Here is a 55,722-nt window from a genome sequence, read left to right on the forward strand (position 1 = left end):
CCTTGTTACGACTTCACCCCAGTCGCTGACCCTACCGTGGCCGGCTGCCTCCCTTGCGGGTTAGCGCACCGTCTTCAGGTAAAACCAACTCCCATGGTGTGACGGGCGGTGTGTACAAGGCCCGGGAACGTATTCACCGTGGCGTGCTGATCCACGATTACTAGCGATTCCAACTTCATGGGCTCGAGTTGCAGAGCCCAATCCGAACTGAGACGGCTTTTTGAGATTTGCGAAGGGTCGCCCCTTAGCATCCCATTGTCACCGCCATTGTAGCACGTGTGTAGCCCAGCCCGTAAGGGCCATGAGGACTTGACGTCATCCCCACCTTCCTCGCGGCTTATCACCGGCAGTCTCCTTAGAGTGCTCAACTAAATGGTAGCAACTAAGGACGGGGGTTGCGCTCGTTGCGGGACTTAACCCAACATCTCACGACACGAGCTGACGACAGCCATGCAGCACCTGTGTTCCAGGCTCCGAAGAGAAGGTCACATCTCTGCGACCGGTCCTGGACATGTCAAGGGCTGGTAAGGTTCTGCGCGTTGCGTCGAATTAAACCACATGCTCCACCGCTTGTGCGGGCCCCCGTCAATTCCTTTGAGTTTTAATCTTGCGACCGTACTCCCCAGGCGGAATGCTTAAAGCGTTAGCTGCGCCACTAGTGAGTAAACCCACTAACGGCTGGCATTCATCGTTTACGGCGTGGACTACCAGGGTATCTAATCCTGTTTGCTCCCCACGCTTTCGTGCCTCAGCGTCAGTATCGGGCCAGTGAGCCGCCTTCGCCACTGGTGTTCTTGCGAATATCTACGAATTTCACCTCTACACTCGCAGTTCCACTCACCTCTCCCGAACTCAAGATCTTCAGTATCAAAGGCAGTTCTGGAGTTGAGCTCCAGGATTTCACCCCTGACTTAAAGACCCGCCTACGCACCCTTTACGCCCAGTGATTCCGAGCAACGCTAGCCCCCTTCGTATTACCGCGGCTGCTGGCACGAAGTTAGCCGGGGCTTATTCTTGCGGTACCGTCATTATCTTCCCGCACAAAAGAGCTTTACAACCCTAGGGCCTTCATCACTCACGCGGCATGGCTGGATCAGGGTTGCCCCCATTGTCCAATATTCCCCACTGCTGCCTCCCGTAGGAGTTTGGGCCGTGTCTCAGTCCCAATGTGGCTGATCATCCTCTCAGACCAGCTACTGATCGTCGCCTTGGTAGGCCATTACCCTACCAACTAGCTAATCAGACGCGGGCCGATCTTTCGGCGATAAATCTTTCCCCGTAAGGGCTTATCCGGTATTAGCACAAGTTTCCCTGTGTTGTTCCGAACCAAAAGGTACGTTCCCACGCGTTACTCACCCGTCTGCCGCTGACGTATTGCTACGCCCGCTCGACTTGCATGTGTTAAGCCTGCCGCCAGCGTTCGCTCTGAGCCAGGATCAAACTCTCAAGTTGGACTTGAACTTTGAACCGGCTGATCACAACGTTTGACGAGGTCCCACCATTGTCGACCGAAATCGACTTGCTGCCTGCGATTCACATCGCGGGCAACGATGGTGTTTCCTTGAAAACGTGTACCGCCGAAGTCTTTCGTCCCCTCTCAGTACTCAAAAGCCGAAGCTCTTCAGTATCCGAGAGGCGCAAGGACTCCGCCGTCCACGTTTCTCTTTCTTCATCTTCACTTGTCAAACAGCCCGGGACCGTGGAGGCCCCAACCTTCCAGAGAGGAAGGGTTCCGACACCCTTACCGACGATGGATGAACTCCAACCGACTGGTGTCGGCTGTTGTGTCACTCAACAAGGTGAGGAGCATCAGTGGCGCGTTCGCTCGCCTTGGTCAGTGACCCGGCGGCGCCGCGCTCAGTGGTTGGGGTTATAGGCCCCACCTTCCGGGCTGTCAACGCCAATCGTCAACAAAACGTCGCACAGTGGATTGTCGAAAAAATTCCAGCGATTCCAGTCGATTAGACAGACCGGGGGCGAGCCGGCCGCGCCCGCTCGGCAAAAAATCTCAAAAAAAGTTTGCCCCTCAGGGGGCTCCGGAAGGGCTCCGGAAGCGGTCTTGGGCGCCCTCCCCGGGCGGCCCCGGGCGCGTGCCCCTTCAGGAAACTTTTTCCATATTAGGCGCCGTACTTGAGCCACATTCCCGCGGCGTTCTGATAAGAGACAAGCTTGAATCGCAGGGATGCCAGTGGGGGCTGCCGGCGGTTTGGGTGGGGTCAGAGGAAGGCGATCATCCGATGAAGCGGCCTTCTTCAGACATTCGAGAGACATCGAGAGATCTTTTTCCGCTTAGCTGTTCGTAATTTCGGCCGGCCCGACATCAGGGCCTTCTGACCGCGAACGCCTGTGCGGCTAGCCGTTTCCTGCGATGCCCCTCGAAGAGGGCGGCCAGGAAGGGGCTCGAAAACCGGGCTGGTATGGGCCGGGCTGTATGGACCTCTTGGGTCGTTGATTGGGGGACTTGGGTTGAACCACAGGACGTCACGCGGCGCTTATGGGCGTGAGACCGGGATCATCGATCTCGGCCACGAGCCGCCGCTTTCCGTCGATGGTTCGGAAGCCGCCGTCATCGACCGCCGTCGCGTCTCGGTACAATGGTTCAGCGGAACAATTCTGACCGGACTTTGCGGCGCAGCCCTGATCGGCGGCGCCGTTTTCGCTTCTCTGGACGGCGAGATGACCTTCGCCAAGGTGCCGGAGCGGGTGGAAGGTGCGCTGCGCGGGGCATTTGGCGCAGCTGACCGCGCCGCCACGCTGCACAAGAGCGACCGCCTGCCGCCGCCGAACGAATCGACCGCATCGCGCAACATCGTGCGCGTCTCCACGGTCGCCCGCGTCGGCAATCGCGATGTGATGCGGGTGCGCCCCTTCGTCCGGATCGCCGGCAATCTGTCGATGACGACGAGCGATCTGTCGGCGAAGATTCCGCCCTTCAACGCCCAGCGCCTTCTCACCGACGTCGGCGCCGATCCGAAGACGGCATCGGACGATCCGAACAATCCGGAAGCGGTCGAGCCCGACGCCGAGGTCTCCTTCGTCACCAAGGACCTGTCGGCGGTGCTGCCGAAGGCCAAGATTTCCGCGGTGGTGGCGCTCGACGACATCCTGATGCGGGTGCGCGACGCCGCCAACTGGCGTGGCAATGGCGGGGTGCGCTACGCCTCGCTCGCCAATGCCACCGCCGACGTGTCCGGCGCAACCGGCGGGTCCGACATCAAGATGGCCTACGCCACCGAAGTATCGCCGTCCGATCCCTATGCCGGCTTCGAGACGCGCGTGGTGCCGGAAAACGTCACGCTGCTGCCGAAGACCAAGGAACAGATCACCGGCGGCAATCCGAACGGCGAACGCGTCCATCTGGTCAAGAAGGGCGACAGCGTCGCTTCCGTCCTGCGCGATCTCGGCGCGACGGCCGAGGAGATCAAGGCGATCGCTGCAACGCTCGGCCCGCGCGGCCGCGACGGCGGCCTGAAGGAAGGCGAGAAACTCCGCATCCTGATGGCGCCCGCAAGCCCCGGCGCCCGCCTCCAGCCCTATCGCGTCGTGGTTGCAAACGACACCATGGTCGAGGCGATCGCAGCGCTGTCCGATCTCGGCAAATATGTCGCCGTCGACGTCTCCAGCATGAACACCGTCGCGGACGCTGCGGCCAACGCCAACAGCGACGACGATGACGATGACGATGGCACCGGCGTGCGGCTCTACCAGAGCATCTACGAGACCGCGATCCGCAACAAAGTGCCGATGCCGGTCATCGACGACATGATCAAGATCTACTCCTACGACGTCGATTTCCAGCGCAAGGTGCAGCCGGGCGATTCCTTCGACGTGTTCTATGCCGGCGAAGAAGAGGGCGTGACGTCGAGCGAAAAGAACGACGTGCTGTTCGCCTCGCTCACGGTCGGCGGCGAGACCAAGAAATACTACCGCTTCCAGAGCCCCGACGACGGCCTCGTCGATTACTATGACGAGACCGGCAAGAGCGCGAAGAAGTTCCTGGTCAGGAAACCGGTCAACAACGCCATCATGCGCTCCGGCTTCGGCGGCCGCCGCCATCCGATCCTGGGCTATGTGAAGATGCACACCGGCGTCGACTGGGCCACCACCTACGGCACGCCGATCTTCGCCTCCGGCAACGGCGTGATCGAGAAGGCCGGCCCCGAGGGTGGCTACGGCAAGTACATCCGCATCAAGCACAACAACGGCTACGAGACCGCCTACGGCCACATGTCGGCCTTCGCCAAGGGCATGGAGCCGGGCAAGAAGGTCCGGCAAGGCCAGGTGATCGGCTTCGTCGGTTCGACCGGCGCGTCGACCGGCCCGCATGTCCATTACGAAATCCTGGTCAATGGCCGCTTCGTCGATCCGCTGCGCGTGAAGCTGCCGCGCGGCCGCTCGCTGGAAGGCCCGATGCTCGCCGGCTTCGAGAAAGAGCGCGACCGGCTCGACGGCATGATGAGCGGCCGGGGCGGCGCCATCGCCCGCATCTCGGATGCGACCGGCGGACCGCTGCAGGTCACCAACCGGTAAGCCGGCAACCTGCCGACATCGTCCGGACATCTGCACAAACACGATTTGGATGCGATACGGGCCGACGCCGCCTCGTTGCGTCACGACATCAAGTTTCGTTTGCCAAAGCCCGATGAGAGGCGAATACTTTCCAAAAAACGGGAGGTCTCGCCATGAAGAACAGGCTCGCCTGCGCGGCCCTGGTTGCTGCGGTTTTCTCCATCACGAACGCATCGGCCGAAACCTCAGCTGAGACTTGGGAGGTCACGAAACTCGTCCCGGGCTCGGCGTTCCATGGCGTGCACGGGCTCGGAATCGACAAGGCCGGCCGTCTGTTCGCCGGCAGCGTCGCAGGTGCCGCGCTTTACGAGGTCGACATCGCCGGCGGTACCGCCAAGGTTGCAATTCCCGCTCCGATCGGAATGGCCGACGACATCGCATTCGCGCCCGACGGCACCATGGCCTGGACCGGCTTCCTGGCCGGCGACCTCTATGCGCGCAAGGGCGACGGCCCGATCAAGAAGCTCGCCAGCGGCCTTCCCGGCATCAATTCGCTGGCCTTCCGCAAGGACGGCAGGCTCTACGCCACGACCGTTTTCCTCGGCGACACGCTCTATGAGATCGACGTCGAGGGCGTCAAACCGCCCCGCCAGATCATGGAGAAGATGGGTGGCCTCAACGGCTTCGAGTTCGGTCCCGACGACAAGCTCTACGGTCCGCTCTGGTTCAAGGGACAGGTCGCAAAGGTCGACGTCGACAAGGCCGAGCTGACCGTCGTCGCCGACGGCTTCAAGGTCCCGGCCGCAGTGAATTTCGATTCCAAGGGCAATCTTTTCGTGGTCGACACCGCGCTCGGCCAGCTCGTCCGGGTCGATCCCAAGTCGGGCGCCAAGACCATGGTCGCGCAACTGAAGCCGTCGCTGGACAATCTCGCGATCGACGACAAGGACCGCATCTACGTCTCCAACATGGCCGACAATGGCATCCAGGAGGTCGATCCGGCCACCGGCCAGGCCAAGCAAATCATCATCGGCAAGCTCGCGCTGCCCGGCGGCATCGGCGTCACTTCGGAGAACGGCAAGGACACCATCCACGTTGCCGACGTGTTCGCTTATCGCACGGTGGACGGTGCGACCGGCGAGGTCACCGAGAAGGCGCGCATGCACGCCGCCGGTGTCGACCTCGAATATCCGATGAGCGCGACGGCGAAAGGCAACGACGTGATCCTGTCGAGCTGGTTCACCGGCACGGTGCAGGTGATCGACAACAAGACCGGCGCCACGCGCGACATGCTGCACGGCTTCAAGGCGCCGCATGACGCGATCGTGCTCGACGACGGCAGCATCCTGGTGGCCGAGCTCGGCACCAAATCGCTGGTCCGCGTCAGCGGCGAGCACGGCAAGGACCGCACCACGCTGGTCGGCGGCCTCGAGGGTCCGGTCGGGCTGGTCGCCGGATCGGGCGGCGACGTCTATGTCACCGAGGCCTTTGCGGGCATCGTGTCCAAGATCGAGAAAAACGGCGAGAAGACCGTGATCGCCAAGGACCTGAAAATGCCCGAAGGCCTCGCACGCAGCAGCGGCGGCAAGCTGGTCGTGGCGGAGGTCGGCGCCGGCCGGCTGATCGAGATCGCGCCGGAGAGCGGCAAGGTCACCGAGATCGCCGCCAACCTCCCGATCGGCCTGACGGGCGCCCCCGGCGGCCTGCCGACGCATATTCCGACGGGCGTCGCCATCGGCGCGAGCGGGGTGATCTACTTCACCTCGGACCTCGAGAATGCGATCTACAAGGCGGTGAGAAAGTAGGGTCTGCCGACGGAATCCGGCTGCGCGGGGGAACCGGTTCGCCGGTCCCCGGTTAGACGCTGACGGAAGCCGACCAGCAGGAGGATGGCCCCATGACCCGCCTCTCACGCGACGATGTGGTCAAGTCCGTCGACCGAGCCGACGACGTCACGATTGCGCAAATCATCGGAACCGGTGCGACCGTTGAGGAACTCGCCGAGGCCCAGGCCTGGCTCGCCAATGACGAGCCGATGATCAACGATTTGCGGCCGCTGGCGCAGGGCCGCGTCCGCGAGCTCGTGGACATCCTGTCGGACCTCGAAGAGGACGGCGAGGAGGAAGATCCGGCCGAACCGGGCTCAGCGTCCGCAGTCAGCTAGCCGTGCCTGACCAAGAACAATTCGCCCCGGAGAAGCGAACCTCTCCGGGGCGGCTTATCGGTTCAGACGGCGACGACGATCAGTTCAGCTTCCGCTTCGTCACCGGCGCCTCGAACTGGGCGATCTCCGCGGTCTGCGGTGCCTTGCCGTTGAAGGTCAGGACGTTGCCTTCCGAGGAGATCGCGACATTGTCGCCATCCCTGACGTCGCCAGCCAGGATCATCTCGGCGAGCGGGTCCTGGAGATAGCGCTGGATCACGCGCTTGAGCGGCCTTGCGCCATAGGCGGGATCCCAGCCCTTGGCGGCGAGCCAGTCGCGGGCGGCAGCATCGAGCGTCAGCACGATCTTGCGATCGGTCAGGAGCTTCTGGAGCCGTGCGAACTGGATCTCGACGATCCGGCCCATCTCGCTCCGCTGCAAGCGGTGGAACAGGATGATCTCGTCGACGCGGTTGAGGAATTCGGGGCGGAAATGTCCCCGCACCATTCCCATCACCTGCTCGCGCACGGCTGACGTGTCCTCGCCCTCCGGCTGGTTCACCAGATATTCCGAACCGAGGTTCGAGGTCATGATGATCAGCGTGTTGCGGAAGTCGACGGTACGGCCCTGGCCATCGGTCAGGCGGCCGTCGTCGAGCACCTGCAACAGGACGTTGAAGACGTCAGGATGCGCCTTCTCGATCTCGTCGAACAGCACGACCTGGTAAGGCCGGCGCCGCACCGCTTCGGTGAGCGCGCCGCCCTCGTCATAGCCGACATAGCCCGGAGGCGCGCCGATCAGCCGCGAGACCGAATGCTTCTCCATGTATTCGGACATGTCGAGGCGAACCATCGCGGTCTCGTCGTTGAAGAGATACTCGGCGAGCGCCTTGGTCAGCTCGGTCTTGCCGACGCCGGTGGGCCCCAGGAACATGAACGAGCCGGTCGGCCGGTTCGGGTCCTGCAGGCCCGCGCGCGAACGGCGCACGGCGGTCGCGACCGCACGCACGGCCTCGGCCTGGCCGACGACACGGGTGCCGAGCTGCTCCTCCATCTTCAGGAGCTTCTCCTTCTCGCCCTCCAGCATCTTGTCGACGGGCACGCCGGTCCAGCGCGAGACCACCTGCGCGATGTGGTTGGCGGTGACCGCCTCCTCCATCATCTCGCCTGAGGTCTGCGTTGTATTATCCTTGGCCTCGATGTCCGCGAGCTTCTTCTCGAGCTCCGGGATCCGGCCATAGGCCAGCTCGCCAGCCTTCTGGAATTCGCCGCGCCGCTGGGCGTTGGCAAGCTCGACACGCAAGCCGTCGAGCTCGGCCTTCAGCTTCTGGGCATCGGAGAGCTTGTTCTTCTCCGCGCTCCAGCGCGCAGTCAACGCCGCAGACTTCTCCTCGAGCTCGGCAAGGTCCTTCTCCAGCGTCTGGAGCCGGGTCTTGGAGCCGACATCGCTCTCCTTCTTGAGCGCCTCCTGCTCGATCTTGAGCCGGATGATCTCGCGATCCAGCGAATCCAGCTCCTCCGGCTTGGAATCGACCTGCATCTTCAGCCGCGCCGCGGCCTCGTCCATGAGGTCGATCGCCTTGTCCGGCAGGAACCGGTCGGTGATGTAGCGGTTCGACAGCGTCGTGGCGGCCACCAGCGCGGAATCGGTGATCCGCACGCCATGGTGCTGCTCGTACTTGTCCTTCAGCCCGCGCAGGATCGAGATGGTGTCCTCGACCGAGGGCTCGCTGACGAAGATCGGCTGGAAACGCCGCGCCAGCGCCGCGTCCTTCTCGACGTGCTTCTGATACTCGTCGAGCGTGGTCGCGCCGATGCAGTGCAGCTCGCCGCGCGCGAGCGCCGGCTTGAGCAGGTTGGAGGCATCCATCGCGCCGTCGCCCTTGCCCGCGCCGATCAGCGTGTGCATCTCGTCGATGAACAGGATGAAATTGCCCTCGCTCCCGGTTACTTCCTGGAGCACGGCCTTCAGCCGCTCCTCGAACTCGCCGCGGTATTTTGCACCGGCGATCAGCGAGCCGAGATCGAGCGACAGCAGCTTCTTGTCCTTGAGGCTCTCGGGCACGTCGCCGTTGACGATGCGCAGCGCCAGGCCCTCGGCGATGGCGGTCTTGCCGACGCCGGGCTCGCCGATCAGCACGGGGTTGTTCTTGGTCCGGCGCGACAGCACCTGGATCGTGCGGCGGATCTCCTCGTCGCGGCCGATGACCGGATCGAGCTTGCCGTCGCGCGCGGCCTGGGTCAGGTCGCGGGCATATTTCTTCAGGGCGTCATAGGCGTTCTCGGCAGTCGCGGAGTCGGCCGTGCGGCCCTTGCGCAGCGCCTCGATCGCGGCATTGAGGTTTTGCGGGGTGACACCGCCCTTGGCGAGAATCGTGCCGGCCTCGCTGGTCTTCTCCAGCGCAAGACCGAGCAGCAGCCGCTCGACGGTGACAAAGCTGTCGCCGGCCTTCTCGCCGGCCTTTTCGGCCGCGTCGAAGGTGCGGGCCAGTTCGGGCGCCAGATAGATCTGCCCGGCACCGCCGCCGGAGACCTTCGGCACCTTGCCCAGGGCCTCCTCGGTCGCCTTCAAAATTGCGCGGGAATTGCCGCCGGCGCGGTCGATCAGACCGGAAGCCAGCCCCTCATTGTCATCCAGCAGGACTTTCAGGACGTGCAGGGTCGAAAACTGCTGGTGCCCCTCACGCACGGCAAGCGACTGCGCGGACTGGATGAAGCCCCTGGAGCGCTCGGTATACTTCTCGATGTTCATCTTTTCTTTCCCTCGGCCTGCCCATGGAGCCCTCAAAGGCACTCCAAATGGCATCTTCATTGGGTTTCCGATTACCGCATTGACGTTTCTCAACCGGTAACGGTCGTGATTTACCGACGCTGCCGCCGGCCTGAGGCAAATGTGGGAAGCGGTTTGCGGGAGCGAAAGAGGCGACTTCACAATTTCGTGCGCTGAGCCGCCCGCTTGGCGGCCGCCAGCCGAATCCCCTAAGTAGCGGCATGACAGCCAGCCAGACCGCCGAGATCACCGGCCTTTACCGTTACCCGATCAAGGGCCTGACGCCGGAGCCCCTGTTCCGCGTCCGCTTGAGAACCGGCCAGACCCTGCCCGCCGACCGCCGCTACGCCATCGAGAACGGGCCGAGCGGGTTCGATCCCGAGGCACCGGCCTGGAAGCCGAAAATCCAGTTCCTGATGCTGGCGCGCAATGAGCGGCTGGCTTCGCTCGACAGCCGGTTCGAGGACGCAACCAATCGCCTGACCATTCGCAAGAACAGCCAGATCGTCGCCAGCGGCGATCTCGAAACCGCCGCCGGGCGTGCCGCCATCGAGGCGTATTTCAGCGAGAATTTTCAGCCGGAGCTGAAGGGACCGCCGAAAGTGCTGTCCGGCCGCGACCACAGCTTTTCCGACGTCGCCCGCAAGGTCGTGTCGATCATCAATCTCGGCAGCGTCCGCGCCATCGAGACCATGCTCGGCGGCACCGCCGTGCATCCGCTGCGCTTCCGCGCCAATCTCTACGTGAAGGGCTGGCCGGCCTGGTCGGAGCTCGACCTCGTCGGCCAGACGCTCGCGATCGGGCAGGCCCGGTTGCAAGTGGTCAAGCGCATCGTCCGTTGCCCGGCCACCAATGTCGATCCGGAGACCGCCAGGCGCGATCTCGAGATCCCGCCGACGCTCTCGCGCCATCTCGGCCACATGGATTGCGGCATCTATGCCGAGGTGATCGCCGACGGCGAGATCGGCGTCGGGGATGCGGTCGCGGTGGAAGAGCCGAGATTGGTGTGACGCGACGCTTGCTCCACGCATTCCGTCATTGCGAGAAGCGAAGCGACGAAGCAATCCAGACTATTTCCGCGGAGGGATTCTGGATTGCTTCGCTTCGCTCGCAATGACGAGGCAGCACCTCAGTTCGGCATCACATACGCGTAGATCCGGCCGCGCGAGACCGGGGCCTCACGAACGCGGTTGCCGTTGTTGCCGGAGATCATGATCGGGTTGCCCTGCGCGTCGACGCCGGTGATGACGCCGACATGACCGCCCCGGCCGCCGCGCGACATCACCGCGATCGCGCCGACCTGCGGCCCCGAGACACGCGTGCCGTAGTGCGCGAACGAATTCGCCATGTCCGATCCGGTGCCATGGTGGCCGGTTTTCTCGAGCACCATGTTCATGAAGCGCGCGCACCACAGGCTGCCGCGCCCGGTCGGATTGCCGCCGAGATAGCGGCGCGCCTCGGACACGAGACCCGATCCGCCGCCGAAGCCGCCGCTCGTATCCATGTTGCCGGCGTTGCCAATGTCGCCAGCGCTGCTCTTGTTGACAGCGTAGCTCATGTTGGCAGCGCGGCTGATACGGCCAGCGCGGCGCAGGCTTCCGCCGACAGCCATGTCCCCGCCGCCCATGGAGCGCATGTCACCCATGCCGCCACTGTTGGCGTTCGGATCGTAGCTGGCCTGCGTGTTCATGAATCCGCCGGCCTGCAGCTGCGCCGCGCTGCGCTCGAAGCGCGAGCTGCGCGCATGATGCCGGTAGTGATAGTGATGATGTCTGCTGGCGTGATGCGCGTAAGCGTGCCGCTCTGCGCTATGACGATGAGGCCGTGCCGAGGCCGGAGACGAGAACGCGGCGACCGCCGCGAAGAACAGCGCCAGCGCGACAACACAACGCGACAGGCGAGACGCAAACAACTCGAACATTCTTCATCCTTCGTTGACACCCCACTTCCCAGTCGGCCCGTGCACGGCCGACATCCGTCTGGCCGTTAAGCCGCCCGATGTGGCGAGAAAAAGACGCCAGACCCGCGAATGGCTGCGATGAATTTGCGCCGGTGCTCGCCATGCTGCCGCATTGCGGACAACAACATTAACTGCGATCCTGCAATTGCGGCTTGAAGAGAGGGAAACAGTTAATGCCCCACGCCACGACCAGGGACGACGTCCGCATCTATTTCGAGGAAGCGGGTCAGGGAACACCGATCATCTTCCTGCACGAGTTCGCGGCCGACTACACCAATTGGGAGCCGCAGATGCGCTACTTCGCGCGCAGCCACCGCTGCATCACCTATTCGGCGCGCGGCTACACGCCGTCGGACGTGCCATCGGGCGAGGTCTACACCTACAAACATTTCTACACCGATGCGCTCGCCGTGCTCGATCATCTCAAGATCGAGCGCGCGCATCTCGTCGGTCTCTCGATGGGCGCCTATTCGTCGCTCCAGATCGGACTGAACGCGCCGCAGCGCGCGCTGTCGATGACGCTGGCCGGCGTCGGCTCCGGCTCGGAGCTCGAAAATCTCGACGCCTGGCGCAAGCAATGCCGCGCCAATGCCGAGCAGTTCGAGACGCTGGGCTCGGCGGAAGTCGCAAAAGTCACGCGCGAGGCGCCGAGCCGGATTCCCTTCCTGGTGAAGGACCCGCGCGGCCACGCCGATTTCTACGCCGCGCTGGCGCGGCACGATGCCAAGGGATCGGCGAGCACGATGCGCGGCTTCCAGGGCGGCCGCCCCTCGATCTACACCATGACGGACGCGATCAGGAGCGTCGCAACGCCGGCGCTGATCATCTGCGGCGACGAGGACGATCCCTGCGTCGGGGCGAGCCTATTCCTGAAGAAGCATCTGCCGGCGGCAGGTCTCGCGATGTTTCCGAAGTCGGGCCACGTGCTCAACCTCGAAGAGCCCGCGCTGTTCAACGAGACGGTTGAGCGCTTCGTTAAACTGGTGGAGGCCGAGCGCTGGCCGGGCCGTGATCGGCGATCGCTGACCAACAATTAGGCAGTGTGCACGGACGGGCTCGCTGCGCGCGCACCATCTCCGACTGCAAAGATTTCCCGATGTGGCAAGGCGACAACAGCTAAGCCCCGCCAAATGTGTTCCTATGCCGATCGATTTTGTTAGCGTCGTTGATTCCACCCTTTGCACCAAGCGTGGCACCCAAGCGTGCCGATCTGGAATTTCCAGCAATGAGACCGACCAACCTCTCAGCTGCGATCCTGCTTGCATCCACATTCGCGGCGTCAGCCGCCGACCTTCCCGTCAAATACAAGGCGCCTCCGCCGGCGCTGTGGAGCTGGAGCGGCCTCTATGCCGGCGTCAATGCCGGCTATAGTTTCGGCCGGGATTCGTTCAGCCAGGACCTGATCGATCGTGGCTTCACGCAGCAGCTTCCGGGACGGGTTCTGCCGACGGGAGCCATCTTCGGCGGGCAGCTCGGATATAATTGGCAGGCCGGCCGCTGGGTGTGGGGGCTCGAGGGCGACCTGCAATGGAGCGGCCAGCGCGGCGACGCCTGCGGCGGCGACACCTGCACCCAAAACTTCAACCCGGAAGTCGCGGCAGAGCTGTTTCGCCATGAAGTTCAATGGTTCACGACGGTGCGCGGCCGAATCGGCATCGCCAATGGAGGGACCCTGCTGTACCTGACCGGCGGCGCGGCTTGGGCCGGCGTCAAGGAAACGGCGAGCGAGCAGCGTGACGACGCGATCGCCTCCTCGATCGTGCGCAGTGTGGTCGGCGGCTGGGTGCTGGGCGGCGGCATCGAGGGACAGCTGTCGCAGGGATGGACGGTAAAGCTCGAATATCTGCATCTCGACCTCGGAGCCACGAGCTCCACAGCCCGATACGCGGCGGCGACGCAATTGGTCGCCTTCGACATGGTCAACCGCACCAATAGCCGCTTCACCGACAACATCGTTCGCGTCGGCGTGAATCACCGGCTGCTGGATGGCGTGGCGGCTGGCGTGCCCCAGACCGATCCGGCCATGCTGGCATGGCGATGGAACGGACTCTACGGCGGCCTGAACGCCGGATACGGAGCCGGCAATACCGCGTTCAAGCAGTTCAACTTCATCGATCCGGCGATTCCGCCGGCGGCGGGCGAGCTCACCCATTACACATCATCGTTCGCGCCGCAGCGGTTCTCGCCGCAAGGCGCGCTCGCGGGCGGCCAGCTCGGCTACAACTGGCAGGTCGACCGCGTCGTCCTCGGCCTCGAAGGCGATGCGCAATGGAGCGGCCAGAAGGACACCGCCTGCGCCGACAGCTGCACCGTTCCCGGCTTCATCGACAAGGTGACCCAGCGCTTCAACTGGTTCGGCACGGTGCGCGGCCGGCTCGGCTGGGCCGAACGCGGCTATCTCCTCTACGTCACCGGTGGCGCGGCCTTCGCCGAGATCGAGGAGACCGACCAATTCGGCGCCCTGGTGTCACATTTCAAGCGGACCAAGACCGGTTGGGTGGCGGGCGGCGGCCTGGAGGCCTGGTTGACGGGGAGATGGACCGGCAAGGTCGAATATTTGCACGCCGACCTCGGCAGTATCAGCAACGATTTTCCGACCGGGGATCCCGTGTTCGTATCGATCGGCACCCGGTCCAGCGTCCGTAACGACATCGTTCGCGTCGGCTTGAACTACAAGCTGCTGGACTGACCGTCGCGGCGGCCGGTGCTGGCCGGCCCCCAGGTTCGCTATCGGCTGCGAGCGTTATTTCCCTCCGCTGCGCGTGAGCAGAAACACGCCCTGCTCGCCGAACAGATTCCACACCCACCACGGCATCCGCAGCCGCAGCGGGCGGCCGTAGAGGTCGAGCGCTTCGGCGCGCTCCATCTTGACGTGGATCTCGTCACAGAGCTCGACGAAGTCCTTGATGGTGCAGAAGTGGATGTTGGCGGTGTCGTACCAGCTTGCCGGCAGATTCTCCGTGCGCGGCATGTGGCCGCCGACCAGGAGTTGAAGCCGCATCCGCCAGAAGCCGAAGTTCGGGAACGAGACGATGGCGCGGCGGCCGATGCGCAAAAGATTCTCCAGCACCACCTTCGGCTGCCGCGTCGCCTGCAGCGTCTGCGACAGGATCACGTAATCGAACGCGTCGTCCGGATAGTTCACGAGGTCGGTGTCGGCATCGCCCTGCACGACAGCAAGGCCCTTGGCGACGCAGCGGTTGACGCCCTCGCGCGACAATTCGATACCGCGGCCGTCGATGCCGCGCGTCTCCAGCAGCTGGAGCAGATCGCCGTCGCCGCAGCCGACGTCGAGCACTTTCGAGCCAGGCTTGACCATCCCGGCGACCAGCAGATGATCGGCGCGAAACTGGCCGGGCTGCTCCGACGCAAGGCCGCCGAGCGGCAGCACTTCCTGCACTGACATCCTAGCCACCCTTGCTGCTGAGACCGCGCGCCTTGCCTGCCGATTGCAGGAAGGCGCGGGAGATATCGAAGAATTCGGGCACGTCGAGCAGGAAGGCGTCATGGCCGCGATCGGTCTCGATCTCGGCGAACGACACCCGCGCGCTCGACGCATTCAGCGCATGCACCAGCGCGCGCGATTCCGAGGTCGGGAACAGCCAGTCGCTGGTGAAGGAGACCACGCAGAAGCGGGTCTGGATATCGGCGAACGCCTTTGCGAGCACGCCGCCATGGTCGCCGGCGATGTCGAAATAGTCCATCGCGCGCGTGAGGTAGAGATAGGAGTTGGCATCGAAGCGCTCGACGAAAGAAGAGCCCTGGTAGCGCAGATAGGACTCGACCTGGAAGTCGGCGTCGAACGAGAAGGTCGGCAGCTCGCGATCCTGCATGCGCCGGCCGAACTTGCGATGCAGTGCGGCGTCCGACAGGTAAGTGATGTGCGCGGCCATGCGCGCGACCGCGAGACCGCGATGCGGATGGATGCCGTGATCGGCATAGCCGCCATTGTGCCAGTCGGGATCGGCCATCACGGCCTGGCGGCCGAGTTCGTGGAAGGCGATATTCTGCGCCGAGTGGCGCGTCGAGCAGGCGATCGCCAGTGCGGAGTAAACGCGCTTGGGATAGGCCGCGGTCCATTGCAGCACCTGCATGCCGCCCATCGAGCCGCCGACGACCGCGAACAGCGTGTCGATGCCGAGCCGATCGATCAGCATCGCCTGCGCGCGCACTATGTCGGGAATGGTGATGACGGGGAAATCCAGCCCCCACACCTTGCCGGTCGCCGGATTGATCGAGGCCGGCCCGGTCGAGCCCATGCAGCCGCCGATCACGTTGGAGCAGATGATGAAGTATTGGCTGGGATCGAGCGGACGGCCCGCGCCGACCAATGTTTCCCACCAGCCGGGCTTGCCGGTGACGGGGTGCACATTGGCGACATGCTGGTCACCGGTCAGCGCATGACAGATCAGGATGGCGTTGGAGCGGTCCGCGTTGAGTTCGCCATAGGTCTGGTAGGCGATCTGGAACGGCGAAAGATCGATCCCGCAATCGAGCGGCAGCGGCTGATCAGCGCCGAAATGCGCGACCAGCGAACTCGGATGATCCACCTCGTGCGAGCGCTCATCGGCACTGATCGCGGGACTCGGAAGCGACGTGACGCCAACCATCTGACCATCGACCTCATTTGCGATCGGACTTCAGATCGCAGTGACATCAGGCCATGAAAAACCCGGCCTGAACGATAGGTTCGGCCGGGATCGAAAGCGTCCCCGGCCTGTTTAGCGAGTTTTTTAACGTGGCTGCAAGCCGGCCGGCTCAAATGACCACGGAACAGGCAAAATCTACTGTCTTGGGCGGTTTTCGTCAAGCCGCGGTCCGGATTGACCAAATTCCTCTCTGCACCGTCAGCTCGAATGGCCGTCATTTCTCTTTGCTTTCGCCGCCCCGACTGCCTAATCAGGACACCGATCGCAGCGGATCCGGCCTGATGGATCCGCATTGGAACGCCTCTCAACGCCCTTGCCAGATATGTCCCAACGTCCGCCCGCGCCACCGTCATTGCAGGAATTGCGCAAGGAGATCGACGAGATCGACGAGGGCATGCATCGCCTCCTGATGAAGCGCGGCGACATCATCGACCGCCTGATCCAGGTGAAGCAGACCCAGGAGGTCGGCTCGGCGTTCCGGCCGGCGCGCGAGGCCGACATGATGCGGCGGATCGTGGAACGCCATCGCGGCATCCTGCCGCTCGACACGGTCGAGAGCATCTGGCGCGTCATCATCGCGACGTTCACTTACGTGCAGGCACCGTTCGCGGTGCATGCCGACATCTCGGCGAGCGAGCCCGCGATGCGCGATTCCGTGCGATTCCATTTCGGCTTCACCGTGCCTTACGTCGCGCATTTCAGCGCGCAGGCGGCGGTCGAGGCGGTGGCGAAATCCAAGGGCGATCTGGCGCTGGTCTCGGCCACCTCCAGCCGCACTCCGTGGTGGCTGGAGCTGGAAGCGGAAGGCGCACCGAAGATCATCGCGCGGATGCCCTTCGTCGAACGCGCCGACCATCCGGCCGCACTCCCCGTGTTCGCGATCTCGCGCGTCGCCGACAGTGCCCTGGTGACGGAGGTCGAGACCTTCAGCGTGCGCGTCTCGGGGTGGAATGCCGAGATCGCGCGGGCGCTGTCGCCGCTCGCCGACATCGTGGCGGTGCCCGATACCGCCTTCGACGGCGCGGCGCTGCTGGTCTCGGTCACGAGCGCGAGCAGCATCGACAAGATCAAGGCTGCCCTGATCGAAGCGGGGGCCTCGGTGCGCTCCACGGCCCTCGTCGGCAGCCACGCAACGCGCTATACGGTGCCCCCGACCGGGTCGAAATCGTAAGTCACGAGACGCCTGCCATTCCGGAGTTGAAGATGTCCCGCCCCGTGCCGAACCCCGGCATTCTCGATATTGCGCCCTACACGCCCGGCAAGACCCCGGTGCCGGAGCCGGGCCGCAAGGTGTTCAAGCTCTCGGCCAACGAGACGCCGTTCGGACCCTCGCCCAAGGCGATCGCGGCCTTCAAGAACGTGGCTGATCATCTGGAAGACTATCCGGAAGGCACCTCCCGCGTGCTGCGCGAAGCGATCGGCCGCTCGTTCGGGCTCGACCCCAACCGCATCATCTGCGGCGCCGGCTCGGACGAGATCCTCAACCTGCTCGCCCACACCTATCTCAGCCATGGCGACGAGGCGATCTCGACCACGCACGGCTTCCTGGTCTACCCGATTGCGACCATGGCGGTCGGCGCCAAGAACGTGATCGCGCAGGAGACCAACCTCACCTGCGACGTCGATGCCATCCTCAAGGCGGTGACGCCGAAGACGAAGCTGGTCTGGCTCGCCAATCCGAACAACCCGACCGGCACCTATATTCCGTTCGACGAGGTCAAGCGCCTGCGCGCCGGCCTGCCGTCGCATGTGCTGCTGGTGCTGGATGCCGCCTATTGCGACTACGTCTCCCGTAACGACTACGAGATGGGGATCGAACTGGTCGCCACCACCGAGAACACGGTGGTGACCCACACCTTCTCCAAGATCCACGGCCTCGCCGCGCTGCGCATCGGCTGGATGTTCGGCCCCGAGCACATCATCGACGCCGTCAACCGCATCCGCGGTCCCTTCAACGTATCGACGCCGGCGATGTACGCCGCGGTCGCGGCGATCGAGGACACCGCGCATCAGGCGATGTCGAAGCAGTTCACCGAAACCTGGCGCAACTGGCTGACCGAGGAGATCGGCAAGCTCGGGCTGAAGGTGACGCCGAGCGTCGCCAATTTCGTGCTGATCCACTTTCCGACCGAGAAGGGCAGGACCTCGGATGACGCCGATGCCTTCCTCACCAAGCGCGGCCTCGTGCTGCGCGGCTTGAAGAACTACGGCCTGCCGCATTCCCTGCGCATGACCATCGGCACCGAGGAGGCCAACCGCCTCGTCGTCGAGGGCCTGCGCGACTTCATGGCCGGCAAATGAGCGCGAACCCGCACTTCCAGCGCGTCGCCCTGATCGGCTTCGGCCTGATCGGCGGCTCGATCGCGCGCGCTGCGAAGCTCCAGGGCCTGGCCGGCGAGATCGTCACCACCGCGCGCTCGGAGAAGACGCGCGCGCGGGTGCTCGAGCTCGGCATCGTCGACCGGGTCGTCGCGACCAATGCGGAAGCGGTGAAGGACGCCGATCTCGTCATCCTCTGCATTCCCGTCGGGGCCTGCGGGCCGGTGGCTCAGGAGATCGCCGCGCATCTGAAGCCCGGCGCTGTTATCTCCGACGTCGGCTCCGTGAAGGGCGCGATCGTCAGGGACATGGCGCCGCATCTGCCGAACACCGTTCATTTCGTGCCGGCGCACCCCGTGGCGGGCACCGAGCATTCCGGACCTGACTCCGGCTTCGCCGAGCTCTTCATCAACCGCTGGTGCATCCTCACCCCGCCGGAAGGCGTCGACCCGGCTGCCACCGATCGCCTGCGCGCGTTCTGGGCGGCGATGGGCGCCAAGGTCGAGGTGATGACGCCGGATCATCATGATCTCGTGCTCGCGATCACCAGCCATCTGCCGCATCTGATCGCCTACACCATCGTCGGCACCGCCGACGAGCTGCAACAGGTGACGGAATCGGAAGTCATCAAGTTCTCCGCCGGCGGCTTCCGCGATTTCACCCGCATCGCAGCGTCCGACCCGACGATGTGGCGCGACGTGTTCCTCGCCAACAAGGAGGCCGTGCTGGAGATGCTCGGCACCTTCACCGAGGATCTGGCCAAGCTCACCCGCGCGATCCGGCGCGGCGACGGCGAGGCGCTGTTCGACCACTTCACCCGTACCCGCGCCATCCGTCGCGGCATCGTCGAGATCGGCCAGGATTCGGCGGCGCCCGATTTCGGCCGGCCGCATGCGGCGCTGAAGAAGCCGTAGCGCTTCCTCACTCTCCGTCATGGCCGGGCTTGGCCCGGCCATCCACGGGCATCCACGATCGAAGAGAGACGTGGATGCCCGGGTCAAGCCCGGGCATGACGACAGAGTGTGTGGCCGGCCACCTCGTCCCTAATACAGCGGCGGGATCTGGCCGACCTTGACCGGGCCGAGCAGCACGGCACCGTCGACGAATTTCAGCGGGAAGCTGCGGGCCTTCTTGCCTTCCAGCGTGCTCTCGGTGCCGATCGAGTTGATGCCGGCGGCAACGCCGGCATTGGCGTTCTGCTTGATGACCTTGCCGAGGCCGGGGACGGCGCGGTCGAGCGCGCCGAACAGATTGTTGAGATCCTGCGACTTCACGCCGGGCGCGACGCGGTCGAGCGTTGCCTGCGGCACGCCCTCTTCCAGCATCTTCTCGATGCCCAGCGCCGGGATCACCCGTTCGAGGCCCGTCACCGTCATCTGCAATTCGCCATCGAGCCGGCCATTGGCCGAGAGGCCGAGCGTGCCGGCCGCGACCGCGATCATCTCGCCCTGCTGGATCCGCGACTGCACGATCTCGATATGGCCGCCGGCGGCCTGGATCTCGCGGAAGCGTTGCGGCCATGGCTTTGGCGTGATGTCCGAGAGCCCGGTGATCTTGGCGCGCGTATCCGCCTCGAACGGCTCGGCAAGCAAGGGATGCACGCCCTGGATGCTGCCTTGCGCGACGTGGAGCACGGTCTCGATCACGGGATGATCGGACGGCGATCCGTCCGCGAGCCGCCCGTGCAGCTCGACCTGCTTGGCGCGCGCCAGGGGCACCTGCACGCCGCCGTCGAGACGGTTGACGGTGGGATCGTCGAACACCAGGGAGGCGCGGTCCGGCACCGCCGGCAGGCCGACCACGCTGCTGCGGCCCTTGCTCCAGTTCACCACGAAAGTGTTCTGCGTGACGCCGTCGATCAGCGTTGCCGGCGCCGCGAATTCGGCGATCACAAGCTTGGGATCGTAGACCTGGGCGACGACCAGAATGTTGTCGAGCCTGGCCGTGAACGGCGTCTTGCTCGCATTCTGGGAGACCAGGGCGACACTGGCGCCGGAGCACTGGACCTCGAAGCGGAACGGGAAGCCGGCGATCGAGCGCTTGGCGCAATCATAGATGCGGCCGGACTTGGCCTCCTGCGCACGCCAGGCGTCCGCGGCGATTTCGGCCTGCGATGCCGCATAGAACCAGAAGCAGCTCCACGCGACGGCGAGGATCAGGACGAGAACGGGTGCGATGAAAAGGCCCCAACGGGAGCGCCGGCCTGCGGCAACGGTCATATCGGACATGCGGCGACCCTTTGACCCCAGATGATGGCAAATGTAAGCGAGGTTGGCCTGCTCCGAAAGGCCGAGAATTCGCTTCGCTTGGGAACGCGGTTCTGATAGCCGTGCCCGAAATGTCGGAAATCACCCTCCCCTCCGTCACCACAGCCAAGGGCGACCTCTGGGTGTTCGGCTATGGCTCGCTGATGTGGCGGCCTGGCTTCGAATTCGAGGAGCGCGTCCCGGCGCGACTGGTCGGCGAGCATCGCGCGCTCTGCGTCTATTCCTTCGTGCATCGCGGCACGCCGGAAAAGCCGGGCCTGGTGCTCGGGCTCGACCGCGGCGGCGCCTGCCGCGGCATCGCCTTCCGTGTCGCCGAAAAGAACCGCGCCGACGTCGTCGCCTATTTGCGCGCGCGCGAGCAGGTGACGTCGGTCTATCGCGAGGTGATGCGCTCGGTGTGGCTGGAGAACGATGCGCGGCAACGCGTCTCCGCGCTCGCCTATGTCGTCGACCGCGGCCATGTGCAATATGCTGGCCGGCTGTCGCTCGCCGATCAGCACCGCCACGTGCTCCAGGGTCACGGCCAGTCCGGCGCCAACCGCGACTATGTGACCGCGACGGTGAAGGCGATCGAGGCCGAGGGTTTTCGCGACACGCAACTGCATCAGCTCGCGACCATGCTGCATGGGGACGCGCATTCCCAGCACGCGCCGGCCCCTGCGGAAGATCGAGAGAACCGCTAACTCTCCGACGGCGCGCAGCTCGGCGCGCTGCCGATCAGCTGTTCCTGCTCCTTGCGGCCCGCTTCGACGAGGCGGCCGGTCGCGTCTTCGATCGCCGTTTGCACGCGGGAGAGATACTCGTCCTTCGGCAGGCCCGGTGGCAGCGGATCGAGGAATTCCACCACCAGCGTGCCGGGATAACGCATGAAGGTGCGGCGCGGCCAGAACAGGCCGGAGTTGAGCGCGATCGGCAGGCACTGCACGCCGCAGGACGAATAGATCTGCGCAAAGCCGGTCTTGTAATCGGGCGGTGCACCCGGTGCGCGGCGTGTGCCTTCCGGAAAGATCACGAGCTGGCGGCCGCTGCGCACCGCCTCGCGCGCCCGCCGCGTCATGTCCAGCAGCGCCTTCACGCCGGCCTTGCGGTCGATCGCGATCATCCCGGTCTTGACCAGGAACTGACCGAACACCGGAATCTGCATGAGCTGACGCTTGAGGATGAAGATCGGGCGGTCGAAGAACCCGGGCAGCACGAAGGTTTCCCAGAACGACTGGTGCTTTGCCACGATCACCAGCGGCCCCTTCGGGATCTTCTCCTGCCCGCGGAATTCCACCTTGATGTTGCAGACCACCCGCATCAGGACCAGCGTCGCCTTTGCCCACCATTCCGCGACCGTCAGCATGGCCCGTGGCGGCATTGCAAAGGTCGGCAGCGCCACGATCGCGAGGCACACCAGCACGGCGTAGAACAGCACGTTGAACACGAGCGAGCGCAGGAAAATCAAGAACATCGACGATCCAATCGATTTGCCGATCAATTGCCGGTCAATTGGCCTGTGCAGTGGCGGGCCGCTTCGGCTGCAGTCCGGGAGGCTGCTCCGATACTTCGGGCGAAAGGTCAATCCCGAAATCCTCCAGCCGCACCCTGAGTTCGGCCGCGAGGTACTTGACATATTCGGACAGCAGCAGCCGCAAGGTGGACGCCGAGGCCCACCACGGCTCCTCGCGCCATTTGTCGCCGACCACGGCGAACGGGATCAGAACCGTCTCCGGCATCGCGTGCGAGAATTCCACCAGCGCGCGCGGCATGTGATAGTTCGAGGTCACCACGATCAGCGATTTGAACCGGCGCGCCTGCGCCCAGCGCCGCGCCTCCGCCGCATTGCCACGGGTCGAGAGCGCGGTGCGGTCGAGGTCGACGCAGCAGGTCATGAAGGACTGGCTCTCCGGCAAGGTCCGGGAGATGTCGCTTGCGGTCGAGGTGGGATGCACGCCGGAAATCAGGAGCCGCCTGCCGTAACCGGCAGCCAGCAGTTCCATCGCATCCGACACCCGCGAGGAGCCGCCGGTCAGGACCACGATGCCGTCTGCCTTGCGGCTAGGGGCGATCTCGGCGCCGCGCAATTGCGACAGGAACGCGACGAAGCCCGCCGCCGCGCCGACGAAGGCGAACGCGATCGTCGACACCAATGCTGCGCGCAGCCAGCCGCGCGGCAATTTCGGCGATCGATCGTCGGTCGGCGAGGTCATGCGATGTCGGTGATCCCTTACCCGGATGATTTTAAAACGTTTTGAGGCGAAGTGGAGTCCGGTTTCTTCACCCTCTCCCCTTGTGGGAGAGGGTGGCTCGCCGCGGAAGCGGCGAGACGGGTGAGGGGTTCTCTCCGCGAATAATCCTCTTGCAATGAGCGCGCGGAGAGAACCCCTCATCCGGCGCTTCGCGCCACCTTCTCCCACAAGGGGAGAAGGAAAAACAGCGCACTCAATCCACGTCATTCAGCGTCGCGAACAGCGTCTGGCGCGAGGCAACGGCGGTGATGGCGCCGATCAGCACCGCCTGCACCGCGAGCACGACATAGCCGGAGGGCCGCAGCGAGAAGGTGCCGAGCAGAGCGGCGAACTGATCGCCGACGGGCGTCCCCGAAAACCAGCCGGCGATCGACTCGGAGAAGCCGAACACCAGCATGGCCGCGCCACCGCCGATCACGCCGCCTTCGAGGCCCAGCCGGAGGAAATGGCGCAGGAAGCGATTGGCGATGTAGCGATCGCCGGCGCCGACGAAATGCAGGACCTCGACGATCGGACGGTTCGCCGCCATGGCGCCGCGGGTCGCGAACGACACCGAGATGATGGTCGCGATGATGACGAGCGCGAGAATGCCCAGACCCGCGAGCACCGTGGCATTGGTCATCGAGCGCATACGCTCGATCCAGGCGCGGTGATCGTCGACGCTGGCGCTTGGCGCCACTTGCGTCACGCGGGCGCGCAAGGCGGCGAGATCGAGCGCCGTGCCCGGCTGCACGCGCGCGATGATCATGCGCGGCACCGGCAGATCGTCCATCGACAGGCCGGTGCCGAGCCAGGGCTCGAGCAGCTTGCCGCTTTCGTCCTTGGTGAACGGCTTGACCTCGACGATGCCGGCTTGCGCGCGCATCGCCTCGGTCACCGCAGTGGTATCGCGGTCGAGATCGCGGCCGGTCTGGGGACGGACCTGGATGGTGATTTCGCTGGCGACGTCCGACTGCCATTCGGCGGCGGAGGCGCTGACCAGCAGCACCGTGCCCGTGGTCATCGAAGCGAGGAAGGTCATGATGGCGACGACGGCGACCAGCGCGCGGCCGTGGATCGAGGCGCGCGGTACGATCGGCGACATGTTGCGCGCCTTGGCCGGAAGCTGCGGACGCTCTTGTCCGAGGTCGACCAGCACGCCGCGCTCGTCGGTCCTATTCATAGACGTGCAGCCGTCCCTGGTGCAGCACCAGCCGCCGCGCCTCGTACTGGTCCATCAGGCCGATATCGTGGGTGGCGATGATGACGGCGGTGCCTGACTTGTTGAGCTCGATGAAGAGGCGCAGCAGGCGGCGGCCGAGCGTCGGATCGACGCTGCCGGTCGGCTCGTCCGCGAGCAGCAGCTGCGGACGCGAGATCACCGCGCGCGCGATCGCCGCGCGCTGCTTCTCGCCGCCGGACAGGATCGGCGGCAGCGCGTCCATGCGCTCGCCGAGGCCGACCCAGCGCAGGAGGTCGATGACCTCCTTGCGGTAACTCGACTCGCTGCGGCCCATGACGCGGAACGGCAGCGCGACGTTCTCGTAGGTCGTCATGTGGTCGAGCAGGCGGAAGTCCTGGAGCACGATGCCGATGCGCTTGCGCAGATCGGCGATCTCGTCCTTGCCGAGCTGCGAAATGTCGTGGCCGAACAGGTTGACGAGGCCGCGCGTCGGCCGGTGCGACAGGAACAGCAGGCGCAGCAGCGACGTCTTGCCGGCGCCGGACGGGCCGGTGAGGAACTGGAAGGAATGCGCCGGAATCTGGAAATTGAGGTCGCGCAGGATCTCCGGCCCCAGACCGTAACGCAATCCGACATTTTCGAACCGAACCAAGCTCAGCTCCGTTCGAGAGGGGGCGACAGAAGCGGCGCGACGCTCCGCCATACGCGATCAACGGTTTTTGCGACCGTTATGGTTTCCGGTTCGTTAACGGTCGCCCTGTAGCATCCAGGACGCCCGGGTCTCCGCGACCTCGGCATCGTCAAGACTCGTTCATGCATCAAGGCTCGTCCATGCATATCGTCTGCCCCCATTGTACGACATCCTACGCCATCAAGCTTGCCAGCCTGGGGGCGAACGGACGGACGGTCCGCTGCTCCCGCTGCAAGGAGACCTGGGTCGCCTATGCCGAGGATGCCATCGAGGAGGCCTCCGTCCCGGCCATGGCCGCGGCCAGCCAGGCGGACGACCAGTCCGACCTCGCCGAGCAGTGGAACTCCTATGCCAAGGACGACGGCGCCGCCGATGCGCCTGTCGTCGACAGCCCCTCGATCGCCAGCGACTGGCCGGACGAGAACGCCAAGGAGACCGAGGACGAGTGGTCGGCCGCCGCCCGGGAGGCGGAGGAAGAGGTCGTCGGCGCGCAGCACCAGTCCTGGTTCCGCAGCCTGTTCAGCCGCCGCGGGGCACGGGTGAAGCGTCCGGTCTCCACCGCGGCGCCGCGAAGATCCCATTTCGGCCTGCCGACCGCCTGCGCCGCGATGGGCGCGCTGGTGCTGGCGCTGGTGATCTGGCGCGGTGACATGGTGCGTCTGCTGCCGCAGACCGCAGCCTTCTACAAGATGGTCGGCCTCGAAATTAACCTGCGCGGGCTGGCCTTCAAGGACGTCAAGCTCTCCAGCGAGACCGTCGACGGTAAGCAGGTGCTGGTGATCGAGGGTGTGATCGTCGGCCAGGGCAAGAAGCCGCTTGATATCCCGCGGCTGCGCTTTGCGGTGCGCGACGCGCAAGGCGCCGAGATCTATGCCTGGAATACGGTGCTGGAGCAGACCGTGCTGCAGCCCGGCGAGCGCGCCTTCTTCCGTTCGCGCCTGGCCTCGCCGCCGCCGGAGGGCCGCAATATCGACGTTCGCTTCTTCAACCGGCGCGACATCGCCGGCGGCAGCGTGTAATCAGGCTCGCAAGGTCCACACGGGAGAGGTTGGTCCCAAGGTTGGTTTCATGCCAAAAGTCTTGATCGCCGACGACGAGGATTCGATGCGCCAGCTGGTGGCGCGCGCCATCGCCATGGACGGCCACGAGACCGTGACCGCGCAGGACGGCGCCGAGGCGCTGGAGATCCTGACCCGCGAGGACGGTGCGTTCGATCTCCTGCTCACCGACATCCAGATGCCCGTCATGGACGGCATCGCGCTGGCGCTGTCCGCCGCACGCGATTTCCCCGACCTGACCATCCTGCTGATGACCGGATTTGCCGACCAGCGCGAGCGCGCCTCGAACCTCAACGCGCTGGTGCATGACGTCGTGACCAAACCGTTCTCGGTCGCCGACATCCGCACCGCCGTGGCGGACGCGCTGGCGGCGAAGAAGGGGTAGTGGACGGGGCGGCCGCATATTCGGCTGTCATGCCCCGGCTTGACCGGGGCATCCAGTACGCCGCAGCCGCTCGATTGCATCACAATCGTCTCGGAGTACTGGATCGCCCGGTCAAGCCGGGCGATGACAGAGAACTCAAAAATCCTTCAGCAGCCGCTCGATATAATCGAGCTCGATCTGCGGGCGCGAGGTATCGCCGAGGCGGCGGCGGAGCTCTTCGAGGATGCGGCGGACGCGCTGGGCGTCGATCTCGCCGGGGATCTTGACCGTGTAGTCGTCGCTGAATTCGCGGCCATGAAGCGGGCGACCGAGCGGGTCGGTCTGATTGCCGCCGCTCTGCTGGCGGCCGGCCCGGTTGCCGGGACCATCGCCCTGCCCCTCGCCATCGCCCTGCTGCATCGCCTCGGCCATCTTCTGCGCGCCCTTGCGCATGGCGTCGAGAGCCTTGCCCTGCGAGTCCACGGCACCATCCGCATTGCCCTCGCCGAGCTTTGAGCCGGCATCGCCCATGGCACCGTCGGCGGTGTCCAGGCTGCCGTCGTCATCGCCCTGGTCGCCGTCCTGATCGCCATCCTGGCCGGGCTGTCCCTGGTCGCCGGGCTGACCCTTCTGCCCCTGCTGACCTTTCTGGCCCTTTTGTCCCTTCTGCGTGAGGCCGCGCTTGGCGAGCTCGTCCTGCAACTTCTTCAGCCGGTCGCGCAGCGCCTGCTGGTCCTGCTGGAGGTCCGACATCGACTGGTCGCCCTGCGGCTTGCCGCGCGAGCGGTCACGCCGGGAATCCTGGCCCTGCTTGTAGGTCTTGTCGCGCAATTGCTGCTGCTTGCGGATCATGTCGCTGAGCTCGTTCAGCGCCTGTTCCATCTCGCTGTCGCCGGATTGTCCCGGCTGCGCCATCTGGAGGTTTTCCATGATCTGCGCGAGCTGCTCGAGCATGCGCTGGGCCGCTTCTTTATTGCCTTCGCGCGCCGCCTTCTCGATCTGCTTCAGGAGATCGTCCAGATCCCGCTGCGTGATGACGGAGCGATCGCGATTGGAGGATTGGTTTCTTTCCGTCGCGCGCTTGTAGTCTTCGAGCTTCTGAATGGCATCGGATTGGTTGTTCAGGCTCTTCCCGGACTCCTTCTGCCGGAGGTTATCGCCGGCGTCCTGCATCGACTTTTCCGCGCTATCGAGCAGCGCATCGGGATCCTGATCCTGCTGGGCAGCGACGGACGGAAGGCCTCCCAACAGGAAGGCGAGGCAGGCGATCGACATCGCCTTCAAGACTGGCACGCGTGCTAGCTTCCGCATTTACGGTCTCGCGTCGACTGGTTGGCCCCGTCGTTGCCCGCCTTCGCCCGGTTGTTCGCCGACTTGCGATAGGCCTGAAGCTGCTCGCGCAAGGCGTCCTGCTGCTTCGCCAGCTCTTCGAGCTGCTCGGGCGTGGCGTTCTGGGTCTTTTGTTTCAGCTCGACGGACTTGTCGAGGATGAGCTGGACCTCCGCCGGGAACGGCTGCCGCGGCCCAAGCGGGTTCTGCTCGGCGCGCCGGGCGAGATCCCGCACCTTGCCGGCCATGGCCTCGCGGAGCTTTTGCGTCAGCACCCGGATCTCGTCCTCGCTGGCGCCGCGTTCCAGCGCCCGCTTGAGCGCGTCCTGCGCCGAGCGCAATGCAGCGTTGACGCTGCCGGCCACACCGTCGTCCTCGATGGTGACCGCAAACGACCACATGCTCGCCACCACGTCGCGCATCGCATCGTCGGTGCGGGCCGCCTCGAGCTGGAGCGCCAGGCTGCGCAGGCCGAGATAGCAGCCGGCATCCGGCGTGAACAATTCAGGCGCGATCATCAGCGCGTCGAGTGCGGCGTAAACGTCGGAATTCTTGTTGGCATCGAGCGCGAGGATGCGGCGCTGCTCGATCAGCGCGCGCGCGAGCGAGTTGGTGAACAGCCGCTCGGGCAGACGCATGTTGAAGGGTTCGCTTCTGGCCTCGTTGCCGGCCTCGTCCTTGGCGGTGAGCGTCAGCGTGACGTCGGCGCCGGCATAGGGGTCCTCGCTGAGATCCTTCACCGTCTGGCCGACGCCGTTGCGGGTGCGCGCATTCGGCAGCACCAGCGGGAATTGCGGCGGCTGGAACAGCGGCCGTGCGGCCGCCTTGGCATCGGCGTCCTTGCCGCCGTCCTTCGCGCCGGCCTTGGCATCGGCAGGACGCAGGCCGATTTGCGCTTCGGCGCCGGTGACGCCGTAATCGTCCTCGATCTTGTAGGAGAGCTGGAGCGCACCGCGCGCCTGGCGCTCGGGATCCTTGGCCAGCACGATCGTCGGCGGGCGGTCCGGCGTTGCGGTGAAGGCCCATTGCGGCTGGCCGGAAGGCGCGCGGACATGCGCGGTGCCGTCACTGGTGATGGTGAAATGCTTCTCGTTGGTGCCCTTGGGCGTGGCTTCGGTGGGGGCGACCTCCTTGAGGCCGCCGGAGACGGCGACATCGAGGCTGCCGCCGGACGAGCGCACGATCAGGGTCGAGCCGGCGGGAACGGCGAGCGGGCCGGAGGCCGGCAGCGCGGCGGCCTCCTTGTTGGCGGCCGACAGGATGACCGGAGGCTTGCCGGTGTAGAGCGGCGGGGTGACCCAGGCATCGACGCGAATATTGGCCGGTGCCAGCACGCCGTTCCAGTCGAAGGCCGCGCCCAGCCGCATCGCGCGCTCGTCGCCGGCGGCGAAGAAGGTCGCAACCAGCATCACCATGACCAGCGCACGCAGCGCCCAGGGATCGTGCAGAGCGAGCCGCGGGTGCGGCAAACCGGCACGGATGGCCTTGAGCGAGGCCAGCGTGCGCTCGCGCTGCGCCTGCCATAGCGCCTTGGCGACCGGGTCCTGCGAGGTCAGCGTGTCCGTGAGCGTGGTGGCCGGGCGGTGACGGATGCCGGAGCCGCGGTCGAGCCGGCCCAGCGCCTCTTCGCGGCTCGGCCAGCGGAAGCGAATCAACGGGAACAGGGCGGCAATCGCGATGCCGGCGAAAATGACGAGGCCGATGGCGCGGACGACGAACGGCAGCGCCAGCCAGAGACCGGCCCAGGACACCACCAGGAACAGGCCGATCACAGTCAGCAGCCGCGCCAGATTCGGCCAGGCACGCTCCCACGCGATGGCATATCTGGCCCGATCGAGGGCCTGCGCCAGCTTCAGCCGCGACAGAGCATTATCGTCGCGGATCGGGTCTGACGGGTCGGGGGTGACGCCGTTCAATCAGCTCTCCAGGTTGCCCGGTAGAGTGAAGCGTACCACAACGGCAGCACTGAGGCATCCGTTCCTGTACGGGAGATACCCCTTTTCCCGCATAACACGAGGACGTGACTGACCCGCCGCAACCCCGTAATTTCCGCGCCGCCATCCGAGGGAAACGCAAGGAAAATAAGGGAACGCCATGGACAAGAAAATGCACGACAAGGGCCTGGAAATTCGCAAGGCGGTGATGGGCGAAGCCTATGTCAACAATGCCCTGAAGAACGTCGACGACTTCAACCGTCCGTTCCAGGAGCTGCTCAACGAATATTGCTGGGGCGCGGTGTGGGGCCGCGAGGAGCTGCCGCGCAAGACCCGCAGCATGCTCAACATCGCGATGATCGCGATCCTCAACCGCCAGCACGAATTCCGCGGGCATCTGAAGGGCGCGCTCACCAACGGCGTCAGCCGCGACGAGATCCGCGAGATCCTGATGCAGGTCGCGATCTATGGCGGCATGCCGGCTGCCGTCGACAGCTTCCGCACCGCGCGCGAGGTGTTCGCGGAGATCGACGGCAAGGCGTGAGGGGGGACCCCGGGTGAGGGGCGCAATATGTGTGTCCCCACCGTCGTCCCGGCGAAGGCCGGGACCCATAACCACAAGCAGATGTGACTATGGGGACTCGGAGTTACCGCCTTCGCACAGCGACTCCTCCCTGGAGGTATGGGTCCCGGCCTTCGCCGGGACGACAGCGGGGGGTTTGGCGCGCAACTTCACTCTCGACAGAGCAATAACAAACACAAGGAAACACCATGGACATCGGATTCATCGGCCTCGGGAACATGGGTTTTCCGATGGCGCGGCGGCTGATCGAGGCCGGTCACAAGCTCGTCGTGTTCGACACGCGCAAGGAGGTCACAGACAAGCTCGTGGCGCGCGGCGCGAGGCCGGCGACATCAGCGAAGGACGTCGCCGATCAGGTCGAGACTGTCATGGCGAGCCTGCCCTCGCTGCAAGCTTCGCTCGAAGTGGCCACGGGAGCGAACGGCGTGATTGAGGGCAAGCGCGTCAAGCGCTTCATCGATCTGTCCACCGTCGGCTCGGCGATGGCTGCGAAGATCCACGGCCTGCTCGCCCAGCGTGGCATCGTGCAGATCGACTGCCCCGTCTCCGGCGGCGTCGGCGGCGCCGAGAAGGGCACGCTGGCGGTGATGGTGTCGGGGCCGAAGGCGGAGTACGAGCTGCTCAAGCCGGCGCTCGACGTGATCGGAAAAGTGTTCTTCATCGGCGAGAAGCCGGGCGCGGCGCAGACCATGAAGCTCGCCAACAACTTTCTGTCGGCCACCGCGATCGTGGCGACGTCGGAAGCCGTCGTGATGGGCGTGAAGGCCGGGCTCGATCCCGCTGTGATGATCGACGTCATCAATGCCGGCTCGGGCATGAACACCGCAAGCCGCGACAAGTTTCCGCGCGCGGTGCTGCCGCGCACGTTCGATTTCGGCTTCGCCACGGGGCTGATGGTGAAGGACGTGCGGCTGGCGCTGGAGGAGATGAAGCAGCTCGGCCTGTCGATGGAAGTTGCGGATGCCGTCGGGCGCCTGTGGGAGACCGTGATCAGTGCGGAAGGTGCCGAGTCCGATTTCACCGCGGCGATCAAGCCGATCGAGAAGAAGGCGGGGGTCGTGGTTGGTGGCGCGAAGGGCGGATTGGCGGGGAAGTAGTTTTCGCGCGCAACCCCAACCCGTCGTCCTGGACAAGCGAAGCGCAGATCCAGGACCCATTGCCCCAGGGAGAAGTTTGGCGAAGACTTGTGGTTAGTAGCTTCGCGCCAAACCACTTCCTGGGGCAATGGGTCCTGGCTTTCGCCAGGACGACACTGAACTTACCCAGCGAACGTCGCCTCACAGCCACGGCGCCGGCGTGTCCATCGCGATCAGCTGCTCGATCTCGATGCGCGGGCGCACCACGGCGTACTGGTCGCCCTTCACCAGCACCTCGGGCACCAGCGGCCGCGTGTTGTAGGTGCCGGCCTGCACCGCGCCGTAGGCGCCGGCGGTCATGATGGCGAGGAGATCGCCCGGCTTCGGCGTCGGCAGCGTGCGGTCGAGCGCGAGATAGTCGCCGGTCTCGCAGACCGGGCCGACGACATCGGCCACCATCGTGGCCGCATCCCTGGCCGGCTGGGTCACGGGCAAAATATCGTGATGGGCTTCATACAGCGTCGGCCGGATCAAATCGTTCATCGCGGCGTCGATGATGACGAAATTCTTGCCGTCGCCGTGCTTCACATAGATCACCTTGGCGACCAGGATGCCGGCATTGCCGACGATCATGCGGCCGGGCTCGAACATCAACGTGCAGCCGAGATTATGGCTGACGCGCTTGACCATGGCGGCATAGGCGTCGGGCGCCGGCGGCGCCTCGCGGTCCATGTAATAGGGAATGCCGAGGCCGCCGCCGAAATCGACATGCGAGATGTCGTGGCCGTCGGAACGCAGCGTCTGCACGAATTCGGAGAGGATGCGGAACGCCGTCTCCATCTTGGACAGATCGGTGATCTGGCTGCCGATATGCACGTCGGTGCCGGTCACCTTGATCCCGGAGAGCTTCGCGGCCCGCGCGTAGACCTCGCGGGCCTGCGCGAGCGGGATGCCGAACTTGTTCTCGGACTTGCCAGTCGAGATCTTGGCGTGCGTGCCGGCATCGACATCGGGATTGACGCGGATCGAGATGCGCGCGGTCTTGCCCGTCTCGGTCGCAAGGCGCGAGAGCAATTCAAGTTCGGGCTCGGATTCGACGTTGAGGCAGAGGATGTCGGCGGCGAGCGCAGCGCGCAACTCGTCTTCCGTCTTGCCGACGCCGGAGAACAGGATCTTGCCCGCCGGGATGCCCGCGGCCAGCGCACGCTTCAATTCACCGCCGGAGACCACGTCGGCGCCGGCGCCGAGCTTGGCCAGCGTGCGCAGCACCGACTGGTTGGAGTTCGCCTTCATGGCGTAGCAGACCAGCACCTTCTCGCCGGCGAAAGCATCGGCGAAGACCCGGTAGTGCCGCTCCAGCGTCGCGGTCGAATAGCAATAGAACGGCGTGCCGATTGTTGCGGCCAGCTCGGACAGGTTCACCGCCTCGGCGTGCAGCACGCCGTTGCGATAGTCGAAATGGTTCATGGCATTGGCTCAGTTGCCCCAGCCTATTTGCTGGGTTTGTCGTCCAGCAGCGGGTCGAGAATAAACGATTTCTTCTTGCCCTTGGACGCCGCGGGGGCGGCGTCGGCGCCATAGGTGGGATTGAACACGCTCGGCGTCTTCTGGGCTTCGGTCTCGGTGTCGGTCGGCGCCGTGCCATTGGCCGTGGGCGCGCTGGAGGCGGTCGGCGGCAAATCCAGCGGGCCCTTTCGGCCGCAGCCGGCCAGCGCAAGCGCCGTCAGGCTCAAGACAATGATGGCCCACCCCGAGCCGGCCGGGCGAAACTTTGACGTCACGACGAAATCCCCACTACGCGGGCCGCACCATACAGAGATTGGCGTGCTCTGGCGAGAGCCCGGATGACCATGAAACATAAGCGAAATTTTGCCCTCAGCCCAATTTTCGCTCTTTTTCCAGCCGCTTCGCCCAGGCCTTGGCCTGAGCCGCCACGTTCTTCGGCGCGGTGCCGCCAAAGCTGGTGCGGCTCTTCACCGACGATTCGACCGAGAGCACGCCGAGCACGTCCTTGGTGATTTTGGGCTCGATCGCCTGCATCTCCTTGAGCGGCAGCTCGTGCAGCGCCACGCCGGCCTCGGCCGCCTTGGCCACGATGCGGCCGGTGACGTGGTGGGCCTCGCGGAACGGCATCTTCAGTGTCCGCACCAGCCAGTCGGCGAGATCGGTTGCGGTGGCATAGCCCTCGCCGGCGGCGGCCTTCATCCTGGCCTCGTCAGGCTCGAGGTCGCGAACCATGCCGGTCATGGCGCGGATCGCGAGCGACAGCGCGGCAAAGCCCTCCATCGCGCCCTGCTTGTCCTCCTGCATGTCCTTTTGATAGGCGAGCGGCAGGCCCTTCATCACGATCAGGAGACCGTTGAGCGCGCCGATGACGCGGCCGGTCTTGGCGCGCACCAGCTCGGCGGCATCCGGGTTGCGCTTCTGCGGCATGATCGAGGAGCCGGTGGTGAACTTGTCGCTGAGCCGGATCAGGCCCACCAGCGGCGAGGTCCAGATCACGATCTCCTCGGCAAAGCGCGACATGTGCACGGCGCAGATCGAAGCCGCCGACAACGTCTCCAGCACGAAGTCGCGGTCTGAGACCGCATCGAGCGAGTTCGCCATGGGGCGGTCGAAGCCGAGCGCCTTCGCGGTGGCATGGCGGTCGATCGGGAACGAGGTGCCGGCGAGCGCGGCGGCACCGAGCGGCGATTCATTGAGCCGCTTGCGCGCATCCTGGAAACGGCCGCGGTCGCGCGCAGCCATCTCGACATAGGCGAGCAGATGGTGGCCGAAGGTCACGGGCTGCGCGGTCTGCAGATGCGTGAAGCCGGGCATCACGGTCGCGGCATGTTCGAACGCGCGGTTGACCAGGGCTGCCTGGAATGCGGCGAGCGCGGCGTCGGTCTCGTCGAGAACATCGCGGACATAGAGACGAAAATCGGTCGCGACCTGATCGTTGCGCGAGCGCGCGGTGTGCAGGCGGCCGGCGGCGGGACCGATCAGCTCCGACAGGCGGCTCTCGACATTCATGTGAATGTCCTCGAGCGCGCGCTTGAACGTGAAGCCGCCCTTGCCGATCTCTGACAAAATCGTGTCTAGACCCTTGCCGATATTTTTCGCATCAGAGGTCGTGATGATGCCCTGCGTGGCCAGCATCGCGGCGTGGGCCTTGGACGCGGCAATGTCCTGGGCGAAGAGGTGACGATCGACGTCGATGGAGACGTTGATCTCTTCCATGATCTCGTCGGGACGCTCCGAGAACCGGCCGCCCCACATCTTGTTGCTCATGATCTCCTGCTCACGCCTTGCTTGTCGCTGGCCACGTTTGCTGGCTGGCGCCAGCCGTACTAAGAGGCCCCTGATAGCCATATCTGCGACCGGATGACAAACGATATGCTCGACACGAAGCCCTCCGCCACGCGCCGGATCCCCCTCGTCATCGCCACCGTGGCGGTCGGCGGGCTGGCCGGCTTCGCTGCGTTGTACGGGCTGAGCCTCGGCCGGGCGCCGTCAGGCGATCCGGCCTGCCGGGCGGCGGTGGCTACGGCGCAAAAAATCGCCCCGCTCGCCCATGGCGAGGTGGCGGCGCTGACCATGGCGAGCGCCCCCCTGAAGCTGCCCGACCTTGCTTTCGAGGACGCCGACGGCAAGCCGAGAAAGCTGTCCGATTTCCGCGGCAAGACGCTGCTGGTAAACCTCTGGGCCACCTGGTGCGTGCCATGTCGGAAGGAGATGCCGGCGCTGGACGAGCTGCAGGGCAAGCTTGCGGGCCCCAATTTCGAGGTGGTGGCGATCAATATCGACACCCGCGACCCCGAGAAGCCCAGGACCTTCCTGAAAGACGCCAACCTGACCCGGCTCGGCTATTTCAACGACCAGAAAGCCAAGGTTTTCCAGGATCTTAAGGCTATAGGCCGGGCGCTGGGGATGCCGACCTCCGTACTTGTCGACCCGCAGGGCTGCGAGATCGCGACGATCGCGGGACCGGCGGAGTGGGCGAGCGAGGATGCGCTCAAGCTGATCCGGGCGGCGACGGGCAAGGCCGCCGCGTCGCTTTAAGCGGTGACGTTGAGATTATTGCCGACACCCGCGCCGACATTGGCGAGCGAGGGCTGACCGGCGCCCATCAGCGTCAGGACCGTGGATTTCTCCATATCCGCGTTCTGCTTGCTTAGCGTCGCCGCGATATTCGACTGCAGCGCGCCTTGCTGAGCGGCCAGCATGGTGCTGACCATTGCCATCATGTCCATTACGCGAACCCTCGTACTGGGCGCAGCCTAGGCGCGAGGGGTTAACGCGACATGAATTGTCACAGTGCCGTAGGGCGGGCGCGGCCCGTGTCCCGGACGCGGCGCGGCATGCAATGACGCGACGCAGAGCCGGGACCCATGCTTCAGCGTGCACGCCGCCTCTGGGCCCCGGCTCTGCAGCGCTTCGCGCTGCGTCCGGGGCACGAAACCAACTTACCTTGTCGGAACCGGCTTGGCGCCGCGGTAGTCGTAGAAGCCGCGCTGGGTCTTGCGGCCGAGCCAGCCGGCCTCGACGTATTTCACCAGCAGCGGGCACGGACGGTACTTGGAGTCGGCCAGGCCCTCGTGCAGCACCTGCATGATGGAGAGGCAGGTATCGAGGCCTATGAAATCGGCAAGCTCGAGCGGACCCATCGGATGGTGCGCGCCGAGCTTCATCGCCGCGTCGATCGCCTCGACGTTGCCGACGCCTTCGTACAGCGTGTAGATCGCCTCGTTGATCATCGGCAGCAGGATGCGGTTGACGATGAAGGCCGGGAAATCCTCGGAGACCGCGACCTGCTTGCCGAGCTTGGCGACGAACTCCTTGGACGCCTCGAACGTCGAATCGTCGGTGGCAATGCCGCGGATCAGCTCCACCAGCTCCATCAGCGGCACCGGATTCATGAAGTGAATGCCGATGAAGCGCTCGGGCCGGTCGGTGGCGGCGGCAAGGCGCGTGATCGAGATCGAGGACGTGTCGGAGGCAACGATCGCCTCGGGCTTCAACACGGCACAGAGCTCGTGGAAGATCTTGCGCTTGACCTCCTCCTTCTCGACCGCGGTCTCGATCACGAGATCGCAATCGGAGAGGTCGTCGAGCTTCTCGGCGAGCTTGATGCGCGCCATCGCCTTGGCCTTGTCGTCTTCGGTGACGGCCTTCTTGGAGACCTGGCGGGCCAGATTGCCGTTGATGGTGGCCATGCCTGACTTGAGGCGGTCGGCCGAGACATCGTTGAGTACCACGTCGAAGCCGGCCAGCGCCGCGACATGCGCGATGCCATTGCCCATCTGCCCCGCGCCGATCACGCCGACCTTCTTGATCACTGCCGCCATAATGTCATCCACCGGAACGGCGCGCATATCGCGCCCTGCCTATCCCCTGAGCCGGGAGGTCTGATTTCATCAGAAGCGTGATTAAATCAGAACCCGGGCTCGAAACCTAGATTGGATCGCTCCCCCGGCGTGCCCCGCGCCGAAGAAAACGCCTCGAAAAAGAAAAACCGGCCGGAGTGTACCACTCCGGCCGGTGTTTTTACCGCGTTTTTACTTGCCGAGCTTGGCGAGTGCGTCGGTGAGCTCCGGAACCGCCTGGTAGAGGTCGGCGACCAGGCCGTAATCGGCGACCTGGAAGATCGGCGCGTCCTCGTCCTTGTTGATCGCGACGATCACCTTGGAGTCCTTCATGCCGGCCAGATGCTGGATTGCGCCGGAAATGCCGACGGCGACATAGAGCTCGGGGGCCACCACCTTGCCGGTCTGGCCGACCTGCCAGTCGTTCGGCGCGTAGCCGGCGTCGACCGCCGCACGCGAGGCACCGACGCCGGCCCCCAGCTTGTCGGCGAGCGGCTCGATGTATTTGGCGAAGTTCTCGCGGCTCTGCATCGCACGGCCACCGGAGACGATGATCTTGGCCGAGGTCAGCTCCGGACGGTCGCTCTTGGCGACTTCCTCGCCGACGAAGGACGACAGGCCCGGATCGGCCGCAGCCTGAACGCTCTCGACCGGCGCGCGGCCGCCTTCACCCGCCGCGGCGAAGGTCGAGGTCCGCACCGTGATGACCTTCTTGGCGTCCTTCGACTTCACCGTCTGGATGGCGTTGCCGGCATAGATCGGACGCTCATAGGTATCGGGGGCGACCACCTTGATGATCTCCGAGACCTGCATGACGTCGAGCAGGGCTGCGACGCGCGGCATCACGTTCTTGAAGCGCGAGGTCGCGGGCGCGACGATCGCGTCATAGGACGGGGCCAGCGAGACGATCAGCGCGGCCAGCGGCTCGGCGAGATCGTGCGCGTAGAGCGCGCCATCGGCGAGCAGCACCTTCTTGACGCCGGCGAGCTTGGCGGCGGCGTCCGCGGCGGCCTTGGCACCCTCGCCAGCCACCAGCACCTCGACGTCCGCACCGAGCGCGCTAGCTGCGGTCAGGGCCTTGTTGGTCGCATCCTTCAACGACGCGTTGTCGTGTTCGGCAATCAGAAGCGTCGTCATCAGAGCACCCCGGCTTCGTTCTTGAGTTTCGACACCAGCTCGGCGACGTCCTTGACCTTGACGCCGGCCTTGCGGCCCGCCGGCTCAGTCGTCTTGAGAACTTCGAGGCGCGCGGTGACGTCGACGCCGTAATCGGCGACGGTCTTCTCCGCGATCGGCTTCTTCTTGGCCTTCATGATGTTCGGCAACGACGCATAGCGCGGCTCGTTGAGACGCAGGTCGGTCGTGACGATCGCCGGTCCCTTCAGCTTCACGGTCTGCAGACCACCGTCGACTTCGCGCGTGACCTTGAAGTCGCTTCCTTCGACCTCGAGCTTCGAGGCGAACGTCGCCTGCGACCAGCCGAGCAGCGCGGCCAGCATCTGGCCGGTCTGGTTGCTGTCGTCGTCGATCGCCTGCTTGCCCAGGATGATCAGGCCCGGCTGCTCTTCCTCGGCGACCTTCTTCAGGATCTTGGCGACGGCGAGCGGCTCGACGGCGCCCTCGGCCTTCACCAGGATGCCGCGATCGGCGCCCATCGCAAGACCGGTGCGGATCGTCTCCGACGCCTGCGCAGGTCCAATGGAAACCACCACGACCTCGGTGGCCTTGCCACCTTCCTTCAGGCGCAGCGCTTCCTCGACCGCGATTTCGTCGAACGGGTTCATCGACATCTTGACGTTGGCGAGTTCAACGCCCGATCCATCGCCCTTGACGCGGACCTTGACGTTGTAATCGACCACCCGCTTTACCGGCACTAAGACCTTCATCGATCCTCTTTCACTCAATTTGGGAGGGGGGGTTATCAACTGGCGCGGAACCTAAAGGCCTGACCCGGCCCGGTCAACGCGCGAAGGGGCCAAATTTTAGACCTTAGAAATGCGCCGCTCAAATGGGTCAGCGGTTCTGGCCCGGAACCCAGAGCACGTCGCCGGCGCCGTTATGGTTAGCGGCGCGGCTGGCCACGAACAGGAAGTCCGACAGGCGGTTCATATATTGGATGCCAGCGGCGCCGACGTGCTCGCCGGGCTGGGCTGCCAGTTCCACCATCACGCGTTCCGCCCTGCGGCATATCGTGCGGGCGACATGGAGATAGGCGGCGGCCGGCGTGCCGCCGGGCAGCACGAAGGAGGTGAGCGGTGCCAGCTTGTCGTTGAGCGCGTCGATGTCGCGCTCGAGCCGTTCGACCTGGCTTGCCACCACCCGCAGCCGTTCCGCTTTGCCCTCGCGCTCCGGCACGGCGAGGTCGGCCCCGAGGTCGAACAGATCGTTCTGGATGCGGCCGAGCATCGCATCGAGCTCGGGCGTATCATGGGTATGGAGCCTGACGACACCGATCGCGGCATTGGTCTCGTCCACCGTGCCATAGGCCTCGATGCGCAGATCATATTTCGGACGGCGTTCGCCCGAGCCGAGCGCTGTCGTGCCGTCGTCACCGGTCTTCGTATAGATGCGATTCAGCACAACCATGATGGATCCTTGATCTTACCGCATGACCTTGTCGGAAAACCGCTGCGCACTTTTCCGGATCATGCCCTACCGCCCCATCGCCCAGACCGCGATCATGGCGATGACGATCGCAACGAACTGAAGCAGCACGCGCCAGCGCATCAGCTTCTGCGAGGTGTTGGGCGAGCCGCCGCGCATCATGTTGACGAGACCGAGCAGCAACACCAACGCCACGGCGCCGGCAGCCACCGGCAGGATGAAAGTACTCAGGATAGATGCCATCGGGGGGTGATAACACCGTGCGTGCCGGTCCGCCATGGCGTTCGCGATCTGGCTTTTAAGCCAATAATATCAGAAGCTGGCTCGATGATTTCCGATTTGCGTCCGTCGCCTGTCGTCTTCGCCTCTCCCCGCAAGCGGGGAGAGGCCGGAATGCGCGCGCCGCGCGGATTCCGGGTGAGGGGGAGTGTCCGCGAGGCACTCTGCCACCGTCCCCGTGGAGAGCCCGCCTCACCCGCCGCAAGCGAGGCGAGGCGAATCCAGGCCACAGGCGGCGTGAGAGCAACGTTGCTCCGGAGCAAGCCGTGAAAGCGATCCGCACCATCTACGTTGTCGTGGAGGACGCCTTCTACACGTTCCTCGCCGATGACGGCTGGGCGATCGCGAGCCATATCGCGCTGTCGACGCTGATGGCGCTGTTCCCGTTCCTGATCGTGCTGACCTCGCTCGCCGGCTTCTTCGGTTCCAAGGAGCTCGCCGACCAGGCCGCCAGCCTGATGCTCGAGGTCTGGCCCAAGCAGGTCTCCGACAGCCTTTCCGGCGAGATCCACGACGTGCTGACCACGACACGCACCGGCGTGCTGACGATCGGCGCGGCGCTGTCGGTCTATTTCGCCTCGAACGGCGTCGAGGCGCTCCGCGTCGCGCTCAACCGCGCCTATGCGGTGGTGGAGATGCGGCGCTGGTACTGGCTGCGGCTGGAATCGATCGGCTATACGCTGGTCGCGGCCTTCACCGCGCTTGCCATGGCGTTCCTGATCGTGCTCGGTCCGCTGATCATCGAGGCGGCGCGGCGCCACATCCCGCTGTTCGTCGAGTCCAACGAGAGCATCCTCACCTGGCTGCGCTACGGCATCACCATCGGCGCGCTGGTGGTGGCGCTGATCATCCTGCACGCGTGGCTGCCGGCGGGGCGGCGCAGCTTCCTCCAGATCCTGCCCGGCATCGTCTTCACGATGGTGGCGTCGCTGATCTCGGGCATCGTGTTCGGGCAATATCTGGCCCGCTTCGCCAACAATTACGTGACGATGTATGCGGGGCTCGCCTCGGTGATCATCGCGCTGGTGTTTCTGTATTTCATCGCAGCGATCTTCGTCTACGGCGGCGAGCTCAACGCCGCGATCATCAAGTCGCGGCTTCCTCACGGCGTGTCGCTTCAAGCAGCGCAGTCGCTAAAGCCCGCGGAGACACAGGCTTGACCAGGAAGGCATCGGCGCCGGCCTCGCGCGAGGCCGCCTCGTCCTCGCCGCGGCCGGAGACGCCGATGATGGGAATCCGAGCCAGCGGCGCCGGCATGGTGCGGATCCGCCGGATGGCCTCGACGCCGTCGATGCCCGGCAGCACCATGTCCATCAGCACCGCGTCGAAGCCCCCCTGCGCCAGCCGGTTCACCGCATCCTCACCGCGCCCGATGAACTCGGCATGATGGCCGAGCTCGGTCAGGATGGTGTTGAGCACGACGCGGCCGAACGGATTGTCCTCGACGCTGAGCACGCGCAGCGCGGCCACCGCCTCGGCCTCGCCCTTTGCCTTGCGGGACCTGGACGATCCCGTCGCGTCCAGCGATATCGTCAAGGTGAAGGTGGCACCGCCGCCGCGCCGCGGCGCGACCGCGATGTCGCCGCCCATCGCGCGCGCCAGCTGCTTCACCGAGGACAGCCCGAGCCCGGCGCCGCCGAAGCGCGAAGCGATGGTGACGTTGGCCTGGGTGAACGGGCGGAACAGCCGCTTGATCTCGGCCATGGTGAGGCCGATGCCGCTGTCGGACACCGCGAAGGCGACACCGACCCTGCCCTTCGCCTTGTCCTTTTTCCTGCCTTTGGCCGGACGCCAGGGCGCAACCGCGAGCGCCACGCCGCCCTGGTCGGTGAATTTCACGGCATTGTCGATCAGGTTCTCGAGTGCGGCGCGCAGACGGACGGGATCGCCGACCACCAGCCCCGGCAGCTTTTCGGAGAGCTCGACCTGGGCCTGGAGCCCCTTGGCCGCAGCGCGTCCGGCCAGCGAATCGCCGGCGTTGCGGGCCAGCGCCCGCAGGTCGAACAGATCCTGGCGCAGCGCACTGCCACCCTTTCCAGCCCCCTTGCCGCTCCGGGCAGCGTCCACGAACAGGGTGGCGAGGCTCGCCAGATGCTCGGCGCCGGCCTTGATGGTGTCAGCCCAGCGCCGCTCCCGCTCCCCGAGATCCGAGGTCGCCAGCAGGTCGCTGATCGCAAGAATGCCGGTCAGGGGGGTGCGGACCTCGTGGGCGAAGGCGGCCAGCGCCGCCTGGACCACGTCCGGCGCGTCCGCCTTGGTGCTGCGTTTGCGCACCTTCGCGGCTGGCCCGGACCGTTTCCGAGCCACTCGCTTGGACGTCCGCGTAGTGCGCGCTGCGCGCTTTTTCGCCGCCATAATTCCCCTTCGAAGTGTCCCCTTCGAACCCCGGGCCGTCAGGCGAGCATGGCACGGCGGAACACCCGGAGTCACGGCGGCGTTTGGCTAACCCCCAGAGAAACTTAACCTAATCCCACCAGACGGCGGATGCCGGCAGGCGAAGCACCGGCGTCGCGCAACTCCCGCAGACCGGTCGAGCGGCCCGATTTCGATAGCTTCTGCCCGGCCTCGTCCCGAATCAGGGTGTGGTGGCGGTAGGCGGGTTCCGGCAGGTCGAGCAGGACTTGCAGCAGGCGGTGGACCGCGGTGGCGTGAAACAGGTCCTGACCGCGCACCACCTCGTCGATCCCCTGGAGCGCGTCGTCGACGACCACGGACAAATGGTAGCTGGTCGGCGTCTCCTTGCGGGCCAGGATCACGTCCCCCCAGGCCTCGGGCCGCGCAACGACCATGCCGCGTTCGCCGCCGGGCCCCTCGCCCAGCTCGTTCCAGCTCAGACTGGCGACGCGTTGGCAGGCGGCCGCCATGTCGAGCCGCAGTGCGTAGGGCGCGCCGCTCTCGATCAACCTCGACCGCTCGCCCCCGGTCAGCGATAGCGCATCGCCCGGATAAAGCGGCGCGCCGTCGGGATCGCGCGACCACGGCCCGTCCGCCTCGCGCGTAGCGACCAGCTTTGCGATCTCGGCTCGGCTTTCGAAGGCGGGATAGACGAGGCCGAGCGCGGAGAGTTTTTCCAGCGCGGTGCGATAATCGGCAAGATGCTCGGACTGCCGTCGCACCGGCGTTTCCCAGGCAATGCCGAGCCAGGCGAGATCCTCAGAGATCGCCGTCTCATATTCCGGCCGGCAGCGCGTCGCGTCGATGTCCTCGATCCGCAGCAACAGCCGCCCGCCGGTCTCGCGCGCGCGGTCGGAATTGAGCAGCGCCGAATAGGCATGGCCGAGATGCAGGTAGCCATTCGGGCTGGGCGCAAATCGGAAAACGGGTGGCATCATGCAAGCCGGAACGGAAGAACGGCACCGTCCTCCCGTTCGAGGCGCTCCACCACGCCGCGGTAAAACTGTTCTGCCCGAAGGATGATCTGTTCCGATGCACTTGGCCCGCTGCCTTCGAAGAGACCGCGGGCAAGCTCAAACTCCGTATCGAGAAAGTCGGCCACGGTGCGCGGTAGAGGTGCTGAGCCGAGTTCGTGCGTGATCGACTTCCGGGCCATGAGTTCGATGACCTCCGACTTCAATTCGCTCGGCGGATCGCACTCCTCCATGAGGGTCGGAAAATGCATCGGCGCCACGGCTTCGGTAGGATGAATGCGCAACCATCGCAGGGCGGCGGCGGGCCGAAGTGCATAGAAGATCTTCTTTTGCGCAACGCTCGTCCCGTCGCCGAAATAGACCCGTCGCTGCCGCTCGCCGAGATGAAGATAGTGGCGGCAGACAGCCTCACGACTAGCGGCCTCTCTGGCAAATGCCAGAAACTCGTCGCGAAACCATGCCTGCCCCCGGTAAACGACGGGCGAGCACAACCACTCCACGATCACCGCATTGCCCTTCAACAGGAGCTGAAGCGCCTTGCGCAAGTCCCAACCGTTCGCATCGAGATCTCCCTCCAACGGGAGCTCGATGACGTCACGGCTAACCCACGGCGTAATGTGATCGACGGCGCGGCGCACATAGACAAAACGACAGTCATAGTCGCTGTCGGGCGAGGCGAATCCCCAGGCCCGGCTTCCGCTTTCGATCGCGAGCGGAAGGAAGACGCGGTATTCGTCGACGACGCGGTCCAGCATGGCATCGATCAGGGCGACTTTCTCGCCGTCCATCTCCACAGGAATACTTCTCAAAGTCATCGAACGATTCCAGGATTCCGATAGTATGGTCTTAATCTTATCGTCCCAAGCCGTCCACAGAACGCCAAATCAGCATCGCGACGAGCCGATGACGTCATGACCATCCACCTCGAAACCCAGTCCGATCTCGAAGAGGCCGTCCAGGCGCTGGTGAAGCGCGATCCGCGTCTCAAGCCCGTGCTCGCGATCGCCGGCATGCCGGCGTTGCGGCGGCGCGAACCGGGCTTTGCGGGGCTTGCCCATATCGTCTGCGGGCAACAGCTGTCGACCGCGAGCGCCGCGGCGATCTGGGGACGACTGTCGGCTGCCTTCGACCCGTTCGACCATGAGGCGGTGCGCCGTGCGCGCACCGACCGGCTGGGGCGGCTTGGCCTGTCCGCCGCCAAGATCAAGACGCTGAAACATCTCGCGCGCGAGATCACGGCGGAGCGGCTGAACCTCGACGTGCTCGCCGAGGAAGATGCCGACGCCGCGCATCATACGCTGATCTCGCTGCCTGGCATCGGGCCATGGACCGCCGACGTCTATCTGCTGTTTTGCCTCGGCCATGGCGATGCCTGGCCCGCGGGCGACCTCGCGGTGCAAGAGGGCATCAAGATCGGCCTCGGCCTGCAGGCGCGGCCGACGGAGAAGCAGATGGCGCCGCTCGCCGAACCCTGGCGTCCGCTGCGCGGCGCGGCCGCGCATCTGTGGTGGAGCTATTATCGCGCGGTGAAGAAACGCGAGGGCGTGCTCGCCGGCGAGGCGAACGCCGTTTTAAACAATGTTGCTGTTGCAAAGCGCCCAGGCGTGAAAGAGAAGATGCCGGCACGGAAAAAACCGGGACCTTCGCCATGACATCGACCGACTTCACATCGACCGACTTCGTCGTTGCGCGCGATGACCTCGAACAGTGCAAGCTGATCGAGACTGCCATTCCGGATGCCGCCACGCTGCCGGCGGATGCGCTGCTGCTGAAGGTCGATCGCTTCGCGCTCACCGCCAACAACATCACCTATGCCGTAATGGGCGACGAGCTGAAATACTGGCAGATCTTTCCCGCATCGCAGGGCTTCGGCAACATTCCGGTGTGGGGCTTTGGCGAGGTGATCGCCTCGAAACATCCAAACGTCCCGGTGGGCGAGCGCCTGTTCGGCTACTTCCCGATGGCGACGCATCTCGTCATCGAAGCCACCGATGTCAGCAAGCGCGGCTTGCGCGACGGAGCTGCGCATCGGCAAGGCGTGGCGCCGGTCTACAACGCCTATGCGCGCGTCACCGGCGATCCCGCCTACGCAGGCCGGCAGGGCGACTACCAGGCGCTGCTGCGACCGCTGTTCATGCTGTCGTTCCTGGTCGACGATTTCCTGGCCGAGAACGACGATTTCGGCGCGCGGACCGTGCTGCTGTCGAGTGCCTCGAGCAAGACGGCGTTCGGGCTCGCTCATCTCTTGCACACACGCGGCCGCGGGGTGATCGGCCTGACGTCGTCGGGCAATGCCAGCTTTGTCTCGTCGATCGGCTGCTACGACGCGGTCGTCACCTATGATCGTGTGACGTCGCTGCCATCAGACGCGCCGGTCGTGTTCGTCGACATGGCCGGCAACAGCGCACTGCGTGCCGGATTGCACCACCATTTCCGCGACCAGATGAAATGCTCGGTGCGCGTCGGCTTGACGCATCGTGCCACCGACGCCGACGAGGGCGAACTGCCCGGTGCGAGACCGCGCTGGTTTTTCGCGCCCGACCAGATCCGCAAGCGCGCCAAGGAATGGGGGTCGGGCGGTATCGAGCAGCGTTTTGGCGCGGCGTGGTCGGGCTTTGCGCCGCGGGTGGAGCGATGCCTGACCGTGGTCGAGAGCCGCGGACCAGAGGCGGTGCGGCAGGTTTATCTCGACACGCTGAAGGGGCGCATTCCGCCTGAGCAGGGCCACATGCTCTCGCTGCTCGGGTAAAGCGCTTTTGACACGGACTGATCCAGTATAGCGTTCCATCTCAGAGGAAACGCCGCGAAGACGGCACGAGGTCGCGCATGCTGGACAGGACGAAGGATATTTCCGTCGCCGCGCAAGCTTGGCTCGATGAATTCGAGCGCACGCTGAGCAAGCCCGGTCGCGAAGCGCTCGATCACCTGTTCGCCGCCGAATGTTTCTGGCGCGACGTCCTGGCGCTGAGCTGGAACCTGCAAACGATCGCCGGCCGCGATGCCGTTGCGGAAGCATTGGCCGCGCTCGCACCCAAGGCAGCACCGGCCAATTTCAAGATCGCGCCAAATCGCGCGCCGCCGCGCTGGGTGACGCGCGCCGGCACCGGCAACATCGAAGCCATCTTCAATTTCGAAACCGCGCTCGGCCGCGGCAGCGGCATCCTGCGGCTCGTTCCTGACAGCACCGACGGCGACCGCCTGAAGGCATGGACGCTGCTCACCGTGCTCGACGAGTTGAAGGGCTTCGAGGAACAGCTCGGCACGTCACGCCCGCGCGGCCAGGCCTATTCGCGCGATTTCCGTGGCCCGAACTGGCTCGACCTGCGCAACGCCTCGCGCGACTACGCCGATCGCGACCCGGCCGTGCTGGTGGTCGGCGGCGGCCAGGCCGGGCTCGCGATCGCGGCGCGGCTGAGGCAGTTGAAGGTCGATACTCTGATCGTCGATCGCGAGGCGCGGATCGGCGACAATTGGCGCAAGCGCTATCACGCGCTCACCCTGCACAACCAGGTGCAGGTCAATCATTTGCCCTACATGCCGTTCCCGCCGAACTGGCCGACCTATATCCCCAAGGACAAGCTGGCGAACTGGTTCGAGGCTTACGTCGATGCCATGGAGCTGAACTTCTGGACCGGCACCGAGTTCGAAGGCGGTGCTTACGACGAGGCTGAGAACCGCTGGGCGGTGACGCTGCGCCGGGCCGACGGCAGCAAACCCACCATGCACCCGCGCCATGTGATCATGGCGACCGGCGTCAGCGGCATCGCCAACATTCCCGATATTCCGACCCTCGACAATTTTAGGGGCACGCTGCTGCACTCCAGCCGCTACGAGGATGGCGAGAACTGGGCCGGCAAGCGCGCCATCGTGATCGGCACCGGCAATAGCGGTCACGACATCGCGCAGGACCTGCATTCCAGCGGCGCGGAGGTGACACTGGTGCAGCGCTCACCGACGCTGGTCACCAATATCGAGCCGTCGGCGCAGCTCGCTTATGCGACCTACAATGAGGGCACGCTCGAGGACAACGATCTGATCGCGGCCTCGATGCCGACCCCGCTCGCCAAGAAGACCCATGTCATGCTGACGGAACAGTCCAAGGAGCTCGACAAGGAGCTGCTCGACGGTCTCTCCCGCGTCGGCTTCAAACTCGACTTCGGCGAGGCCGGCACCGGCTGGCAGTTCAAATATCTCACCCGCGGCGGCGGTTATTATTTCAACGTCGGCTGCTCCAACCTCATCGTCGAGGGCGCGATCAAGCTCAGGCAGTTTTCCGACATCGAGAGTTTCGTCGCCGAAGGCGCACGGATGAAGGACGGCGCGACCATCGCGGCCGACCTGATCGTGCTCTCGACCGGCTACAAGCCGCAGGAATACCTCGTGCGAAAACTGTTCGGCGATGGCATCGCCGACCGCGTCGGCCCGGTCTGGGGTTTTGGCGACGGCTTCGAGCTGCGCAACATGTATGCGCGCACGCAGCAGCCCGGCCTGTGGTTCATTGCCGGCAGCCTCGCGCAGTGCCGGATCAATTCGAAATATCTCGCGCTCCAGATCAAGGCCATCGAGGAAGGGATTTTGGGACGGGAGGCGGCTTCGGCTTGAGCCCCATCGTCATTGCGAGCGCAGCGAAGCAATCCGGAGTCTTTCCGCGGAGACAGTCTGGATTGCTTCGCTGCGCTCGCAATGACAGTGTGGGGATGATCGCGTGGGGCTAAAGCGACCAAGAGGAGATCACACATGCCAGCCATCCTCGGCGCCGGCGAGCACCGCTACCGCGTCGTCGAAAACTTCGCCAAATTGCCTGACGGCTGGACACTGAGCGACGTCGCCTCGGTCGCGGTCGACAGCAAGGATCGCGTCTACGTTTTCAACCGCGGCGCCCATCCGATGGTGGTGCTCGACCGCGAGGGCAATTTTTTGCGAAGCTGGGGCGAGGGCCTGTTCTCGCGCGCGCACGGGCTGCACATCGATGCCGACGACAATCTCTACTGCACCGACGACGGCGACCACACCGTGCGCAAATGCACCACCGACGGCAAGGTGCTGCTGACGATCGGCATCCCAAAGAAGCCGGCGCCGTTCATGAGTGGCGAGCCGTTCCACCGCTGCACCCACACCGCGCTGTCGCCGAAGGGCGAGATCTACGTCTCCGACGGCTATGGCAACGCGCGCGTGCACAAGTTCACGCCCGACGGCAAGCTGATCAAGAGCTGGGGCGAGCCGGGCACCGATCCCGGCCAGTTCAACGTCGTGCACAACATCGCCACCGATGCCGATGGCTGGGTCTACGTCGCCGACCGCGAGAACCATCGCGTGCAGGTGTTCAACGGCGAGGGCAAATACGAGACGCAGTGGAACAATCTGCACCGCCCCTGTGCGCTGTGCTGCTGCGGCGGAGCCAAGAGTCCGACCTTCGTGATCGGCGAACTCGGCCCCGGCCTCGACATCAACCGCAATGTGCCCAATCTCGGCCCGCGGCTGTCGATCGTCGATGCAAAGGGCACGCGCATCGCGCGGCTCGGCGGCGAGGAAGGCCCGGGCGTTGCAAGTGGCAAATTCCTCGCGCCGCACGGCATCGCGCTGGATTCGAAGGGCGACATCTACGTCGGCGAGGTCGGCGTCACCAACTGGACGACGAGCTTTCCGGACCAGGAGATGCCGGCCGTGGTGCGCGCGACGCGGTGCTTGCAGAAGCTGGAACGGGTGCGGGAGTAGCGCGACACGTTATTGAAACGCCGCCACCTCCCCAACGTCGTCCTGGCGAATGCCAGGACCCATAACCACAGGGAGCAGTTTGGCGAACACTAGTCGTTGCGTGGTACTAATACCGCGTATCACGGATGGATTCCGCGGTATGGGTCCTGGCATTCGCCAGGACGACAGCGGAGGGTGTGGCCACGCGCCGTCTGATAGGTCGGCCGTCTGTACGTCGGCCCGACGCGCCCCCTCACTCCACCTTCACCCCCGACGCCTTGATGATCGGCCACCAGCGCTCGGCCTCTTCCTTTTGATACGCGCGCAGCGCTTCCGGTGATTGCTGCCGAGGCGGCGAGACCTCGATGCCGAGCTCGGCGAAGCGCTGCTTCGCCTCCGGGCTCGCCAGAATCTGCACCATGGCGGCGCTGAGCTTTGCGATGATGTCGCTTGACGTTCCCTTCGGCACCCACAATCCGTACCAGAGCGAGGCGGAATAGCCTGACAGCCCCGCTTCATCGGCGGTCGGAATGTTCGGCCAGGATGGCGAACGTGCCTTGCTCGTCACGGCAAACGTCTTGATGCTGCCGGCGCCGACCAGCGCCTTGAAATTGGAAGCCGGCTCGATCATCGCGTCGATCTGACCGGCGATGAGGTCCTGCATCGCCGGGCCGTTGCCGCGATAGGGCACGAACTGGAATTTCGTACCGGTCTCCTTCTGAAGCGCGATGCCCGCGAGATGGCCGGTCGCGCCGACGCCGGCGATGCCGACCGACGCCTTGTCCGGATTGACCTTCAGCCACGCGATCAATTGCTTGAGATCGTCCGCCGGCAGATCCTTGCGGCCGACGATCAAAAGCGGCTCGCTGCCGATCAGGATGACCGGCTCGAGATCCCGCAGCAGGTCGAAGGGCAGCGCGTAGAGCCCGCCCGTCAGCATATGCGTGGTCGAAGTTCCGATCGACAGCGTGTAGCCGTCGGGAGCCGCGCGCACCGCGCGGCCGACGCCGAGCGAGCCGGCGGCACCGCCGACATTCTCGATCACGACCGGCTGCTTCAGCATCACGTTCAGGCGTTCGCCGAGGAACCGCGCCAGGGTGTCGGTCGCCCCGCCCGCCGGGAACGGTACGATCATGGTGACGGGGCGCGTCGGATAATCCTCAGCCGCAGCAGATCCGATCGCCCCCGTGCCGAACACGGCCAGGAGCAGCGCGGCAAGCCAGCCTCGCATGGACCCCTCCCTGAATCGCGGCGTTTTTGAGCGTTTTGCCACCCCGCCGCCGCATTGCCTACGCCTGAATAAGTCGCTCAACGGGCTTCACAATCCCGTCACGCTGCATGTAGTATGTCAATACATGCTGCTTCGCAGCGTACATGGAGGCCGGGAGCGTTACTTGAACGCACATGTCTCGCAAGGCAGTTGGCCGGTGTTGGTGCTGAATGCGGACTTCCGGCCGCTGAGTTACTACCCACTGTCTCTGTGGTCGTGGCAGGACGCGATCAAGGCGGTGTTCCTCGACCGCGTCAACATCGTCGCGCATTACGACCAGGCGGTCCGAAGTCCCACGCTGGAAATGCAGCTGCCGAGCGTGGTCTCGCTCAAATCCTTCGTCAAGCCGACCACCCATCCCGCCTTCACGCGGTTCAACGTCTTCCTGCGCGATCGTTTCGCCTGCCAATATTGCGGCTCGCCCGAAGACCTCACCTTCGATCACATCATTCCGCGCAGCAAAGGCGGCCAGACCACCTGGGAGAACGTGGTCGCGGCGTGCTCGCCCTGTAACCTGCGCAAGGGCAATCTCACTCCGGCGCAAGCCAAGATGTTTCCGCGCCAGAGCGCCTTCGCGCCGACCGTGCACCAGCTCCACCGCAACGGCCGCCTGTTCCCGCCGAACTATCTGCACGATAGCTGGCTGGACTATCTCTACTGGGATACCGAGCTGGACCCGTAGAGTTCGGAGCCGGCGGCGATGCGGTTCGACCTTCTTCGCGGCATTCGATCAGCCATCGTCGTGACTGCTTTCGCAGTCGGTTGGCCCGTCACGGTCCATGGGCTGGACTGCGGCCTTCCGACTTCCGCTTTTTTCGAATCGATCAACCCAAATGTCGATCCAACCAAGCGAACCGTCGATCTCGAAGCGCGTGTCGCTCTCGATACTCTGAGCCCGATTGTCTTCAGCGGCCGTCTCGTCAGCATCCGCCACCTTTCCGGACCGGACACCGGGATCGAGCTGCTTGGATTCAGGGACGTCAAAGTCCTGAGGGGCGCGCTTTCTCGCAGCAAGATCGATCGAATCGCGATGGTCGCGTACGATAGATGGTGCGATGGTGGCTGCGCTCACCGACCACTAGAATGGGCTCCCGGCGCGATGCTCACAATCGGAATTTCACCAGGCCTCGACAAGGTCACCGGTGATGGCAAGACGCTTTATCGAGGGCGGGTCGACGGCCAGTTCGGACCTTGCCGTGGCGGCCCGCTTACGCCGCTCAAGTTGATGCTGCTTACTGCGCCTCCAGAAGAGATTGCGCGGCTCGAGCGGGACTACCCGCCCCGAAAACGTCAATGAGGGACGGCCTCACACCCCGATCGCGTTCCTCGCCACCACGTCGCGATAGAACGCCGCGCTCAGCTTCGGCATCCTCGCTTGCGTCTCGAAGTCGACGCGGTAGAGGCCGAAGCGTTTGCCGTAGCCGAAGATCCATTCGAAATTGTCCATCAGGCTCCAGAGGAAATAGCCGCGGATCGGCACGCCCTCCGCGACGGCGCGCTGCATCTGGGTCAGGTAGTTGCGCAGGAACATGATGCGGTCGAGGTCGTAAACCTGGCCGTCGGCGGAGATCTTGTCTTCCGACGAGGTACCGTTCTCGCTGATGTAGATGGTCTCGATGTTCCAGATCTTCGCGGCGATGCGCGGGGCCCAGTAGATCACCTCGGGGCCGACCCGCAGCCATTCCGAATTCATGTGCGGAAACGAGGTCGGAAACGGCAGCACGTGGAAGCCGGGCGCACGGTCGGAGGCGGTGACGTAGTATTGCGGTGCGTAGATGTTGAGGCCGACGAAATCGTTCGGCGTGCCGATGATCTTCAATTCCTCGGCGGTGAATTTCGGCGCGTCCGCGCCGGCATAGGCAAGGAAGCCGTCGGTGTATCTTCCTTCCAGCACCACGCCGAGGAATCCGGCGTTGAGCTCGCGCGTGGCGATCTCGGCGGCGCGGATGTTTTCCGGCGTAGCAATCGCCGGCACGCAGGCCGCGATATTCTCGGCTGCGCCGACGCGGGTGCCGGCGCGGCCGGAGGCGCGCACCGCCTGCACGGCAAGGCCGTGCGCCAGCGCGACATGATGGCGGGCCTGGTTCAGCTGCACCGCCGGCAGCTTGAGGCCGGGCGCGTCGATCCCCCAGCCATAGCCGAAATTCACGAAGCGCCCGACCTCGTTCACGGTGAAGATGTTCTTCACCCGATCGGTCAGGCGGGCGGCGATGTACGCAGCATAGTCGGCAAAGGCTTTCGACGTATCGCTGGACTGCCAGCCGCCGACGCGGTCCTGAAGCGCCTGCGGCAGATCCCAATGATAGAGCGTGGCGTAGGGTTCGATGCCGTTTGCGAGCAGCTCGTCGACCAGGCGACTGTAGAAATCGAGCCCCTTGGGATTGGGCTGCCCCGCCCCGTCGGGAAACACTCGCGGCCATGCGATCGAGAAACGGTAGGCCTTGACGCCGAGCGCCTTGATCAGCGCGACGTCCTCCTTGTAGCGATGGTAGTGCTCGTTGGCACGGTCGCCGGTGGAGCCGTCCTCGATCTTGCCGGGCGTGTGGCTGAAAATGTCCCAGATCGATTTGCCGCGGCCGTCCTCGGCGACGGCGCCTTCGATCTGGTAGGACGAGGTCGCGGTACCCCACAAGAAATCCTTCGGGAAGGGCGCGCCGCGCTCGACCGATGCGAGCACCTCATTCTCCGCGGCCCTGGCTCCCGCCGCTGCACCAAGCGCGGCGAAGCCGGCGAGCTTTGCAAAACGGCGCCGTGACAAACCAGCTGACATCCCTATCTCCGCGCCTGCTCCATATCGATCTGATAGGCGGAAATCCGGTCGATCTCGAAGGCGACGCGCGGCGGCGACTCCGCATCGACCGGACCGACGCCGACGAAGAACTTCGATCCGATCGCGAGATTGACGATCATGTACATGGGATCGTCGAAGCCGATCGGCACCTTGATGTCCGATACCGGCCTGCGGTCGATAAAGTAGACCAGACGGTCCTCCTCCCACAGCACACCGTAATTGTGGAATGCGCTGGAAGCGTCGCCGACCGCGAAGTCGAAGCCGCAGGACTGGATCTTCTGGGTCGACGGAATCCGCCAATGCGTGGTCATGACGAGATCGCCGGGTCGCTCGCCGCGGCCTTCCAGCACGTCGACCTCGGGCGGCCAGCCGCCATCGTCCGCCAGCATCCAGAACGCCGGCCACACCGCATGGCCGACCGGGACCTTGGCGCGAATTTCGAAATAGCCGTGCTTCTGCGCGAACGTGCCCTGGGTCGTCAGGATCCCGGAGATGTACTCGTTGTTGAACAGCACCGGCTTCAGCTCCGGCGGCGTGCGGCTCGCGACGATCGACAGCACACCGTCGTTGACCTTGAACGGATCGAGCCCGAGCGGTGCCGCCGCGCGGCCGGCGTAGCGCGGATCGACATAGATCTGCTGCTCGCCATTGGCGCTGGTCTTGCGCTTGAAGTCGGAGCCGTCGCCGCCCCAGTAGCGCGCCTCCGGCCACGCCGCGCCACCGGCATAGTGCGGCACCCAGCGTCCGGCCGACAGCGGATGCTCGTCGAAATCCTCGTTGAACGTCCGCCGCAGCGGCAGGAAGATCAGCGAGGCGGGATTGACCGTTTCGAGCTTACGGCACTCGATCGTCGACGGATCGGTCGTCACTTGCAGCGACATCGTGCCGGGCGCGCCGCCGAGATCGTCCTGCGCGGCGCCCGATGCAGGCCCGGCCAGCAGGCCGATAGCGGCCAGAACCCCCTTCGTCCAACGGCCGATCATCAGCGTACTTCGATGCTGCCAGGAGAGACGTTCAGGTTAGCCCTTCCGCGTTCCCGCGGACAAGCCGGCGACGCGGCGCCTGCCGGCGTATTTGAGGGGAACATTGCGATATCGCACGCAAATGCGCGGAAAATCAGGGCGTCCCCTCACAAGGCGGACGACGAACTGGGCGCCTGCTGTCGCCCCAGCTGCCCTGACGCCCCATGCCGGTTAGCGCAATTTAGGGCTGCCTCGACGCCGGTCCATGCGTCATCCCCACCAAAATCCCCCGGGCCCGTTACCGTCCCTTAAACCTCTGGTGGCAGTTTGGCGGTGATCCGCGGATCTGCGCGCCGGACCGCGGATCGGTCAAGCTGGGGGTCGTCGCTGATGTTTGCCGGGACGCTGGAAGCGGTTCAATCCTCGCCGTCGAAGCGGACGATGTATGTCCGGTTCGTTGTGGCGACGCTGGCCGTGATGGTCCTGTTCAAGACATTCAGGTTCGGCCGCTGGAGCGTCTGGCAGGTTCGCGAGCTCTCGGATTTCGACGCCTTCTACATCGTGGCGCAGCAGGTATGGCGTGGTCAGCTCGATCTCGTCTACCGGTTCGAGACGCTGATCAAGCTTCAGGCCGAGGCGTCCAATGGAGCCACGAGCTTCATGCCTTGGACCTACCCGCCACAGTTCGATCTGCTGTTGGCGCCATTTGCACTTCTGCCGGCCGGGAGCGCCTATCTCATCTTCATCACCACGACCCTTGCCGCCTACCTCCTGACGCTTCGCGCCATCGCCGGCAGGAATTTCGCCCATATCCTGGTCGTCATGTTTCCCGCGCTCGCGATTACTGTCGGCTGCGGACAGAACGGCTTCCTCACGGGCGCCCTGATCGGCGTTGTCTGCCTCAACGTGGAGCGGCGCCAGGTTCTCGCCGGTCTCGCGCTGGGTATGATGGTGATCAAGCCACATCTGGCCATCGCCGCCGGCGTCTACATGCTGGCGACGCGCCGCTGGGTGGCGCTCGCGACAGCGACAACGGTCGTGTTGGCGAGCTCGCTCGTCTGCACGCTGGTGTTCGGATCACAGATCTGGGCCGCATGGCTCGGAGCGATCCGGGAATCGGCCATCTTCCTGGAACACGGCTTTTATCCGCTGTTCCGCATGATCTCGACCTACGCGGCCCTCGGCCGCGCCGGCGTTCCTCCGGCTTACGCCTTTTGGGCCCAGGCGATCGCCGCGTGCTTTGCGCTGTGCGCGATCGTGCTCTCGATCTGGCTCAGTGCCGCGCGAAAGATGTCCCCCGCGTTTGTGCTGGGCATCACTGCCATGGTGTCGGTGATGATCAGCCCCTATGCCTATGACTACGACCTGCCGATGGTGGGGATCGGCCTCGCGCTGCTGCTTCCCGATCTTGTCCAGTTGGCGAGCGCGCGCGAACGCAGTGCCATCTATGGGCTGATCCTGCTGGCTGGCGCCTATGGAATGCTTCAATCGGCGCGCATGGCGGCACAGTTCGGGAACGAAGCCGATTTTGCCGACATGAATGAGAAGTTTGCGCCCGCCATCGGTGGCTTCGCGCTGATGGCGCTGCTCGTTCTGCTCCTGAGGCTGCTGTGGCGCGGAACGCGGCTGGCACCGGCCCTGCCGCAGATCGCGCAAGCGGCGGAATAGCGTCTCCAGGTTCGCTGAAGAGCCAGCGTCACTCCACAAGCGCGAGTGCCGTCGCCGCCGATCGCACAAGCCCCGCGCCCGGCAGGCGGCCGCATGGGGCATCGCGGAGAATGGAACCCAAAGCGCTCGCATCTGTTCAAATCGGAGAGCGCACGGCTCTCGAACGCATGCGAGAGACCTATCCTGGCTCGCCACAACACGAACAAGGGGAGACGCACCATGCCCACAGCCGAGAAGGATCACGTCTACAAGATCCTGGAACTGGTCGGATCATCCGAGACCTCGATCGAGGACGCGATCAAGAACGCGATCAGCCGCGCCGCCAAGACCATCCGCGAGATGAAATGGTTCGAGGTGGTGCAGACGCGCGGCCACATCGAGAACAACGCCGTGCGCCACTATCAGGTGACGCTGCGCGTCGGGTTTACACTGGAGGAGTGAGGCGGGGACGCCAGGCGAATCCGGCGCGCGAGGTCGGCGTGGTTAACATCCTTCGACAATAACCCGTCGAAACGTCGAGGACCGGTTCCGGCCGAATACGGGATTCGCACAATCAGCGCGGATGGCGCAACAGGCCGTTAAGGCCAAAGTGAGAGGTTTGCGCCGAAATGGAGCAAGCCTGATGATCACGGGCCGCGACCTCGGCAAGACGCGCCTTCCGCTGTGGGCGGCGGGCTTCGTCGTCCTGACTTG

At 65.0% G+C, this 55,722-nt stretch carries 51 protein-coding genes, 1 rRNA gene and 1 riboswitch (2 of these 53 cut by a window edge); of the genes, 25 read left to right on the forward strand and 27 right to left on the reverse strand.

Annotated features, from left to right (window positions below):
- Positions 1-1,452: ribosomal RNA gene (locus tag AC1RUR_RS14905) — 16S ribosomal RNA — on the reverse strand; it reaches 37 nt to the left of the window's first position.
- A 1,014-nt stretch (positions 1,453-2,466) separates the two neighbouring features.
- Between AC1RUR_RS14905 and AC1RUR_RS14910 the strand changes: the two genes are divergently transcribed.
- From AC1RUR_RS14910 to AC1RUR_RS14920, 3 genes are all read left to right on the forward strand, one after another.
- Positions 2,467-4,530 (forward strand): peptidoglycan DD-metalloendopeptidase family protein, encoded by a 2,064-nt coding sequence (locus tag AC1RUR_RS14910; RefSeq protein ID WP_492845145.1) that lies wholly within the window; start codon positions 2,467-2,469, stop codon positions 4,528-4,530.
- Between the two features lie 152 nt (positions 4,531-4,682).
- Positions 4,683-6,314 (forward strand): Vgb family protein, encoded by a 1,632-nt coding sequence (locus AC1RUR_RS14915; RefSeq protein ID WP_492845147.1) that lies wholly within the window; start codon positions 4,683-4,685, stop codon positions 6,312-6,314.
- A gap of 92 nt (positions 6,315-6,406) precedes the next feature.
- Positions 6,407-6,673, forward strand: coding sequence for a hypothetical protein (locus AC1RUR_RS14920; protein ID WP_492845149.1), 267 nt, complete (start codon positions 6,407-6,409; stop codon positions 6,671-6,673).
- A gap of 79 nt (positions 6,674-6,752) precedes the next feature.
- Here the strand turns inward: AC1RUR_RS14920 and clpB are convergent, their stop codons facing one another.
- Positions 6,753-9,404, reverse strand: a complete 2,652-nt coding sequence (clpB, locus tag AC1RUR_RS14925; RefSeq protein WP_492845151.1) for an ATP-dependent chaperone ClpB — start codon at positions 9,402-9,404, stop codon at positions 6,753-6,755.
- 239 nt (positions 9,405-9,643) lie between these two features.
- Between clpB and AC1RUR_RS14930 the strand changes: the two genes are divergently transcribed.
- Positions 9,644-10,432 carry an MOSC domain-containing protein gene (locus AC1RUR_RS14930; protein WP_492845153.1) on the forward strand — a complete coding sequence of 263 codons (789 nt, stop codon included), beginning with the start codon at positions 9,644-9,646 and terminating at the stop codon, positions 10,430-10,432.
- Positions 10,433-10,551: 119 nt separating this feature from the next.
- Here the strand turns inward: AC1RUR_RS14930 and AC1RUR_RS14935 are convergent, their stop codons facing one another.
- Positions 10,552-11,343, reverse strand: a complete 792-nt coding sequence (locus tag AC1RUR_RS14935) for a TIGR02594 family protein (RefSeq protein WP_492845155.1) — start codon at positions 11,341-11,343, stop codon at positions 10,552-10,554.
- A 212-nt stretch (positions 11,344-11,555) separates the two neighbouring features.
- Here AC1RUR_RS14935 and AC1RUR_RS14940 point away from each other — a divergent pair, with 212 nt between their 5' ends.
- Both AC1RUR_RS14940 and AC1RUR_RS14945 read left to right on the forward strand, forming a co-directional pair.
- Positions 11,556-12,419 carry an alpha/beta fold hydrolase gene (locus tag AC1RUR_RS14940; RefSeq protein ID WP_492845157.1) on the forward strand — a complete coding sequence of 288 codons (864 nt, stop codon included), beginning with the start codon at positions 11,556-11,558 and terminating at the stop codon, positions 12,417-12,419.
- Positions 12,420-12,607: 188 nt separating this feature from the next.
- Complete coding sequence (locus tag AC1RUR_RS14945; protein WP_492845159.1) at positions 12,608-14,071, forward strand: outer membrane protein; 1,464 nt, start codon at positions 12,608-12,610, stop codon at positions 14,069-14,071.
- 54 nt (positions 14,072-14,125) lie between these two features.
- Here AC1RUR_RS14945 and metW read toward each other — a convergent pair whose 3' ends face one another.
- Together metW and metX are read right to left on the reverse strand one after the other, a co-directional pair.
- Complete coding sequence (gene metW, locus AC1RUR_RS14950) at positions 14,126-14,788, reverse strand: methionine biosynthesis protein MetW (protein WP_492845161.1); 663 nt, start codon at positions 14,786-14,788, stop codon at positions 14,126-14,128.
- A gap of 1 nt (position 14,789) precedes the next feature.
- Positions 14,790-15,992, reverse strand: coding sequence for a homoserine O-acetyltransferase MetX (gene metX / locus AC1RUR_RS14955; protein WP_492845163.1), 1,203 nt, complete (start codon positions 15,990-15,992; stop codon positions 14,790-14,792).
- Positions 15,993-16,082: 90 nt separating this feature from the next.
- Positions 16,083-16,162, reverse strand: a riboswitch (SAM riboswitch).
- A 191-nt stretch (positions 16,163-16,353) separates the two neighbouring features.
- On the opposite strand from metX, the gene AC1RUR_RS14960 reads away from it, so the two are divergent.
- The 3 genes from AC1RUR_RS14960 to AC1RUR_RS14970 are packed head-to-tail and all read left to right on the forward strand — an operon-like array spanning position 16,354 to position 19,264.
- Positions 16,354-17,202 carry a chorismate mutase gene (locus tag AC1RUR_RS14960; RefSeq protein ID WP_492845165.1) on the forward strand — a complete coding sequence of 283 codons (849 nt, stop codon included), beginning with the start codon at positions 16,354-16,356 and terminating at the stop codon, positions 17,200-17,202.
- Positions 17,203-17,234: 32 nt separating this feature from the next.
- Entirely contained in the window at positions 17,235-18,332 is a 1,098-nt protein-coding gene (locus AC1RUR_RS14965; protein ID WP_492845167.1) for a pyridoxal phosphate-dependent aminotransferase, read from the forward strand.
- Positions 18,329-19,264: a prephenate/arogenate dehydrogenase family protein gene (locus AC1RUR_RS14970; RefSeq protein WP_492845169.1), complete on the forward strand. Its 936-nt coding sequence runs from the start codon at positions 18,329-18,331 to the stop codon at positions 19,262-19,264. Before AC1RUR_RS14965 ends, AC1RUR_RS14970 begins: the two co-directional genes overlap by 4 nt.
- A 129-nt stretch (positions 19,265-19,393) precedes the next feature.
- On the opposite strand, the gene AC1RUR_RS14975 is transcribed toward AC1RUR_RS14970, so the two are convergent.
- Complete coding sequence (locus tag AC1RUR_RS14975) at positions 19,394-20,578, reverse strand: DUF2125 domain-containing protein (RefSeq protein WP_492845171.1); 1,185 nt, start codon at positions 20,576-20,578, stop codon at positions 19,394-19,396.
- Between the two features lie 110 nt (positions 20,579-20,688).
- Here AC1RUR_RS14975 and AC1RUR_RS14980 point away from each other — a divergent pair, with 110 nt between their 5' ends.
- Positions 20,689-21,300, forward strand: a complete 612-nt coding sequence (locus tag AC1RUR_RS14980; protein ID WP_492845173.1) for a gamma-glutamylcyclotransferase — start codon at positions 20,689-20,691, stop codon at positions 21,298-21,300.
- Here the strand turns inward: AC1RUR_RS14980 and AC1RUR_RS14985 are convergent.
- The 4 genes from AC1RUR_RS14985 to ftsE form a co-directional block, all read right to left on the reverse strand.
- Positions 21,297-22,070, reverse strand: a complete 774-nt coding sequence (locus AC1RUR_RS14985) for a lysophospholipid acyltransferase family protein (RefSeq protein WP_492845175.1) — start codon at positions 22,068-22,070, stop codon at positions 21,297-21,299. The two genes, AC1RUR_RS14980 and AC1RUR_RS14985, sit on opposite strands and share 4 nt — an antisense overlap.
- Before the next feature lie 34 nt (positions 22,071-22,104).
- On the reverse strand, positions 22,105-22,809 hold the full coding sequence (locus AC1RUR_RS14990) for a YdcF family protein (protein ID WP_492845177.1): 705 nt from the start codon (positions 22,807-22,809) through the stop codon (positions 22,105-22,107).
- A 232-nt stretch (positions 22,810-23,041) separates the two neighbouring features.
- Entirely contained in the window at positions 23,042-24,010 is a 969-nt protein-coding gene (locus AC1RUR_RS14995; protein WP_492845179.1) for a cell division protein FtsX, read from the reverse strand.
- Entirely contained in the window at positions 24,003-24,662 is a 660-nt protein-coding gene (gene ftsE / locus AC1RUR_RS15000) for a cell division ATP-binding protein FtsE (protein ID WP_027544305.1), read from the reverse strand. The genes AC1RUR_RS14995 and ftsE overlap by 8 nt, the downstream gene beginning before the upstream one ends.
- 179 nt (positions 24,663-24,841) lie before the next feature.
- Between ftsE and AC1RUR_RS15005 the strand changes: the two genes are divergently transcribed.
- Positions 24,842-25,720 carry an MJ0042-type zinc finger domain-containing protein gene (locus AC1RUR_RS15005; RefSeq protein WP_492845182.1) on the forward strand — a complete coding sequence of 293 codons (879 nt, stop codon included), beginning with the start codon at positions 24,842-24,844 and terminating at the stop codon, positions 25,718-25,720.
- Between the two features lie 49 nt (positions 25,721-25,769).
- Positions 25,770-26,144, forward strand: a complete 375-nt coding sequence (locus AC1RUR_RS15010) for a response regulator (protein ID WP_128954176.1) — start codon at positions 25,770-25,772, stop codon at positions 26,142-26,144.
- A 135-nt stretch (positions 26,145-26,279) separates the two neighbouring features.
- On the opposite strand, the gene AC1RUR_RS15015 is transcribed toward AC1RUR_RS15010, so the two are convergent.
- Together AC1RUR_RS15015 and AC1RUR_RS15020 are read right to left on the reverse strand one after the other, a co-directional pair.
- Positions 26,280-27,434: a DUF4175 family protein gene (locus tag AC1RUR_RS15015; protein WP_492845184.1), complete on the reverse strand. Its 1,155-nt coding sequence runs from the start codon at positions 27,432-27,434 to the stop codon at positions 26,280-26,282.
- Positions 27,422-29,368, reverse strand: a complete 1,947-nt coding sequence (locus AC1RUR_RS15020) for a TIGR02302 family protein (RefSeq protein ID WP_492845186.1) — start codon at positions 29,366-29,368, stop codon at positions 27,422-27,424. The genes AC1RUR_RS15015 and AC1RUR_RS15020 overlap by 13 nt, the downstream gene beginning before the upstream one ends.
- Positions 29,369-29,546: 178 nt before the next feature.
- Here AC1RUR_RS15020 and AC1RUR_RS15025 point away from each other — a divergent pair, with 178 nt between their 5' ends.
- Both AC1RUR_RS15025 and AC1RUR_RS15030 read left to right on the forward strand, forming a co-directional pair.
- Complete coding sequence (locus tag AC1RUR_RS15025) at positions 29,547-29,930, forward strand: carboxymuconolactone decarboxylase family protein (RefSeq protein WP_492845188.1); 384 nt, start codon at positions 29,547-29,549, stop codon at positions 29,928-29,930.
- Between the two features lie 227 nt (positions 29,931-30,157).
- A complete protein-coding gene (locus tag AC1RUR_RS15030; protein WP_492845190.1) occupies positions 30,158-31,066 on the forward strand; it encodes an NAD(P)-dependent oxidoreductase in 909 nt (302 codons plus the stop codon).
- Between the two features lie 180 nt (positions 31,067-31,246).
- Here AC1RUR_RS15030 and lysA read toward each other — a convergent pair whose 3' ends face one another.
- From lysA to argH, 3 genes are all read right to left on the reverse strand, one after another.
- A complete protein-coding gene (gene lysA, locus AC1RUR_RS15035) occupies positions 31,247-32,512 on the reverse strand; it encodes a diaminopimelate decarboxylase (protein WP_492845192.1) in 1,266 nt (421 codons plus the stop codon).
- 23 nt (positions 32,513-32,535) lie between these two features.
- Entirely contained in the window at positions 32,536-32,826 is a 291-nt protein-coding gene (gene lptM / locus AC1RUR_RS15040) for an LPS translocon maturation chaperone LptM (protein WP_492845194.1), read from the reverse strand.
- Between the two features lie 94 nt (positions 32,827-32,920).
- Entirely contained in the window at positions 32,921-34,318 is a 1,398-nt protein-coding gene (argH, locus tag AC1RUR_RS15045) for an argininosuccinate lyase (protein WP_492845196.1), read from the reverse strand.
- Positions 34,319-34,423: 105 nt separating this feature from the next.
- On the opposite strand from argH, the gene tlpA reads away from it, so the two are divergent.
- On the forward strand, positions 34,424-35,089 hold the full coding sequence (gene tlpA, locus AC1RUR_RS15050; RefSeq protein ID WP_492845198.1) for a thiol:disulfide interchange protein TlpA: 666 nt from the start codon (positions 34,424-34,426) through the stop codon (positions 35,087-35,089).
- Here the strand turns inward: tlpA and AC1RUR_RS15055 are convergent.
- The 6 genes from AC1RUR_RS15055 to AC1RUR_RS15080 form a co-directional block, all read right to left on the reverse strand.
- On the reverse strand, positions 35,086-35,280 hold the full coding sequence (locus tag AC1RUR_RS15055) for a hypothetical protein (protein WP_492845200.1): 195 nt from the start codon (positions 35,278-35,280) through the stop codon (positions 35,086-35,088). The genes tlpA and AC1RUR_RS15055 overlap by 4 nt on opposite strands.
- A 213-nt stretch (positions 35,281-35,493) precedes the next feature.
- Entirely contained in the window at positions 35,494-36,375 is an 882-nt protein-coding gene (locus tag AC1RUR_RS15060) for a 3-hydroxybutyryl-CoA dehydrogenase (RefSeq protein ID WP_492845202.1), read from the reverse strand.
- Positions 36,376-36,585: 210 nt separating this feature from the next.
- On the reverse strand, positions 36,586-37,530 hold the full coding sequence (locus tag AC1RUR_RS15065) for an electron transfer flavoprotein subunit alpha/FixB family protein (RefSeq protein WP_492845204.1): 945 nt from the start codon (positions 37,528-37,530) through the stop codon (positions 36,586-36,588).
- Positions 37,530-38,279, reverse strand: a complete 750-nt coding sequence (locus AC1RUR_RS15070; protein WP_492845206.1) for an electron transfer flavoprotein subunit beta/FixA family protein — start codon at positions 38,277-38,279, stop codon at positions 37,530-37,532. The genes AC1RUR_RS15065 and AC1RUR_RS15070 overlap by 1 nt, the downstream gene beginning before the upstream one ends.
- Positions 38,280-38,406: 127 nt before the next feature.
- Positions 38,407-38,979, reverse strand: coding sequence for a cob(I)yrinic acid a,c-diamide adenosyltransferase (locus tag AC1RUR_RS15075; protein ID WP_492845208.1), 573 nt, complete (start codon positions 38,977-38,979; stop codon positions 38,407-38,409).
- Between the two features lie 66 nt (positions 38,980-39,045).
- Positions 39,046-39,240 carry a twin transmembrane helix small protein gene (locus AC1RUR_RS15080; protein WP_008135291.1) on the reverse strand — a complete coding sequence of 65 codons (195 nt, stop codon included), beginning with the start codon at positions 39,238-39,240 and terminating at the stop codon, positions 39,046-39,048.
- Positions 39,241-39,542: 302 nt separating this feature from the next.
- On the opposite strand from AC1RUR_RS15080, the gene AC1RUR_RS15085 reads away from it, so the two are divergent.
- Positions 39,543-40,436, forward strand: a complete 894-nt coding sequence (locus AC1RUR_RS15085) for a YihY/virulence factor BrkB family protein (RefSeq protein ID WP_492845210.1) — start codon at positions 39,543-39,545, stop codon at positions 40,434-40,436.
- On the opposite strand, the gene AC1RUR_RS15090 is transcribed toward AC1RUR_RS15085, so the two are convergent.
- The 3 genes from AC1RUR_RS15090 to AC1RUR_RS15100 all read right to left on the reverse strand — a co-directional run bounded on the left by AC1RUR_RS15090 (position 40,363) and on the right by AC1RUR_RS15100 (position 43,459).
- The gene (locus AC1RUR_RS15090; protein WP_492845213.1) at positions 40,363-41,631 is read right to left on the reverse strand and encodes an ATP-binding protein; all 1,269 of its coding nucleotides are present in this window, start codon (positions 41,629-41,631) and stop codon (positions 40,363-40,365) included. The genes AC1RUR_RS15085 and AC1RUR_RS15090 overlap by 74 nt on opposite strands.
- A 104-nt stretch (positions 41,632-41,735) precedes the next feature.
- A complete protein-coding gene (gene gluQRS, locus AC1RUR_RS15095) occupies positions 41,736-42,605 on the reverse strand; it encodes a tRNA glutamyl-Q(34) synthetase GluQRS (protein ID WP_492845215.1) in 870 nt (289 codons plus the stop codon).
- Positions 42,605-43,459 carry a nucleotidyltransferase domain-containing protein gene (locus tag AC1RUR_RS15100; protein WP_492845217.1) on the reverse strand — a complete coding sequence of 285 codons (855 nt, stop codon included), beginning with the start codon at positions 43,457-43,459 and terminating at the stop codon, positions 42,605-42,607. Before AC1RUR_RS15100 ends, gluQRS begins: the two co-directional genes overlap by 1 nt.
- A gap of 96 nt (positions 43,460-43,555) precedes the next feature.
- Here AC1RUR_RS15100 and AC1RUR_RS15105 point away from each other — a divergent pair, with 96 nt between their 5' ends.
- The 4 genes from AC1RUR_RS15105 to AC1RUR_RS15120 all read left to right on the forward strand — a co-directional run bounded on the left by AC1RUR_RS15105 (position 43,556) and on the right by AC1RUR_RS15120 (position 48,359).
- A complete protein-coding gene (locus tag AC1RUR_RS15105) occupies positions 43,556-44,296 on the forward strand; it encodes a DNA-3-methyladenine glycosylase family protein (protein WP_492845219.1) in 741 nt (246 codons plus the stop codon).
- On the forward strand, positions 44,293-45,393 hold the full coding sequence (locus tag AC1RUR_RS15110) for a DUF2855 family protein (protein ID WP_492845221.1): 1,101 nt from the start codon (positions 44,293-44,295) through the stop codon (positions 45,391-45,393). Before AC1RUR_RS15105 ends, AC1RUR_RS15110 begins: the two co-directional genes overlap by 4 nt.
- A 77-nt stretch (positions 45,394-45,470) precedes the next feature.
- Entirely contained in the window at positions 45,471-47,246 is a 1,776-nt protein-coding gene (locus tag AC1RUR_RS15115) for a flavin-containing monooxygenase (protein WP_492845223.1), read from the forward strand.
- A 135-nt stretch (positions 47,247-47,381) separates the two neighbouring features.
- A complete protein-coding gene (locus AC1RUR_RS15120) occupies positions 47,382-48,359 on the forward strand; it encodes a peptidyl-alpha-hydroxyglycine alpha-amidating lyase family protein (protein ID WP_492845225.1) in 978 nt (325 codons plus the stop codon).
- A gap of 232 nt (positions 48,360-48,591) precedes the next feature.
- Here AC1RUR_RS15120 and AC1RUR_RS15125 read toward each other — a convergent pair whose 3' ends face one another.
- A complete protein-coding gene (locus AC1RUR_RS15125) occupies positions 48,592-49,569 on the reverse strand; it encodes a Bug family tripartite tricarboxylate transporter substrate binding protein (protein ID WP_492845227.1) in 978 nt (325 codons plus the stop codon).
- A 163-nt stretch (positions 49,570-49,732) separates the two neighbouring features.
- On the opposite strand from AC1RUR_RS15125, the gene AC1RUR_RS15130 reads away from it, so the two are divergent.
- A complete protein-coding gene (locus AC1RUR_RS15130) occupies positions 49,733-50,290 on the forward strand; it encodes an HNH endonuclease (RefSeq protein WP_008543309.1) in 558 nt (185 codons plus the stop codon).
- Between the two features lie 18 nt (positions 50,291-50,308).
- Entirely contained in the window at positions 50,309-50,905 is a 597-nt protein-coding gene (locus AC1RUR_RS15135) for a hypothetical protein (protein WP_492845229.1), read from the forward strand.
- A gap of 9 nt (positions 50,906-50,914) precedes the next feature.
- On the opposite strand, the gene AC1RUR_RS15140 is transcribed toward AC1RUR_RS15135, so the two are convergent.
- Complete coding sequence (locus tag AC1RUR_RS15140) at positions 50,915-52,378, reverse strand: GH1 family beta-glucosidase (RefSeq protein ID WP_492845231.1); 1,464 nt, start codon at positions 52,376-52,378, stop codon at positions 50,915-50,917.
- 2 nt (positions 52,379-52,380) lie between these two features.
- On the reverse strand, positions 52,381-53,382 hold the full coding sequence (locus AC1RUR_RS15145) for a glycoside hydrolase family 16 protein (protein ID WP_492845233.1): 1,002 nt from the start codon (positions 53,380-53,382) through the stop codon (positions 52,381-52,383).
- Positions 53,383-53,751: 369 nt separating this feature from the next.
- Here AC1RUR_RS15145 and AC1RUR_RS15150 point away from each other — a divergent pair, with 369 nt between their 5' ends.
- The 3 genes from AC1RUR_RS15150 to AC1RUR_RS15160 form a co-directional block, all read left to right on the forward strand.
- Positions 53,752-55,029 carry a glycosyltransferase family 87 protein gene (locus tag AC1RUR_RS15150; protein WP_492845235.1) on the forward strand — a complete coding sequence of 426 codons (1,278 nt, stop codon included), beginning with the start codon at positions 53,752-53,754 and terminating at the stop codon, positions 55,027-55,029.
- A gap of 219 nt (positions 55,030-55,248) precedes the next feature.
- Positions 55,249-55,470, forward strand: a complete 222-nt coding sequence (locus tag AC1RUR_RS15155; protein WP_271567381.1) for a dodecin — start codon at positions 55,249-55,251, stop codon at positions 55,468-55,470.
- 181 nt (positions 55,471-55,651) lie between these two features.
- On the forward strand, positions 55,652-55,722 hold the 5' end (the start) of the coding sequence (locus AC1RUR_RS15160; protein WP_492845238.1) for a sensor domain-containing diguanylate cyclase. The gene runs 1,834 nt beyond the window's last position; 71 of the gene's 1,905 nt are visible here — the first part of the coding sequence; it begins with the start codon at positions 55,652-55,654; the stop codon falls past the right edge of the window.

This window comes from Bradyrhizobium sp. GW821-FHT12B03, from assembly GCF_058807535.1.

Excerpts from the sequence above, each read along its gene's own strand:
- metW (WP_492845161.1), bottom strand. The coding sequence starts at position 14,788 with ATGTCAGTGCAGGAAGTGCTGCCGCTCGGCGGCCTTGCGTCGGAGCAG.
- AC1RUR_RS15135 (WP_492845229.1), top strand. The coding sequence starts at position 50,309 with ATGCGGTTCGACCTTCTTCGCGGCATTCGATCAGCCATCGTCGTGACT.
- gluQRS (WP_492845215.1), bottom strand. The coding sequence starts at position 42,605 with ATGCCACCCGTTTTCCGATTTGCGCCCAGCCCGAATGGCTACCTGCAT.
- AC1RUR_RS15110 (WP_492845221.1), top strand. The coding sequence starts at position 44,293 with ATGACATCGACCGACTTCACATCGACCGACTTCGTCGTTGCGCGCGAT.
- clpB (WP_492845151.1), bottom strand. The coding sequence starts at position 9,404 with ATGAACATCGAGAAGTATACCGAGCGCTCCAGGGGCTTCATCCAGTCC.
- AC1RUR_RS14985 (WP_492845175.1), bottom strand. The coding sequence starts at position 22,070 with ATGTTCTTGATTTTCCTGCGCTCGCTCGTGTTCAACGTGCTGTTCTAC.
- argH (WP_492845196.1), bottom strand. The coding sequence starts at position 34,318 with ATGAGCAACAAGATGTGGGGCGGCCGGTTCTCGGAGCGTCCCGACGAG.
- AC1RUR_RS15010 (WP_128954176.1), top strand. The coding sequence starts at position 25,770 with ATGCCAAAAGTCTTGATCGCCGACGACGAGGATTCGATGCGCCAGCTG.
- AC1RUR_RS15065 (WP_492845204.1), bottom strand. The coding sequence starts at position 37,530 with ATGACGACGCTTCTGATTGCCGAACACGACAACGCGTCGTTGAAGGAT.
- AC1RUR_RS15140 (WP_492845231.1), bottom strand. The coding sequence starts at position 52,378 with ATGTCAGCTGGTTTGTCACGGCGCCGTTTTGCAAAGCTCGCCGGCTTC.
- AC1RUR_RS14940 (WP_492845157.1), top strand. The coding sequence starts at position 11,556 with ATGCCCCACGCCACGACCAGGGACGACGTCCGCATCTATTTCGAGGAA.
- AC1RUR_RS15105 (WP_492845219.1), top strand. The coding sequence starts at position 43,556 with ATGACCATCCACCTCGAAACCCAGTCCGATCTCGAAGAGGCCGTCCAG.
- AC1RUR_RS14920 (WP_492845149.1), top strand. The coding sequence starts at position 6,407 with ATGACCCGCCTCTCACGCGACGATGTGGTCAAGTCCGTCGACCGAGCC.
- AC1RUR_RS15080 (WP_008135291.1), bottom strand. The coding sequence starts at position 39,240 with ATGGCATCTATCCTGAGTACTTTCATCCTGCCGGTGGCTGCCGGCGCC.
- AC1RUR_RS14915 (WP_492845147.1), top strand. The coding sequence starts at position 4,683 with ATGAAGAACAGGCTCGCCTGCGCGGCCCTGGTTGCTGCGGTTTTCTCC.
- AC1RUR_RS14990 (WP_492845177.1), bottom strand. The coding sequence starts at position 22,809 with ATGACCTCGCCGACCGACGATCGATCGCCGAAATTGCCGCGCGGCTGG.
- AC1RUR_RS15125 (WP_492845227.1), bottom strand. The coding sequence starts at position 49,569 with ATGCGAGGCTGGCTTGCCGCGCTGCTCCTGGCCGTGTTCGGCACGGGG.
- metX (WP_492845163.1), bottom strand. The coding sequence starts at position 15,992 with ATGGTTGGCGTCACGTCGCTTCCGAGTCCCGCGATCAGTGCCGATGAG.
- AC1RUR_RS15100 (WP_492845217.1), bottom strand. The coding sequence starts at position 43,459 with ATGACTTTGAGAAGTATTCCTGTGGAGATGGACGGCGAGAAAGTCGCC.
- AC1RUR_RS15090 (WP_492845213.1), bottom strand. The coding sequence starts at position 41,631 with ATGGCGGCGAAAAAGCGCGCAGCGCGCACTACGCGGACGTCCAAGCGA.
- AC1RUR_RS15055 (WP_492845200.1), bottom strand. The coding sequence starts at position 35,280 with ATGGACATGATGGCAATGGTCAGCACCATGCTGGCCGCTCAGCAAGGC.
- AC1RUR_RS15120 (WP_492845225.1), top strand. The coding sequence starts at position 47,382 with ATGCCAGCCATCCTCGGCGCCGGCGAGCACCGCTACCGCGTCGTCGAA.
- AC1RUR_RS14930 (WP_492845153.1), top strand. The coding sequence starts at position 9,644 with ATGACAGCCAGCCAGACCGCCGAGATCACCGGCCTTTACCGTTACCCG.
- AC1RUR_RS14965 (WP_492845167.1), top strand. The coding sequence starts at position 17,235 with ATGTCCCGCCCCGTGCCGAACCCCGGCATTCTCGATATTGCGCCCTAC.
- AC1RUR_RS15115 (WP_492845223.1), top strand. The coding sequence starts at position 45,471 with ATGCTGGACAGGACGAAGGATATTTCCGTCGCCGCGCAAGCTTGGCTC.
- AC1RUR_RS15155 (WP_271567381.1), top strand. The coding sequence starts at position 55,249 with ATGCCCACAGCCGAGAAGGATCACGTCTACAAGATCCTGGAACTGGTC.
- AC1RUR_RS15025 (WP_492845188.1), top strand. The coding sequence starts at position 29,547 with ATGGACAAGAAAATGCACGACAAGGGCCTGGAAATTCGCAAGGCGGTG.
- AC1RUR_RS14970 (WP_492845169.1), top strand. The coding sequence starts at position 18,329 with ATGAGCGCGAACCCGCACTTCCAGCGCGTCGCCCTGATCGGCTTCGGC.
- AC1RUR_RS14945 (WP_492845159.1), top strand. The coding sequence starts at position 12,608 with ATGAGACCGACCAACCTCTCAGCTGCGATCCTGCTTGCATCCACATTC.
- AC1RUR_RS15070 (WP_492845206.1), bottom strand. The coding sequence starts at position 38,279 with ATGAAGGTCTTAGTGCCGGTAAAGCGGGTGGTCGATTACAACGTCAAG.
- AC1RUR_RS15145 (WP_492845233.1), bottom strand. The coding sequence starts at position 53,382 with ATGATCGGCCGTTGGACGAAGGGGGTTCTGGCCGCTATCGGCCTGCTG.
- AC1RUR_RS15015 (WP_492845184.1), bottom strand. The coding sequence starts at position 27,434 with ATGCGGAAGCTAGCACGCGTGCCAGTCTTGAAGGCGATGTCGATCGCC.
- AC1RUR_RS14960 (WP_492845165.1), top strand. The coding sequence starts at position 16,354 with ATGTCCCAACGTCCGCCCGCGCCACCGTCATTGCAGGAATTGCGCAAG.
- tlpA (WP_492845198.1), top strand. The coding sequence starts at position 34,424 with ATGCTCGACACGAAGCCCTCCGCCACGCGCCGGATCCCCCTCGTCATC.
- AC1RUR_RS14995 (WP_492845179.1), bottom strand. The coding sequence starts at position 24,010 with ATGAATAGGACCGACGAGCGCGGCGTGCTGGTCGACCTCGGACAAGAG.
- AC1RUR_RS14935 (WP_492845155.1), bottom strand. The coding sequence starts at position 11,343 with ATGTTCGAGTTGTTTGCGTCTCGCCTGTCGCGTTGTGTTGTCGCGCTG.
- AC1RUR_RS15075 (WP_492845208.1), bottom strand. The coding sequence starts at position 38,979 with ATGGTTGTGCTGAATCGCATCTATACGAAGACCGGTGACGACGGCACG.
- AC1RUR_RS15060 (WP_492845202.1), bottom strand. The coding sequence starts at position 36,375 with ATGGCGGCAGTGATCAAGAAGGTCGGCGTGATCGGCGCGGGGCAGATG.
- AC1RUR_RS15005 (WP_492845182.1), top strand. The coding sequence starts at position 24,842 with ATGCATATCGTCTGCCCCCATTGTACGACATCCTACGCCATCAAGCTT.
- lysA (WP_492845192.1), bottom strand. The coding sequence starts at position 32,512 with ATGAACCATTTCGACTATCGCAACGGCGTGCTGCACGCCGAGGCGGTG.
- AC1RUR_RS15030 (WP_492845190.1), top strand. The coding sequence starts at position 30,158 with ATGGACATCGGATTCATCGGCCTCGGGAACATGGGTTTTCCGATGGCG.
- AC1RUR_RS14980 (WP_492845173.1), top strand. The coding sequence starts at position 20,689 with ATGTCGGAAATCACCCTCCCCTCCGTCACCACAGCCAAGGGCGACCTC.
- AC1RUR_RS14975 (WP_492845171.1), bottom strand. The coding sequence starts at position 20,578 with ATGTCCGATATGACCGTTGCCGCAGGCCGGCGCTCCCGTTGGGGCCTT.
- AC1RUR_RS15150 (WP_492845235.1), top strand. The coding sequence starts at position 53,752 with ATGTTTGCCGGGACGCTGGAAGCGGTTCAATCCTCGCCGTCGAAGCGG.